This window comes from Pseudomonas sp. TWR1-1-3 (assembly GCF_049896805.1).
Lineage (GTDB): Bacteria > Pseudomonadota > Gammaproteobacteria > Pseudomonadales > Pseudomonadaceae > Aquipseudomonas > Aquipseudomonas bubulae.
Window position 1 is genome coordinate 1 of sequence record NZ_JAFCUZ010000007.1, and the last position, 57,671, is coordinate 57,671.

Genomic DNA, 57,671 nt, shown 5'->3' on the forward strand with positions numbered 1-57,671 from the left:
CATCAACCACTTGCGCTTTCGATCTCTCGTTAGCGGGAGGCGAATTCTACAGCGTTACACGCTGCTGTCAACACCTCATTTCCTGCTTCGATGACTTGAAGCTGACACCGCCGAAAACCGTCCAACTCATTGAAACTAAAGGAGTTTTCCGTTTCGACTGCGCCGGAAGTGGGGCGAATTATAGACAGTTACAATTCCGAGTCAAGCATTAATCGAAACTATTGATCTGTGAGCGCCTATAGCGTGAAAAACGCCAGAAGTTGCGCACTATATTGCACATTCTCAATCAGTTAAGCATCATGCCTGCCTTAAAGCCCCTCAAACCCAGGCACACTCCGTAATGACAAAGCTCCCCCGCAACCTGATGGCGACGCTTTTCCCTGTTGGCTTGCTGCTTATTGCCATGGCTTCGATCCAATCGGGTGCATCGCTGGCTAAAAGCATGTTCCCCATCATTGGCGCCCAAGGAACAACCAGTCTGCGCCTGGCATTCGCCAGCATTATCATGTTTCTGATACTGCGCCCCTGGAGAGCCAGGCTCAGCGCAAAATCCTTAAAAACCGTGATTGTTTACGGGATAGCGCTGGGGGGGATGAATTTCCTCTTCTATATGTCATTGCGCAGCGTTCCGCTGGGTATTGCTGTGGCCCTTGAGTTCACGGGACCTTTGGCCGTGGCTATTTACACCTCCCGCCGGCCGATCGACTTCATATGGATAGGTCTGGCAATCACCGGACTGCTGCTACTCATACCTTTTGGTGAAAGCACGCAAGGAATCGACCCTGTCGGCGCGGGTTACGCGTTGAGCGCCGGGGTCTGCTGGGCACTGTACATTCTTTATGGGCAACGGGCCGGAGCGGATAATGGCGTGCAGACCGCTGCTTTAGGCGTAATTATTGCAGCACTTTTTTTCGCACCTATAGGTGTGTACCACGCTGGCGCCGCATTATTGACTCCAGGCCTGATTCCCATAGCCATTGGCGTAGCCCTTATGTCCACCGCTCTGCCCTACACACTTGAGATGATCGCCCTGACACGCATGCCAACTCGAACATTTGGCACACTGATGAGCATAGAACCCGCCTTCGGAGCACTGTCGGGCCTGTTGTTTCTGAATGAGATCTTGTCATTTACGCAATGGATGGCCATTTCCTGCATCATCATGGCTTCGATCGGGGCGACTTTAACCATGTGCAACCATTCCACACCTGTTGCTACTGACAAAAAAGGCGCCAGTTGACACAGTTATTGTAATTGACTCTCATTTAAGGGATGTTTGTCACTCCAGATTCATCAGGCCGATTCAGGATACGGACATCTACAGGGGCCACGGACAGGCAGCCTCACACATGCGTATCCCGTAAACCCGATGCAAACGCTTAAGGACAGGAATGAAACGTATTTTGGTAGCTTTAGCCGTACTTGCTTTAACCGGCTGCGCTGCAACCTCCGAAACCTCCGTCAAGCATGGCAAGCGAGGCCTGCATATCAATTGTTCGGGATTGTCCTCCTCGTGGAACAAATGCTATGCCGAAGCCGACAAGTCTTGCGGAACCAAGGGATACCGGGTGATTGCCAAATCGGGTGATGCGGCCGAAGAGCCAGGGGACTACCCGTTCGGCCTTAACCCCGCGGGTTATACCAGTCGCAGCATGATTGTCATCTGCAGGTAGTAACACCTGTTGCCATGCTGTCGACCCGACCGGCAGCATGGCATCAAGATCAGCGCTTGATCGCGACGGGTGCCGTACGAACCTGCAACCACTCCAGAGCGGCGCCTGCAAGCAGCGGACTCAAACGCTCGAGAACCTGGGCGTGGTAGCCATCAAGCCACTCGACCTCCTCACGCGTCAGCAATGATGGTTCCAGACAGCGAGTGTCAATCGGACATAGCGTCAGGGTTTCAAACTTCAGAAACACTCCAAACTCCGAATCACCCGCTTCCCGGTTCAACACCAGGTTTTCGATGCGCACCCCCCAACGACCCGGACGGTATGTCCCCGGCTCGATCGAGGTAATCATCCCCGGCTGCATTGCCGTGTGCGGCGCCGGTGCAGCCTGATAGGCGATAACCTGTGGCCCTTCGTGCACGTTCAGGAAGTAACCGACGCCATGCCCAGTGCCGTGCCCGTAATCGACGTTTTCAGCCCAGATCGGGGCCCTGGCAATCGAGTCCAGCAAAGGCGAGAGGATGCCCTTTGGAAAGCGAGCACGAGACAAAGCGATCACGCCTTTTAGTACACGGGTGCAGTCACGTTTTTGCTCATCGGTCGGCGTGCCGACGGGAACCATGCGCGTGATATCGGTCGTGCCCCCCAGGTACTGCCCGCCCGAGTCAATCAACAGCAAGCCGTCACCTTCAATGACTGCATGTTCTTGTTCGGTGGCATGGTAATGGGGCATTGCGCCATTGGCATTAAACGCAGCAATGGTGTTGAAACTCAGTGATACAAACCCGGGACGACGGGCACGGGCCGCGGTCAGCTGTTCATCAATCGTCAGTTCGGTAATGCGCTCACGCCCAAAAGCCGTTTCCAGCCAGGCAAAAAACTCACACAGTGCAGCACCATCCTGCTCCATGGCCTGGCGAATATGAACGGCGTCATCAAGACTCTTTTGCGACTTGGACAGGGTCGTAGGGTTCAAACCCTCAACCAGCTTCACTTCAGGCTTCAGGTGGCCGATCAGCCCGCAGGTCACGCGGACAGGGTCTACCAGCAACCGGGTAGTGGCCGGCAAGGACGCCAGCGCCGCATTGATCCCGGTGTAGTCGCACAGCTCTATGCCTTCGCGGGCCAGGGTGCCACGCAGTTCGGCACTGACCTTGTGCAGATCGACAAACAAGGTAGCCCGGGCCTCCTCGATTAATGCAAACGACACGAATACAGGGTTGAAAGAGACATCCGAGCCACGCAAGTTGAACAACCAGGCGATGTCATCCAGGGTTGCAATGAAATGCGCGTCTGCTTTGCGCTGCTTGAGTGTTTCGCGCAACTGCTGGAGCTTGTCGACCCGACTGACCGTCGCTTGTGGTGGCAAGTGCTCATACACCGGCTGCACCGGCAGTGTTGGCCGATCCTGCCAGACAAGGCCAAGCAAATCGATATCCGTGCGCAAGGTTGCACCGCGCTCCTTGAGCCGGCTTTCAAGGGTTCGTGCTGAAGCCAGGGCAAGAACGGCGCCATCAACGCTAACCGTTGCACCTTCTGGCGTTTGTTCAGCCAGCCACTCCAGAGGACCCGGCTGCCCGGGCAACAGTTTGACCAGTTCAATGGTGCTGCCACTGAGCTCTTTACCCGCTTGCTCCCAGTAACGGCTGTCAGCCCACACGCCGGCGAAGGTCGGCGTGACAATCAATGTGCCCACTGAACCGTAAAAGCCTGACAGCCACTGACGGCCCTGCCAGTAGGCAGGCAAGTACTCCGAAAGATGGGGATCGGCCGAAGGCACGAGAAGCGCATGGATCCCGTGCTGGCTCATCACTGCCCGGGTGCGTTTCAATCGCTCCACAACAGACCCCGAATTCAACACCTGAGTACTCATTTATTCTCCTGCCAGTCACTGGTAATTATTATTCGTCGCTGATGATGGATCAGCCATCAAGGTTGGGCAACCGCCCAAAAAGGTGCGGGCGCTGCTGCGCAAGCCTTGATTGCCTTTGCAGCTACATCGATGTCCTGCTCGCGGGTGAAGCGGCCAAGGCTCAGGCGGATGGTACGCCCGGCCTGGCGTGCATCATGCCCCAGCGCCAGCAGCACATGGGAAGGCGCATTGCTGGCCGAGTTGCATGCCGACGTTGCCGAGTACGCCAGCTCGCTACTCAAGGCAGCGCTGTTAAAGTGTCCTTCGCTGAAGGTCAGGCTCAAGGTATGAGGAATACGTTGGGTCGGACAACCATTGCATTGCAGGCCCGGCACATCGGCCAGTTGTGCAAGCAAACGCTGACGCAATTCACGAATATGCTCCAGCTCTTCGGCAAACGACTGGTTGGCCAATGCAAAAGCTGCGCCCATACCGGCAATTTGATGCGTCGCCAGCGTTCCAGAACGCAAACCGGACTCATGCCCACCACCGTGAATCTGCGCCTGCAAGCGATCCTGTGCCCGCGAGCCCACATACAACGCGCCGATACCTTTGGGGCCATAAATCTTGTGCCCCGAAAACGACATCAGATCGACGGCCCACTCATTCAGGTCGATGGCTACTTTGCCTGCACCTTGCGCAGCATCTACGTGAAACAACGCACCATGCTCGCGCACGCGACGGCCAATCTCCGGGATGTCATTCACCGTCCCCAGTTCATTGTTGACCAGCATCAGCGACACCAGCAGCGTATCTGCCCGCAGGGCGGCGCTGACCTGATCGGCGCTGACAAGCCCGTTGGCATCAGGTGCCAGGTAGGTCACGTCAAAGCCTGCATCCTGTAAAAAACGCGCGGTATCCAGCACCGCTTTGTGCTCGATCTGGCTGGTGATGATATGCCCGCGCAACTGGCCACCGGCCTGTGCCACACCTTTCAGGGCCAGGTTGTTGGACTCGGTAGCGCCCGAGGTCCAGATGATCTGCTCCGGCCTGGCATTGATCAGTTGCGCGACCTGCTTTCGGGCCAGTTCTACCGAATGCCGGGCTTGCTGACCAAAGACGTGGGAGCCGGAAGCTGGATTGCCAAAGTTGCCTTCAAAGCCCAGGCATTCGACCATCACCTGGATGACACGAGCGTCCACGGGAGTGGTGGCCGCGTAATCGAAATAAAGAGGTCGCTTGTTCATTGTTCAAATCCACTGAGCGCTTTCCTGAATCAGGGCGTCCCTGATTCAGGATTAATGAGACCACTTGAAAATGCGGCCGTTAGAAATAACTGATTGAGCCGGGTGAAAACAGGTAAATCAGAGAAAACCCTCCCAGGCTCAATCCTAAATTAAGGAGGCCTGGAAAGCAGTGTCTTATAAAGCGCTAAAAACACGTCGCGATGCAAGTCCGATATGCAATATCGATATATAAATATGGAATTAGGTTAGTTTACGGAATAACAAAATAACTTTATAAAGCTGCCTCCGGCTTTCCTTTTGTGGGCAGAGCCCCTGTTAAAAGGAGCTGTCAATGCAGCTTTTAACATTACCTGCCACCCCGGCACTGGCCACGTCCATACGCGCCACGGCCCAAGTATTTGAAGACCCAGCGTCCAAAGCGCTGTTGACGCACTTGCAACAAATTGCCCCCAGTGATGCCAGTGTGCTGATCATTGGAGAAACCGGCACCGGCAAGGAACTCGTTGCACGCCATATCCATCAGCTCAGCCACCGGCACCAGCAGCCATTCGTGGCGGTCAACTGCGGGGCGTTTGCCGAGTCACTGGTTGAGGCTGAGTTGTTCGGCCATGAAAAAGGTGCTTTCACGGGCGCCCTGAGTGCAAAATCCGGCTGGTTTGAAGAGGCCGATGGCGGCACGTTGTTTCTGGATGAAATCGGCGACTTGCCGCTGGCCATCCAGGTCAAGCTGTTGCGCGTCCTGCAAGAACAAGAGGTTGTGCGGCTGGGTTCGCGCAAAAGCACCCCGATCAACGTTCGGGTGCTGGCTGCCACCAACGTCAACCTGGAGCAGGCCATCGATGCCGGACATTTCCGCGAGGATCTCTACTACCGCCTGAATGTTGTCAGCCTTGCGTTGCTGCCCTTGCGCGAGCGACCTGGAGATATTCTGCCGCTGGCCCGCCACTTCCTGAAAACCTATCGCCAACGCCTGCCCCACGGGCCAACGGCCCTGAGCGAGTGCGCCGAGCAAGTCCTGGTGCATCACCCCTGGCAGGGCAATATTCGCGAGCTGGAAAACGTCGTGCACCACAGCCTGCTGCTGTGCCGCAACCAGACCATCACGGTGCAGGACCTGCGCCTGTCCCAGTCACGCAGCAGGCGCCAGGACTTGCCGACGCAACAACCGGTTCAACACACTACCCGGGATCTGTTGCAGCGCGCATTTCGCAAGCTTTTCGAAGAAGAACCGGGAGCCCTGCATGAAACCGTCGAAGACGCCCTGCTGCGCAGCGCTTATGAATTTTGCCATCACAACCAGGTGCACACGGCCAAATTGCTGGGCTTGAGTCGCAACGTCACCCGCACCCGGCTGATCAAGCTCGGTGCACTATCAGTCAACGTCCGGCGGATGGATGCCGACGCTCTCGTCTATTAATAGAACACCCGCTGACGCAATTGCCTGACCATAGCGCCAAACGATCCCCATGATCGTTCATGGCGCCGTCGGGCAATCACAAAAGCCCTATCGCCGCTGTTCTCGCTTATCGGTAAGATGACGTCCTTCCCGCGCGCCTGCGCTGTACGTCCCGCCGAATTAAGTCGATCCCATGCCTTTTGAACTCAGCGTAGATTTGACCACCCTCGCCATTCTGGCCGCCGTTGCTTTTGTTGCCGGTTTTATCGATGCCATCGCAGGTGGTGGCGGCTTGCTCACCACCCCTGCCCTGCTCACCGCAGGCTTGCCGCCACATCTTGTGCTGGGGACCAACAAACTCAGTTCGACCTTCGGCGCAGCCACGGCGAGCCTTACCTTCTACCGTCGCAAACTGTTCCATCCCCGCGAGTGGAAACTGGCCATTTTCGGCACCCTGGTCGGCAGCCTGATTGGCGCAACTGCCGCCCATTATATGCCCGCAGAGTGGCTCAACAAGATGCTGCCGGTGATTGTCTTCGGTTGCGGGATTTACCTGTTGTTTGGCGACACCCCAAAAACACCCGTCGACAACGACGCGCCGATCAAAAAGAAATGGCAATTGCCGCAGGGTCTGGGCCTGGGGTTCTATGATGGCGTGGCCGGCCCGGGCACCGGTGCGTTCTGGACTGTCAGCAGCATGCTGATGTACCCCATCGATCTGGTGAAGGCCAGCGGTGTGGCCCGCAGCATGAACTTCGTCAGCAACATTGCAGCGCTGTCGGTGTTTATCTTTTCCGGGCATGTGGACTGGATAATCGGCCTGACCATGGGCTTTGCAGTGATGGTCGGCGCTTACTTTGGCGCCCGCAGCGCGATCAGCGGCGGCGCCAAGTTTATTCGTCCGGTATTTATTACCGTAGTCCTGGGCCTGACCGTGCGCCTAGCCTGGCAGCACTGGTTCGGCATGGCCTAAGCGCCGCGCCACATACAGGTCGATAAGATAACGCGCAATCGAGCGCGACGCCGGCAACGGCGGTAATTGATGCACATTGAACCACTGCGCATCTTCTATCTCATCGGCCTGGGGCACAATCTCGCCCCCGGCATATTCCTCGTGAAACCCCAGCATCATCGAGTGCGGGAACGGCCAGCACTGGCTGCCCACATACTGGATGTTCCTGACCTCCAGCTGCACTTCTTCGCGCACTTCACGAATCAGGCAATCCTCGGCCGACTCGCCTGGCTCGGCGAAGCCCGCCAGGGTGCTGTAAACCCCCGGCACAAAGCGCGGCGAACGGGCCAGCAGCACTTCATCACCACGGGTAATCAACACGATCATACTCGGCGATATGCGCGGGTAACTGCGCAAGTCACAGGTAGCGCAGTACATCGCCCGCTCCCTTGACACCTGCGTCATGGCCTGCCCGCAACTGCCGCAAAAACGATGTTCACGAGCCCAGGTGCCGATTTGCGCGGCATAACCCAGCACTTTATAAAGCGTGTGGTCGTCGCCCAGCATAAAGGCGCGCAAGCCCTGCCAATGGCAGCCCTCTACCTGAGCGGCGCCCTTGAGCTCCAGCAAATATACCGGCTCGCCGTCGAGGTGGCCGATGCCATGCTCGGCCAGTACCGGCAAGTTCTGGCGTTTGAGCCATTCGCGAGGGAACAGCGGGCCATTGTCATCATTCAGAAAACCGTCGGGGCCGCGCGCCACGGCCCAGCCGCCAGTCAGGTCTGTATCCAGTACTGCCGTGATCCAACGCGGTGTCATCAAGTGATCCTTGTTCAGGTTACAAAGCCTTCAATCGAGAAATTCGGGTTTCTGCTTGGTCATATGCGCGGTCATTGCCAGGCGCAGATCGCTGGATTGCAGCATCGCAGCATTCCACGTCGCAACATATTCCAGGCCATCCTCCACTCGGTGATCGCGCATATAGCCGATCATCTGCTTGGTGCCAGCAATGGCAATCGGCGATTTACTGGCGATTTCCTGGGCAATCGCCATAACGCCCTCAAGCAACGCCTGTTGATCACTGTAGACCCGGTTTACCAGGCCGATGGCGCGAGCTTCATCTGCCGCGACCATTCGCCCGGTATAGGCCAGCTCGCGGAGCATGCCATCACCGATGATACGCGGCAGGCGTTGCAGTGTCCCGACATCGGCGGCCATGCCCATATCGATTTCCTTGATCGAGAACTGTGCATCTTCAGCGGCGTAGCGCATGTCGCAGGCGGCAATCAGGTCTATCGCCCCGCCAATGCAGTAACCCTGAACCGCCGCCAGAACTGGCTTGCGGCACTGGTCGACGGCAGTGAACGAGGCCTGCATTTGCAGGATTTTTCGTCGCAGCATGCGGGCGTTGCGCCCCACATCCTTGCCCATTTCATTGGCCACCGACGCCAGCAGCATCAGGTCGATGCCGGCCGAGAAATGCTTGCCCGCCCCACTGAGCACCACCACACGCACCGCGTCAGTTTCATCAATCCACTGGAAGATATCGATGATTTCGGACCAGAACGCAGCATTCATCGCATTGACCTTTTCAGGTCGATTGATCTGTACATGGGCGATATTGCCGTTCAACTCAACCTGAAAAGCCTGGTAATCGGACATAACCTGAATCCTTTGCGGGGCGCCGTCGCCGGCCGATAAGCGGCGGACTATAACAAGGCTTGCAGGCTGCAGGCAGGCCGCGATCACGCCAAAATACGGACAAAACGACCTGTCACAGCCCCCTTCAGCGCGTCAGGATAAACCGCTCGATCGCCTGGGCAACGCCATCTTCAGTATTGCTGCCGGTGACATGCATCGCCTGCTCGCGAATAGGCGCATCGGCCTGGCCCATGGCAATCGACAGCCCGGCACGCTGGAACATGGCCGGATCATTGCCGCCATCTCCTATCGCCACCGTGCGCTCAAGAGGCACACCCAGGTGTTCGGCCAGCGTGGCAAGGGCATCGCCTTTATTGGCCCTGAGCGCGGTGATATCAAGATAACGGGCCTGGGAGCGGCTGGCAGAGGCCTCCCCATGCAGTAACTGCTGCAAACGCTGCTCCAGCTCGACCAACAAGGGTGCATTGCCGGTAGTGGCCACGATCTTGTCCACCCGGTGCAGGTAGGGTTCAAAACTCTCGACTACCAGCGGGGCATAACCCAGGCCCTGCTGCTCGTGGGCAACCATCGGCCCCGTCGGGTCGCGCAACAGCCACTCATCGTCGGCAAACACCCAGACCTCAACGTCATGCCCGGCCAAAAACTCGAGTGTCTTGAGTACGGCCTGGTACGGCACATGGTGGGACTGCAGCACGCTGCCATCGGCGTTGACCAGCACCCCGCCATTGAACCCGGCAGTCGGCAGCTCAACCCCCAACTGCCGGATATAATCGCGCATGGCCCGTGGCGGGCGGCCGGTAGCCAGGGTGAAATGAATGCCGGCGGCCTGCAGCGCCTTGACTGCCGCCAGGTTGCGCGGGCTGATACTGTGATCAGGTAAAAGCAGGGTGCCATCCATGTCACACAACACCAGCTCAATCGGGTTTTGCTTCACGTCACTCATCCTATGTTGAGCCAGACACGCCCATCGCGACCCAGCAATTCTTTAGCGGCCTCAGGACCGTCTTCACCGGCCTTGTACGGTTGCACGTCCGTTTGTTCCTGCCACGCGTCCAGAAAAGGTTGCACACCCCGCCAGCCGTTTTCAATGTTGTCCGCACGTTGAAACAAGGTCTGGTCGCCAGTAAGGCAGTCGTAGATCAAGGTCTCGTAGCCTGTTGAAGGCTGCATTTGGAAAAAGTCCTTGTACGCAAAACCCAACTCGATATTGGCCATTTTCAGCCCCGGCCCGGGTTGCTTGGCCTGCAGGTCAAACCACATGCCTTCATTGGGCTGGATCTGGATCCGCAAATAGTTGGGCTGCAACCGTTCAACGTCGGTATCACGGAATTGCGCGTAAGGGGCAGGCTTGAAGCAGATGGCGATTTCGGTGTCCCGCGCACTCATGCGCTTGCCGGTGCGCAGATAAAACGGCACGCCCACCCAGCGCCAGTTGTCGATCATCACCTTGAGCGCGACAAAGGTTTCGGTGCTGCTGTCGGCCGCCACGTTGTTTTCCTGGCGATAACCCACCACCGGCTTGCCGCCGGACTCACCCTGAGTGTACTGCCCGCGCACCGAGTTCTTCAGCGCATCCTCTTTGGACCAGGGGCGGATTGCGCCAATCACCTTGGCCTTCTCACCGCGCACCGCATCGGCACCAAAGGCCGCAGGGGGCTCCATCGCGACCATCGCCAGCAGTTGAAACAGATGGTTGGGCAACATGTCGCGCAAGGCGCCGGTGTGTTCGTAAAAACTGCCACGTGTCTCAACCCCGACGATTTCTGCCGCCGTGATCTGCACATGGTCAATGTAATGATTGTTCCAGAAAGCTTCGAAAAGCCCGTTGGAGAAACGGCTGACCAAAATGTTCTGGACGGTTTCCTTGCCCAGGTAATGGTCAATCCGGTAGATCTGCTTCTCGCTCATGACGCTCAGCAGGCATTCGTTCAATGCCTGGGCTGTTTGCACGTCAGAGCCAAAAGGTTTTTCAATGACTACCCGGCGAAAAGCCTCCGGGGTTTCCTTGAGCAACCCGCTGGCGCCCAGCCGCTGCACGACTTCGCTGAAAAAGCGCGGTGCAGTGGCCAGATAGAACACCGCATTGGCGGTGCCACTGGCGAAAATCTTCTGTTCCAGCGCCGCGTAGGTACTGTCATCGAGAAAATCGCCCTGCACATAGCTGATGTTCTTCGCCAGCGAGGCCCATAGAGCGGCATTCAAGCCCTCGCCGTCAGGATGATCCACTTTGCTGGACGCTTCATTGCGAATGAAGTCTTCCAGCTTTTTGGCAAATCCCTCATCACTGATCGCATTGTGGTCGACGCCCACAATGCGCAGGCCACCGTCCAGTAAACCATCACGACTCAAGTTGTACAGCGCCGGCATCAGCAAGCGCTTGACCAGATCACCGTGGGCACCAAACAAAAACAGAGTGGTGGGCGGCGCAGGCTTGGCATCAGGTTTACTGGACAGATCGGTCATTTTTTAGGCGTCTCCACGTGGCCGCCGAAACCAAAGCGCATGGCTGACAACAATTTGTCGCCATAGAGGCTTTGCTGGCGTGAACTGTAGCGGGCAAACAGGGCTTGCGACAACACTGGCACCGGGGTCGACTGCTCCATTGCGGCCTCGATGGTCCAGCGGCCTTCGCCACTGTCTGCGACGGCGCCCGAGTAGCCATCCAGCGGCTCATCAGTGGCCAGAGCATCGGCGGTCAAATCCAGCAACCAGGAAGACACCACGCTGCCACGACGCCAGACTTCAGCGATATCACCCAGGTTCAGGTCAAAACGCTGCTCTTCAGGCAGGTTTTCACCGCCTTTCATCTTCATCAGGTTGAAACCTTCGGCGTACGCCTGCATCAAGCCGTACTCGATACCGTTGTGCACCATTTTGACGAAATGGCCAGCGCCAGCCGGGCCAGCATGGATGTAACCACGCTCGGCACGGTCATCGTCAGAGGTGCGATCCTTGGTCCGCGCAATATCGCCCATGCCTGGCGCCAGCGCTGCAAACAGCGGGTCCAGATGTTTCACGACAGCGCTGTCTCCGCCGATCATCATGCAATAACCGCGCTCCAGGCCCCACACGCCGCCCGATGTACCCACGTCAACGTACTGGATGCCTTTCTCGGCCAGCGACTGCGAACGACGAATGTCATCCTTGTAGAAGGTGTTGCCGCCATCAATGATGATGTCATCGGCGTCCAGCAACTCGCTCAAAGTCTCGATGGTGTCTTCGGTCGGCGCACCGGAAGGCAGCATGACCCAGACAGCACGGGGTTTGGCCAGGCCTGCGACCAGCGCTGGCAAATCGGCAACGGCGGTGGCGCCTTCCTGTTCCAGAGCGCTGACAAAGTCGGTATTGCGGTCAAAAACCACGGTTGTATGCCCATTGAGCATCAGACGCCGCGCGATATTCCCGCCCATACGGCCCAATCCAATAATTCCCAACTGCATGTACTGTTGCTCCCAACGACAAATAAATAGGTGTACAGCACCTCGGTGCAGCATTGCCCAAGGTGCCCGATCAGGATCAGCCCTGACACATGCTGCATAGTTTCGCACAAGCTGGAGGGCAGATTCCCGATTCAATACACTCAACAGACGGACGAAGCAGTAAAGACTGCAAAAAACGTAAAATTTTCAAGGTGCGACAAGACCGATCCATGTCTACCAGCCCGATCATGGGTGACAAAGTTTTCACATCCCCTTGGCGATACTTAAACACTTTGTGACTGCCCACTCTTGAGGCAGTACTCATGTGCTGTGCCTGGCTACATGGCACTGACCATTCAAGTAGTTATCAGCTGGAGCGCTGTATGGGGATGTTTAAACGCAGTAATACATCTGCGAAGGGATTCGATTGGGCAGGCCTTGGCTGGCTGTTCCTGTTCTTTTGGTATTTTTCCGGCATTACCCAACTGCTTATCCAGCTGACTGGCACTTCCGGGTTCTCAGGCTTTCGCCAAGCCTTTGTGATGAGTGCCATCTGGCTGGCCCCGATGCTGATGTTTCCCAGGCACACCCGGGCAATGGCGGCGGTCATTGGTGTCGTGCTGTGGGCCTGTTCGATGGCCAGCCTGGGCTACTTCTTTATCTATCAACAGGAATTCTCGCAAAGCGTCATCTTCATCATGTTCGAGTCGAACATCTCTGAAGCTGGCGAATACATGACCCAGTACTTTGCCTGGTGGATGGTGCTGGCATTCCTGGCACATACCGCCTTTGCGGTGTTTCTGTGGACCCGCCTGCGCCCGGTGTATTTGCCGCGCATGCAGGCCTGGGCTGCAGCGGTGGCCATATTGGTGGCGGTTATCGGCTACCCGCTGGTCAAACAGACGATCAAGCACGACAACCTGGCCACGGCCATGGAAAGCTTCGAAAGCCGTGTTGAACCTGCAGTACCGTGGCAGATGTTAGTAGCTTATCGCCGCTACCTGGAGCAACTGGACAACATGCAGGGCATGCTCGCCAGCGTCAGCAAGATCCCGCCGCTGACCAACCTCAAGGACAACGAGGCCGGCAAGCCGACTACCCTGGTACTGGTCATTGGCGAGTCCACCAACCGCCAGCGCATGAGCCTGTATGGTTATCAGCGCGAAACCACGCCAAACCTCGACAAGTTGCGCGATCAACTGGCCATTTTCGACAACGTGGTGACACCGCGGCCCTACACCATTGAAGCGCTGCAACAAGTGCTGACCTTTGCCGACGAAGAAAACCCCGACCTGTACCTGAGCACCCCGTCACTGGTCAGCGTGATGAAGCAAGCCGGTTACAAGACCTTCTGGGTCACCAACCAGCAGACCATGACCAAGCGCAACACCATGCTCACGACCTTCTCCGAGCAGGCTGACCAGCAGGTTTACCTCAACAACAACCGCAACCAGAACGCCCGCCAGTATGATGGCGACGTGATTGAGCCCTTCAACAAGATCCTGGCCGACAGCGCCCCGCGCAAGCTGATCGTGATTCACCTGCTCGGTACGCATATGAGCTACCAGTACCGTTATCCACCGACCTTCGACAAATTTGTCGACCGTAGTGGCGTACCCGCCGGTTTGAGCGATGCACAAGTACCCACCTACAACAGCTACGACAATGCCGTTCTGTACAACGATTTTGTTGTATCGAGCCTGATCAAGGACTTTGCCAAGACCGACCCCAATGGTTTCCTGCTGTACCTGTCGGACCACGGTGAAGACGTGTTCGACTCGGTCGGCCACGCGACGCTGGGCCGCAACGAGGCCAAGCCGACAGCCCCGATGTACACCATTCCGTTTATGGCCTGGGCCTCGCCCAAGTGGCGTGAAAACCATGCCTGGAATTTCGCTGCCGACCTCGGGCGACCTTACAGCAGCTCGCAGTTTATCCACACCTGGGCAGACCTGGCGGGCCTCAGTGCCGACGAACTGGACGACAAGAAAAGCCTGGTCAGCGACACGTTTGTCGCCCGCCCGCAGCTGATTGGCGACCCCTACTCGCGCCCACAAAAGGCCTTGATCGACTTCAGCCTGATCAAGCCCAAACAGCCCGCCCCTGCCAACGTGGTCCAGCAATAATCAACGTGCGGGGCGCACGGCGCGCCCCGCAGGTTTCCGACACTTCTTTACAAATAATTCTCTTTTCGCCTAACTCCGCGCCTTGTCATTCGTTTGAAGCACTGAACAACTTCATAACAACGACAAGGAGTCGGCAGCGATGTTCGCGCCAATCACCCGTTCCATGACCCTCACCCTCGGCCTCATCAGCAGCGCCGCATGCCCGCAATTACTGGCGGATACCGAGCAGGAAGAGGTCAAGAAAACGACCCGCTCACTGGAGCTGGGCACCACCAGCGTCACAGCCCAGGGCCTGGGTGCCACCACAGAAAATACCGGTTCCTACACCACGGGCTCGACCAGTACCGCGACCAAACTCAACTTGAGCATTCGCGAAACTCCGCAGTCGATCTCGGTCGTCACCCGTCAGGAAATGGACGACTTCGACCTCAACACCCTGACCGAAGCCATGCGCCATACCACAGGCATTGTGGTACAGCACAACGACTCGGACCGGGTCAGCTACTCGTCCCGCGGCTACACCATCAATAACTTCCAGATTGACGGCATGCTCAACACCTTCAGTTTTATGAAGACCGATGCCGACACCATTATCTACGACCGTATAGAAGTAGTGCGCGGCGCCACCGGCCTGACCACCGGCGCGGGCGACCCGTCGGGCACCATCAACATGATCCGCAAACGCCCTACCCACCAGTTGCAGGCCAAGGCCGGTGCTTCAGGCGGCAGCTACGACAACTATTACAGCTATGTCGATGTGGGCGGCCCGCTGGCCTTCGACGGCCGCCTGCGCGGGCGCACGGTGCTGGCCTATCGCGACAGCAAATCGTTTCGCGATATCTACGCCCTCAAGCGCGAAGTGGCTTACGGCATTCTGGAAGCCGACCTGAGCGACAGCACTGTTCTGGCCGTGGGTTACGACTACCAGGACAAGCAGGTAAAGGGTTCTTCTTGGGGCACCACACCTTACTGGACCGGCTCGGGCGACAAAGCCAATTTCGGGCGCTCGACCAACCTGGCGACTTCCTGGAGTTCATGGCCGATGAAGGACAAAACCGCCTTCGCCACCCTCGACCAGCAACTGGTCAATGACTGGCGCCTCAAAGCAGCCTACACCCATCGCACCAGCGACGCTGAAGGTAAGGTTTATTACGCCGGCGGCGGCTTCCCCAACCCCGATGGTACGGGCATGTCGGCCTATGCCAGCCACTTTATCGGCGAAGAGAAGATGAGCGCCGTTGACGTCAATATCTCGGGCACCTACCCCTTGTTCGGGCGTGATCACGAGTTGATGGTGGGTTATGGCCAGGCCAAGAACGACAACACCTCGCCCCTGATGGTTGACCTCAACCCGGACGACTACTACAACATCCCCAATTGGCAAGACATGAGCGCGATTCCCAAATATCAGGATTTCAATACCGGTATTGAAGGGACTCACGACGTCATCAAGCAGAAATCCGGCTACCTGGCCACGCGTTTTAACCTGACCGATCAATGGCATGCCGTACTGGGCACCCGGTATGGCAGCTGGCAAAGCTCCAGCACCAACTTCCCTGCCCCGAAAGTCAGCCAGACCCAAAACGATGTGATTACGCCTTACGCCGGCGTGCTGTATGACTTCACCGACGAGTTGACGGCCTACGCGAGTTATACCGACATCTTCAAGCCAACCACCAGCAAGGACGCCAGCAACTCCTACCTTGAGCCGGTGGTGGGCAGCAACTATGAGCTGGGGCTGAAGGGTAGCTTCTTGCAGGAGCGCCTCAACCTGTCGACGGCGGTGTTCTGGAGCAAGCAGGACAATGTGCCGGAAATCGATGACTCAGTACCACGCGGCCCCAAGGGCGAGGAATATTACAAATCGGGCGGCAAGGGCAACAAGATCAACGGTTTCGAAGTCGAGCTGGCCGGTGAAGTGATGCGCGACTGGAATATGCTTGCAGGCTACACCTACACCCATTCGCGCAACGCCGCAGGCCAGCGCATGAATACTGCAGCGCCCTTGAACATGCTGAAGATTTCGAGCACCTACCGCCTGCCTGGGGACTGGAATGCAATGACCGTGGGGGCGGCCGTCAACTGGCAAAGCGATATCTATCGTGCCGCCAATCGCCCGACCGGCGAGAAAAATGACAAAGGCAACCCGATTACCTTCAAGGAAGACATCACTCAGAAGTCCTACACCCTGGTCGACCTGATGGCCCGCTACAAGTTTGACGAACACGTCTCGGCATCCCTGAACGTCAAAAACCTGTTCGATGAAAAGTACTACGAAAACGTAGGTTTCTATAACGGCGTGTTCTGGGGTGATCCGCGGACGGTGAGCGTTGGCCTGGAGTGGACACTGTAGGCAGAGGAGGCAAACCTTGTAGCTCGTCAACTGCTACAAGGTTTTTCTACAGTTACAAATATTTGTTCCAGAACAGCATGCGCCCGTGCGCCGGGTCGAGCTGGCCTTCACTGAAACCGAACTTGCGATAGGAGCCTTGTGCCACCGGGTTGCCCTCGAGTACTTCGAGGGTGATCTTGCAGCAGCCGCGTTCGCGGGCGATGTCTTCCACCTTGAGCAACATCTTCTGGCTCAGACCCAGACCGCGAAACGTATCGACCACTGACACATCATGCACATTGACCAGGGGTTTGCCGGCAAAGGTGGAAAAGCCTTCAAAGCAGTTAACCAGACCCGCCGCCTCACCATTGACGAACGCCAGTACGCTGAAGGCATGAGGGCGCCTGGCAAGCTCTGCCGGCAAGTGCGCCAATACCGTTTGCGACAACGCTTCACCTCCGCCCATCGGGTCCCGGGCGTAGTGATTCAACACGTCCCTTAACGCCTGGGCATGAACCGGGTTGGTATAGTCTGCTTGCACTACGACGACATCCGACATTACGGGTTTTCCTTGACGAGTCCGGGCATTGGTTTGTTGTAACAACGCCAGACCTTATCGCGGCCCCGGCAATGCAGACAAGTGCCTGTTTCAGGGGTTGGCAGAAACATCCAGCATCGGCATCACACTGGCAAGCTGATTCACAAAACTGTCGGCATCCGTGTAAATCAGTACATGCCGAAACTGCGAGTTGTCCTTGCGATATTCGACCTCATCCGCAATGACCTCATCTGCCATTTTCTGACTGATCAACAACATATCATATTCATTGGTGGGTGCTGCCTTCAGGCTTACCAGCGCCTCGCCATGGTACAAAGGCGCGATCCGGTAATAGCCCAGAATATTAAGAGCCCTTTCTATTTTCAGAGCCTCGTTCGGGTCTGCATCGGCAATCAGTATTCGTAAAGATTTTGTTGGCATTGCAGCCTCGTCATCCATGTGATTGATTAGCTTGAGCATAATGTTCAAGTTCGTCAGCCAGCTGCTCCATACTGCTGTGAAGTGCATCGACCGCGACGGTGAGTTCTTCTGATTTTCCGGACTGGCAAACCGCTTCCAGTTGTTCGCAACACTCAATCAGCTTCCTGGCCTGAATAAGTCTGCCCCCTCCTTTGATGCCATGGGCCAGGGCCGCCAGGCCTGCGTAATCATCTTTCAAAAAGAGTTCGATCAGGGCAGTGAGATCGAGACGATTTCTTGTCGAAAGCTCTGCAAGAAGTGTATGAATCATCTGCTCATCACCCTGACTCAACTGTTTAAGATACGTCAGATCAATCTTATCGCCTCGATCAGATTCATCGGCATCGGTATATATCAGGTTCTGCGCCTGGCCAGTTGCCAGGCAGGCGCTCAAGTCTTTCAGGCTGATGGGCTTAAACAGGCATTGATCCATTCCCGCATCGAGGCAACGCTCAACTTCGCCGGGCTGTGCGTTCGCAGTAAAACCAAAAATCAGGCAAGGGGCCTTTCCCAGCTGCGCCTCTTCGGCTCGTATTGCCTGGGCCAACTGATAGCCATTGATGACCGGCATCGAGCAATCCGTAATTACCAGGTCGAAAGCCCCCTGCCGCCACGCCTTGAGGCCCAGCTCGCCATTCTCGGCGTCTGACACACGGTGCCCCAGATAGCTGAGTTGCTGGGCCAGCAGCATCCGGTTAGCCGGATAATCATCCACGACCAGAATGTTCAGCGACCGGGTAATGGCCGGGGCTTGCTCGAGGGCGTCTGCAGCTTGCTCTTCATGTTCAAGCAGAGGCACTACCATCATGATCTCAACTTGGGTGCCCAGCCCCTCAACACTGCTGAGGTGCAACTGACCTCCCATCATTTCGCAGAGCTCACGGCAAATCACCAGGCCCAGGCCTGAGCCCTGACGCGCAGATTGCGTGTTGTTACTGGACTGAACAAAAGGGTTGAACAGCAGGCTCTGGTCTTCCTCAGAAATACCCAAGCCGGTGTCCTTCACGCGCAAACAGATCGCTGTATGCTGCGCATCTGCAGCCAGCCCCAATGTCAATATCAGCCGGACCTCCCCCGTGTCCGTGAACTTGATGGCATTACTCAGCAAATTGGAAACGATTTGCTTGAAGCGTATCGGATCAATCAGCACATCCACATCCGCTGCCGGGCTCGATTCACAGACCAGGCTCAATTGCTTCTGCCGCGCCAGCCCATCAAACATTCGTGCCACGGCTTCTACCAGCGACTTGATATTTGAGCGTTTGGGGTGCAATGAAAGATGACCGGACTCAATGCGCGCGATATCCAGAATATCGCCAATCAAATCGAGCAACTCGTGGGCCGAGACTGAGGCCACTTCGATTGCGAAACGATCAATAACGCCTTGGTCGGCCTTTTTCATGGCCAATTCGAGCATGCCAATGACCGCATTCATGGGGGTGCGGATCTCATGACTCATGGTTGCGAGAAAGGTGGTCTTTGCCCGGTTTGCCGCATCGGCACTTTGCTTGGCAGCATTCAACTCATTCACCAGCTGCTGGCGCCTGCCTATGACTCTCTGCAAATAGGTAATCCATACAATGGCAACCAATAGCAACGCCGCGGCAATGGCAAACCCTCTTACAATCGCAGGACGGTTGCGCAGCCAGTAGCTCTCAACCTCTGGTGTGTCAGTGAACCAACGACCGGTCAGCTCACTCAAGTCTCCTGGAGTGATATTGAGCAAGGCCTTGTCCAGAATGGCGCTTAACTGCTGATCATTGCCGGCAGTGGCAAAACCGATCTGCTCGGGTTGAGTACCTACGGTGCTGGTGATTTTCAGCTGATTGTCAAAGCGTCGCGAAACCAGATAACGCGCATTGACCAACACGCTGATCGCGGCATCAGCGCTTCCCTCTGCCACCATGGCCAGGGCCGCAGGCGGGTTGTCTGCTTCCTGAATCTGAACCTGCGGATAGTTCTGCGCAATAAAGTCGCGCAGTACATTGCCGCGAACCATCACGACACGCCCGCCAGCCATTTCATCCAGGGTTTGAGGTCCCTCTGAGCCGATACGGGAAATAAGCACAAAAGGGGTTGTGAGGTAGGGCCGGGTAAAGCTCAGTTGATTTTCTCGGGCGGTACTGCTCGTGATAGCCCCCAACACATCGGCCTTGCCCGACTTGACCAGTTCAATCCCCTGCGCCAGCGTATACACTCGCACTGCCTCGAAATTAAGCCCTGTGCGTGTACTGATGCTGGATAAAAGATCGGCAATCAAGCCTTTGAACCTGCCTTGCTCATCAAAAAAGGACAGTGGCTGGAACGCATCATAAATTGCCACTTTTAACCGCGGATGCTCAGCTATCCAGCGCTGCTCGCTGGCTGCAGGGGTAAACTGCCATGGGGCATACGTTTTTGGCCCGTCGAAGCTCCAGCGGCGCAGAATTGTCATGCGGTCACTGGCTGGGATCGCCGCCAGCGCTGTATTGACGATACGCAGTAACCCCGGATTTTTACGATTCACCGCAAAGGCGAAGGGGTTGTCTTCCAGTCGCGAGAAATCGGCCAATTGCACATTGTTCAGGTAGTTCTTGTGAATCAGGTAACTGGCACTAATAAAATCCCCAAGATATACATCCGCTTGGCCAAACGCCACGGCGCCAATGGCCGTCAGGGTTGACGGATACAACTGCAAGGTAGCTTTGGGGTAGAAGTCCTGGACCTTCTGCGGCGGCAGGTAGTGATCCAGCATGGCCACACGCAGCCCCGCCAGATCGACTGGCGGACGCTCCTGGTTACTGCTGCGGGTCACCAGAGAAGGTGAATCGTCTGCGTACGCACGGCTTAACACCAGCTCAGGATATTGCGCTTCGAAACCATTGGAACTGCTCAACAAATCCAGCTCACCACCCTTGAGCGCTTCTATCGCCTGCGGCCTTGAAGGGTAACGCTTGACCACAATGTCAGTGCGTAGCAACTGCGACAGCAGTTGCGCGTAGTCGGCCGTCAACCCTTCAAAGTCCTGACCGTTTACCGTCATTTCAAAAGGACCGTAGTCAGGTGCGGAGATACCCAGACGCAAAGGTCCGTGTTGCTTGAGCCACTGCCTGTCTGATGGTTCAAGTGCCACGCTGTACGCCTCGACATTGGAGCGCCCCATCAATTGCAAGGTCTGTACTTTTGGGTCAGCGGCTGCAACGGGCTGTCCAAGAACCAGGAGCAGCCCGGCAAGCCCCAGACATTGAAGGATGTTCAATTAAATCAAATCATTGCGCTTGGCAAATTCAGCCAAGTAGACGACCGATTTTATATTCAACTTTTCGATCAGGCGCGCCTTGTAAGTACTGATGGTTTTGCTGCTAAGAATCATATCTTCAGCAATCTTCTTATTACTCAGGCCCCGGGCAAGCTGTTGCAGTATGTACAATTCTCGCGCCGACAAATTCTGTATCAATTCTATGTCGCTCATACTTGTATCACTGTTTCGCACTGAGCTGGCCGCCAAAAATGGAAAAAAGGTATAGCCGTCCATGATTACTTTTACCGCTCTCATCAACTCAGTGAGATCCTGGCCTTTGGTAATAAAACCTGCCGCCCCTGCTTTCATGCTCCGCTGCGAATAAAACAGGGGGGATTGGGACGTGACCACCAAAATGCGACTTTTAACCTCCGAAGCCCTGATTCTGTTGATCACCTCCAGACCATCCAGGCCTGGCATGGTGATATCAAGGATGATCAAGTCAACATTATGCTTGCGAGCCAATTGAACAGCATCGGCGCCATTGTCTGCTTCAGCCACGACTTCATGACCATCACTCTCCAGCAACAACTTCATCGCCGATCGAATAAGTGGATGATCATCAGCAATCAACACTCTCATACATTTAACCCTCTGGTAGTAAGCCGGGCATCAGCGTATGTCAGGCGTGAATGTATCGTTTTGAATAGGTTCAATTGGTTATTCTCAAAAAAACAACCGAATGAGTGATACTGAAATTATAGGATAAATCCTGCAATCAGCGTCCACCATTGCGACAATATTCGCGCATAACACACATAGCCCGTTCGCAATCGCGCCGCGCATAATCACTAATCGAATACGATTTACGAGAAGGGAAATAGCTACACGTCATGTGCGAATTTTCTTAATCTTCCAAATGGTTGTGGGTAAATCACTGCAGTCTGTTGATCGATCACACCGGCCCTTTAAGACCAGGGACCACGCAAAGACAAAAGACTGCAGTTTTTTCGCCCAACTGCCCCGCCAGGCCTTATTGCCAGCCAAACCTGCGAATATAAAAGCTTTTCACGGCCTGGGTCAGCGCCATGTAAGCCAGCAAAATCACGGGCAAGAACACAAAGTACAGTGGCGGCAGCGCCTGCAATTTGAAGTAGCCCGCCAGTGGCCCCATCGGCAGGAAGATGCCCACTGCCATGATCACCCCTGTCATCACCATCAGCGGCATCGCTGCGCGGCTCTGCAGAAACGGGATTTTAGGCGTGCGAATCATGTGCACGATCAGGGTTTGAGTCAGCAACCCGACCACGAACCAGCCCGACTGGAAAAGGGTCTGGTGTTCAGGTGTGTTGGCCTTGAACACGTACCACATCAAGCCAAACGTCAGGATGTCGAAAATCGAACTGATCGGCCCAAAAAACAGCATGAAACGGCCTACATCCGCAGGCTGCCAGCGCTGTGGCTTTTTCAGCATTTCCTCATCGACGTTATCGAACGGGATGGCAATTTGTGACACGTCATACAGCAAGTTCTGAACCAGCAAATGCATTGGCAACATCGGCAAAAAAGGAATGAATGCACTGGCCACCAGCACCGAGAACACATTGCCGAAGTTCGAACTGGCTGTCATTTTGATGTACTTGAGCATATTGGCGAAGGTTCTACGCCCTTCCAGCACGCCCTCCTCCAGCACCATCAGGCTTTTCTCCAGCAGGATGATGTCAGCTGCTTCCTTGGCAATATCCACGGCACTGTCCACCGATATGCCGATATCCGCCGTGCGCAGTGCCGGAGCGTCGTTGATGCCATCACCCATAAAACCCACAACATGGCCATTAGCCTTGAGTAAACGCACGATGCGTTCCTTGTGCGTGGGTGTCAGTTTGGCAAATACGTTGGTGGTCTCCACAGCCACGGCCAGTTGGGCATCCGTCATCCGTTCAATATCATTGCCCATCAGCAAGCCTTGCTGCTCCAGGCCCACCTCACGACAGATCTTGGCCGTAACCAGTTCGTTGTCACCTGTCAGAACCTTTACCGCTACCCCGTGCTCGGCCAAGGCTTTGAGCGCCGGTGCGGTGCTCTCCTTGGGCGGGTCGAGGAACGCTACATAGCCTATCAACGTCAACTCCTGCTCATCACTCAGGCTGTAAGCGTCACGCCCATCAGCCATGGACCGCGCAGCCACGGCCACAACGCGCAAGCCCTCTTCGTTGAATGCCGCAGTCACCTGGCGAATGCGCACCAAGAGTTCATCGCCAAGGGTTTCTTCCTGCTCACCATGACGAACTGTCTTACATACGGAGAGTACTTCCTCGACAGCTCCCTTACAGATCAGCAAGTGCGGCCGGTCCTGCTCGACCACTACCACCGACATGCGCCGACGGGTAAAGTCGAACGGAATTTCATCGACCTTGCTGAAGGCCGTCCCCACGTTCAATTCGCGGTGGACCTCGACGTGCTCCAGTACTGCCACGTCCAGCAGATTTTTCAACCCGGTCTGGTAATAGCTGTTGAGGTAGGCCATTTCCAGTACGTCGTCAGACTCCTGCCCCCAGACATCCACATGCCGGGCCAGAAAAATCTTGTCCTGTGTCAGGGTCCCCGTTTTATCGGTGCACAGTACATCCATCGCACCAAAGTTCTGGATGGCATCCAGGCGTTTGACGATGACTTTTTTACGCGACAGGAAGACGGCTCCCTTGGCCAACGTCGAGGTCACAATCATTGGCAGCATTTCCGGAGTCAGCCCCACCGCAACGGAAAGTGCGAACAGCAAGGCTTCAGTCCAGTCGCCCTTGGTGAAGCCGTTGATAAACAGCACCAGCGGCGCCATCACAAACATGAACCGGATCAGCAACCAGCTGACTTTGTTGACCCCGGCCTGGAATGAGGTCGCACCGCGCTCAGTGGTCCCGACGCGCTGCGCCAGAGCACCGAAATAGGTGTTATTACCGGTCGTCAGCACGACCGCAGTGGCGGCCCCGGACACCACGTTGGTGCCCATGAACAAAATAGTGTCCAGTTCCAGCGGGTTGCTGGTCTGGCTGTCGAGCTGACGCGCAAACTTTTCCACCGGCATGGATTCGCCCGTCATCGCGGCCTGGCTGACGAACAAATCCTTGGCGCTGAGCACCCGGCAATCTGCCGGGATCATGTCGCCAGCAGACAATACGATCAGATCGCCCGGCACCAACTGCTTGATCGGCAGCTCGATACGCTGCGCTCCCCTGATCTGGCGTGACGCACCGGAAAACTTGCCGAACACGGGCGAAGCGTCTGCACTGAAGTCGCGACGCATCACCGTCGCGGTGTTGCTCACCATGTCTTTGAGCGCATCGGCGGCTTTGTTGGACTTGGCCTCTTGCCAAAAGCGCAGTACGGTCGACAGCACCACCATGGTGCCGATCACCACCGCCGCCTGAATGTCATCAGTGGCCAGGGAAACTGCGGCGAGCAAGGTCAGCAGCAAGTTGAACGGGTTTTTGTAGCAATGCCACGCGTGTACCCAGGGGCTTAGCGGTTGCTCGTGTTCGATCTCATTGAGGCCGTGGCGATCGCGCAGCACATCGACCTCGGCGTCGCTCAAACCGTCGGTGTGGGTGCCCAGGTTGTCGATCAGTACCGCGCTGTCACTGTTGGCCGCGACCACCAGCATCTGTGCCAGCGTGGGTGGTACTTCGCGGTTGACCGTGGTGTTGGTCAGGCTGTCGAGCAGGACCAGACGCCGGAAATGCCGGCCAATATGGCGAGTCCGCAAAAAGCCGGCGAAAAATTCTTTCAGGGAGAGTTTCATGGAGTGGAATCTCGGGAGCTGATCTGAAGCTCGAGGGCTGCGGCGTGATGAGGGGGCGCAGAAAAAAGCGTGTCGAGACTGCCGACCACGGGCCAAATCAAGATGCCGCTTCTCGCTGGCGCGCACCAAAGCAGCAGGGGAACCTGTGCACTCACATGCCAAGGCCCGGCTTGCCTGAAACCTCAGTTGGAAGCTGTCATTTGAGCTTGAACACGCTGAAAAGCTGCGCTTGAAAATAAAAACGCCGGCAACCCATGCCCGGCGTTTTAGAGAGTAAACCCCAGGAAAACTTCCATGTGATAAATCAAAAATTTCTTCAGGGAAGGTTCAGTCAGAGGTGTCCAGGCGTTTAAAGGTCTTTGGGTAAAACGATCCTGAAGATATAAAGATCCCCTTCTCGCGAGAACACAGCCAGTACTTTGAACAAGCGCCCGCGCTCGTGGGCCTGACGCATTGTGCTGATTAAAAGACTGTCCGGGAACTCTGTGAGTTGCTCCCTCAGAACAGCGGTGGCCCACGGATCGGAAAAATGCACGCCATGACGAGTATCACTCATGGAGGCGCTTCTCAGCTTCCCACCTGTTGGACGCTTACCCGAGAGTTTGATGGTCACTATGTACGCATCACCATTAGGCCCTTTACATACCAGACTGCAATAGCCTCGCTTGAACAGGCTTTCAGTGCCCGAACCTAAAATTTCATAACCTTTACGGCTAAAAATACTTCGTAACAATTGATTCATGACACCAGACGTTGACAACTGCATTTTTTCCCGCGATTTCAACTCAATCCGCAACATGGTCACCAGCAAAGATTCATCATTGGCCAGAGGCAGAATGCTCATGAAATTACCAATTTCAACCCCATCCCTTACATTGAGATAATTGCCCTCAAACACTTCCAAAGGCGCAAGCCCCTGCAGTTCGTCGTAAACTGGCATGCCTTCAGGAAGCGGTAAACCTGCATTCTGCGCCTCGAATATCTGAATCATTTGCTCATAAGGCAACCCCTCCCGGTAGGTATGTTGCGTTGCCATTCTTTCCAGCTCGGCGACCCCACGGGCCAGACGCAACTCAGGCACTGTCGCTTTGTTGATCTGGCGACCGTAACGCAAAATTCGCTGCCTTATCTCGACTTCGGAGGCCTGGGGCAGAAGTTGGTGCAAAAGGTTTTCGAGCTTGACGGAATGATTGATCAAAGAAACCGGGGCTTCAGGTAACCGCCACTCTCCCATTCGCCGGAAAACTCGCCCCGGAACCACTATCGGTCCCACGCCGTCCCTTGTATTGGGCTTTAACACTGTTGTGCGGTTGAGATGGAAGTCATGGTGAATTTCATAAAAACGCCCGGCAATAGCGACATAGTCCCGCTCAAGGGGGTCCTGGATGTGATAAACACCCGCTTGCGACAAACGCCCGCATTCCACGAACTGCCTGGGGGCCAATGGATCTGTCCGATACAGTGTATAAAAGCCGTCGCCGTCGATGTCTCGCGCAATATAGATAATGTCATTCCCTATCACGACACTGTCGAAGGTGCTTTGACTGCCAGAGGATGCCGGGCGAGGCATAGGTTCCACTTCGTAGCCCTGCAGCTCGATGGCAGGCGGGGCTGCTTCGGAGTGCCGTGCACTTGACTGCGCGATGTTCGTTGCACCTTGCGAGGTTCCGGCTACCGGCCCGGAGCCAGAAGCTCTGAATCTGTTCGCCCATTCAGGGCGGATGCCATTTTTTTTGACGCTCAAGGCAAACAACAAATCCAGCCCCGAGTCCTGCGGAAAATCGTAATCGGCCAGCAATCCTCGCGCCACTTCCTGCGACATTCCGCACGCATTCAGAATTTCTTCAGCCGCCTTGCCACCTCCCGGCAGCCCATAACCCGTTGCGAGCTGCCACTCACCCGATGCTGTCATCCGCACCGGCAGGCCTACGCGACCGCTTACCGGGTCTTGCAAATGCAGGGCCTGGGCATTTCTGGGACGGGTGACCTGGATGCTTTTGCCCTTTTGCACAATAAATTGCACCCCATCCTTGAGGTAGCTGCCGTTATCGTACTTGCCGCTCAGGCGGCAGGCATCCTGCGGCGAAAGACTGACCTCGTAGCCCGTGAAGTCAGGGGACATAAAAGGTCTTGGGGCAGGCTTGATGCCCCGCGCCTCCCAACCGCCACGACCTATGGCCTGGCGGACTTTCAAGGACTGCAGAGCCAACCGGGCCTGAACATGCTCAGCGGGAAGTATCCGCTCCCCCGAGCCGAGCTGAAATCTGTCACCGCCAAATGAAGCGACAGTGATAATTATGTCGACCAGGCACATGCCTATCTGCAGCACATCCTGAAACGCTTCAAAAGTAGAGCTTGCCGTTTGCAATGCTTTGAAAGCCTGAATGATGTAGTAGATATCGGCTGCCAGATTCAGACCCGGTACCAGCCCCATCCATTTGAACATCGTCGCGATGCGTTCCTGATGTTCGCGCTCACTGCGCACGACATCCCGCCTTGCCGTCGACTGGGTTGTCAGGCGCAGCCTGTTGATCAGGCGATCAGGACGTTCCAGAGCCAGGCTCCAGGCCAGATCGACGTCACCGATGAACTGAGCTGCAAGCCAGTCGTGAGGGCCATGACTGTAAGCAGCTTCCAGATGATGCTGTACCTCCACCAGCTCTTCTTCGGCCGCAGTACGCTGTGAGAACCAGGCCAGTGCCGCAGGTACAGCTCCCAAGGCCGCCAATGCGGTATTGGCAGATTGCAGAGACGGGTACGAAACCAGGGTTTTCCCACCGGGCAAATCAGGCATATAAACCAGAGCCAGGTCTGAGCGCACCTCATGAATGACCCGTGCCCCGGCTACCGAGGTCAATCCGTAACGTTCGACGTCACTGCCGTATGTGAGCCTGCCAAGCTTAATGTGCAGCCCTGTACGCTCAAGATCATCCGCTTTACGAGCATTAATTGCATGGCTGAACAGTGTCAGGGCCGCAACGTCCAGACCTTGTTCGCGGGCCTTCCACAACTCAAGCTCCAGAGTCTGGCGATGTGGCCGGACCATCAGTTGATGCAACACTTGATTGCCCGGCATCGATGCGGGGTTGCTTACCCCAGATATATCCTGGCCGCGAAAGACCCGATTGATTTTCCGCTCATAAGCGCCACTGACGTCCAGTACGCCAATGGTCCGCTGCAGGTAGGCAAGGGTCAATCGCGAGCGCCATCGAGGTTGCAGTACCTGCATATGCTTGAAACGAAGGGCAATCTGCGGATCTTCCAGATCAAAATTTTCAAGGGCCAACTGCACCATATTGTAGGTACGCATGCCTTGAGGAATTTGTGCCAGCTCAATCTCCGGCACAAACTCGCCAGGCAAGTTGAGCGGAGACCTTAGGGTCTTCACAATATTAACTGCATCAGGAATAAGGATCATGTCCGCCAAAGGGTCGAGTTCCCCATTGAAACCGTCATGCACGAACTGCTCACGCAATTTGGCCACTGCAAAATCGACAATAGAGGGCAAGTTCGTCGATAAATAGTGCTCTACCGCCAGATAGCTCTCACTGATATCTGAAAACCGATGGGCATAGTCGACTTGCACGGCTTCATCTTTGGCCGATAGCCAAGGCACCTGCTTTTGTTTCAACAAACGAGCCTGGCGCTGCATTTCTATATTCGCGAATGCCTGCTCACGTGCCGCATTTTCAGGCACCTGCAATAACGTAGAGGTGCTCTGGGCCAAAAATGACAGTGCGCTATTGCGGTCTGCCCCTTCGATGACCAGCACGTTCTTGTTGATCGCCAGCAGGCTTCCCTTGTGCGCCTTGATTTGCGACTTGACGCTGTGCTCAATGACTCCAACCTTTATTTCACTGAGTTGCAGCTCAACCGGTGATGCTCCGGGTAACGTATCAACCCAGGCTCGAGCGGGTGCCTGTTCCTGCAGCGCAACCGTCATCCACAGGGCGCAATCGGGATTACGGGACAGCGTATTGCCCGTTTTGGCCTGCAATTGCATGAGGGACTTGAACCGGGCCAGACCGCCGTTATGTCCCGGCACGTACAATAGCGTTGGCTCCTCCCTGAGCGGCGTGAGCAGCGCCTGCCGTGAAGTGATAATAAAGGTGCCAACCAGTGGAAACGCCTGCTGTGCAGTTCCCATTGCAACGGCCATCACTCGCAGGTTGCTGCCCCTGTCGTATCCCGTCAAATTGTGTTTCAAGGCTTGGCTCAGCAGCGCGAAATCTGCTGGTTCCAGTCGGTGTTGCAGCACTTGCAGCTCACCCTCGAGCACAAGCGCCAGGCTTCGGCTCGAGATCAAATGCTGCTGGGGCGATCCCTGACCGGAGTCGGTTGTTAACCACTGGGCATTGTCAATGGATGATGGCGCCAGCAAACCTTTCAAGCAGTTCAGTGCCGCTTCGCGCTGAGCCTGCAATGCCGCCCGATGGCTGACCAAAGCGTTGAATCGAGGTGTAGTCAGTGTCAAATCAGCCTCATTCAACAGCTGCACAATGCCGTGCTCCTCAAGCACTATTTTTTCCTGACGATTACGCAGTGCAAGAGTCGATGCCAAACTGCCGAACGAAATATCATCCTCATGCCAGCGAGCATCACAGCGAATAAGCTCTGCAACTACGTCAATCAACTCTGCCGGCAAGCTCGTGCCTGCTACAGCATGGCGCCACTGCTCGGTTGACTGGGCGTAACTCATGGCCACACCGCTGGCATCCGTCGCCAATATGTCGCCAGCATCTCCCGTTAGCAGTCCGGGGCGGATCATCACGGCGCTGATCAGCTCATTGGAATGCTGGGTGAAGATACTGGCACGGGCACTGAGCTGAAAGCAGTCGCCAGCGATCGCGCGGTAACTGAAGGTGAGCACCGGCCGGGCGCTCTGTCGGTTATCCATCAAACTGCGACTGTGGTAGGGCAAGAGCTGCCATAACAACCAGGCAGATCTGGACTCACTATCAAACCAGCTTTGCATCTGCGCCAACAATTCGGCACGCGAATCGAACTCGAACAGTTCGTTGTCCAACCCCGGGACAAATAACATTTCGAGAGGATTTTGCTCCCCATCGCGGGCATGAATCACCAAGGCCCCTTTCAAGACCATCTCGCGGCCATTGCCATTGACCAAACTTACTTCACTTACCTGCAGGAGCTCTGCTCCACCTCCTGCATTACGGCGTGCCTGCTCATCTGGCGCATCAATAACTTGCTGCCACATCATCAGACCAGCTTCGCTGATCTGACCGCACGCCTGAGCCATCAGCGCCCGGGTTTGAATCAGCCCGCAACGCAGCTCCCCAGCAAAATCAGCGCGGCTTACGCTCTGGCCCCGCGCAATGTTCTGCCAATAATCGCCCACTGCCAGGTTGTAACGCCCCTTCAGATCAAGCCCGTGGAGTTGATCAAGAACTTGTTCCGGGATTTTCATCAGAGTCTGGTCAGGCAGCGCTTCGCCCCCAAGAGTGACATCACGGCTCAGATCGGCATCCCTGAAATCTTCGCGCAGGTTCTCGGCGGCTATTTGCGTAAGAGTCAGGGTTACTGGCTGGTAGGGTACGTACGAACTTGTCCAGAGCACCTGATCGCAATCGCACCCAAACGCCCGCGACACTTCGAAGTAAATAACCTTATAAAGAGTAGGGGCCTCATTAAATAGAAGGCTGGACTGCTCCAGTAAATACTGGTTCAAGATCAACGCCGCCTGCCAGCTGTTAATCAGCTCACTGGGCTTGTTGGCTCTTTCAACCGCGCGCGTTAACTCAATCGAAAACCGCGCATGCAGGTGCAAATCATCAGGCAGTGTATTGACGTACTTTCTGGAGGTCATGGCGCTCACTCGATCAAAAGGAGCACCCAGTAAAACAACGGACAGAAAACTCAAGGTGTTAGTTATTTAGGCATTCCCGGGAATAAACTTCAGGTTTTATCCCACTGCCTGATACGTAGCCGGCAATGCTTCATGGCGTTAACGATATGCTTCTCGACCACACTGCGCGATACCCCGAGGCGTTCGGCGATTTCAGGGTGCGACAGTCCTTCGATCTTGCGCAGCAGAAAACACTCGCGACACGCCGCAGGCAGCTCAGCCAGGGCTTTCTGGATCATGGCCAGGCGCTGGTCGTGGTCCATCAATAGTTGAGGCGAGGGGCTGTAAAAACGTTCTTCGCTATCCAGCACTTCCAGCGGTTCGGCCTGGCGCAGGCTGCTGCGGCGATGGCCGTCGATCACCAGGTTAAGCGCAGTGCGATACAAAAAAGCACGTGGCTGTGCGATCGGCTCGTCGCCTGAACGCTCCAGCACTCGCACATAAGCGTCATGCACCACGTCTTCGGCCGCCTGGGCATTACCCAGCCTGGCACTCAAAAAGCCCACCAGTTCGCGATAGTAGTTTTCCAACAGGACTCCTGGCCGCAACAGCAGCGGCAACACTCCATGAGCGCAGAAACAGATCTAATGGGATAACGGCGTGATGATGGCACTTTTGTAGATGTAATTTATAGTAATTCTCATATAGATTTAAACCCCACCCCCTCAAACAAATGCGAAACATTCAGCAGCATCCCAATCGGCAAACCGCTAATGGGGTGGCAGTCGGGAGGGGTCAGCTGAAGATTCATGATCTGTGGTCAAGAGTGCTTTGCTTGGCCAGCGGTTTTTCCGCCGGTGAAGGGCGAGGATACTCAACCTCATTCTTACGTCCACCAAGGAGATATCCATGACAGTTCCAGCATTTGGCCTCGGTACATTTCGCCTTAAAGGCCAGGTAGTCATAGACTCGGTCAGCAATGCCCTGGACCTGGGCTACCGCGCCATCGACACCGCACAGATTTACGAAAATGAAGCTGAAGTCGGCCAGGCCATTGCCGAAAGCGGCGTGGCGCGTGACGAACTGTTTATCACCAGCAAAATTTGGGTCAGTAATTTCGCCAGGGAGCAACTGATCCCCAGCCTTGAAGAGAGCCTGAAAAAACTGCGCACCGACCATCTGGACCTGACCCTGATTCACTGGCCGAGCCCTGACAATGCAGTCCCGGTAGCCGAGTTTATGGGCGCATTGCTTGAAGCCAAAGAAAAGGGCCTGACCCGGCAGATTGGCGTCTCGAACTTCACCATCGCCCTGATGAAAGAAGCCATTGCCGCGGTGGGCGCGGAAAATATCGCGACCAACCAGATCGAACTGCACCCCTACCTGCAAAACCGCAAAGTGGTGGAATTCGCACAAAGCCAGGGCATCCATATAACCTCGTACATGACCCTGGCTTACGGCGAAGTGCTTAAAGATCCAGTGATCATGGCCATTGCCGACCGCCATAACGCCACTGCGGCACAAGTGACCCTGGCCTGGGCAATGCAATTGGGCTATTCGGTGATTCCGTCTTCGACCAGGCGCAGCAACCTTGAGAGCAACCTCAAGGCCTGCGCACTGAAACTGAGCGATGACGACATGGCCCGGATTGCCGACCTTGACCGCGGCCATCGCCTGACCAACCCGCAGAGCGTTGCGCCAGCGTGGGATTGACCTTGAATCCTTCAAGCTCCTTGTAGTCGCTGACGAGGAACGAAGGCTGCGAGCGGCTGGACACGTTCAGAAGGGGCACCCTCCCATTGCTTTCAAGCCCCCCTCGCAGCCTCGCTCCGCGAGTCAGCGACTACACGGCCCACGCAATCACGGGTTATTGGAGGCCAAACCGCTGCAACTGCATTTCCTGCAGCCGGCTCAAGGTGCGGCGAAAGGCAAACTCCAGGTACCCCTGGGTATACAACTGATCCATCGGCACCTGCGCTTCAATACACACCGGTACCTTGCGGTCATAGCACTCGTCGATCAGGGCAATAAAACGCCGCACACTGTCATCGTATTTTGACAGTTGCGGCAGCTCACGATCCCCCGCCTCGACCTTCACCGCCCCGTCTTCCGTACCACGGGCTATTTTGCCTTCACGCTGCTCGGCACTCAGGCAGGGCACTTCGCTGAGCAACATGACCTTGTAACGATCACAAATCTGCATGAACTCAGTGGCCGCCAGCGGCTGCTCGCACAGCTCATGAAAATTGCACCACAGCACCCCATCACTGGCCTGCACAACGTTCAGCGAGCGATGGCCCACATCAATGGGTTGGTCAGACACCGCCTGGCCCTCGGTCAAGGATCTGAACACCGGCTCTATGGCACTCGGCCGGCCCGGCCCGGTCACCCAGTAACGCTGATGTGCAATGCCGGGATGCAGGCGGTGGTCTTCAATACCGTTTACCGCCACCACCTCCATATGCTTGAGAATCGCCGTAATACCGGGAGCAAAACGATCACGGTTAAAACCGTGACCATAAAGGTCGTTCGGTGGCTGGTTTGAGGTACAAACCAGCACCACGCCTTCATCGAACATCACCTGAAACAGACGCCCAAGAATAATCGCATCGGCAATGTCATTGACGAACAGTTCGTCAAAGCACAGCACCTTCACTTCCGCGCCCAAGCCTTTAGCCAGTGTCTTGAGCGGGTCCGCCGTACCGGTCAGCTGAAACAGGCGCTGATGTACCCATTGCATAAAGTGATGAAAATGCTGACGCCGTGCGGGCACCCGCAGGCTTTGATAGAACTGATCCATCAACCAGGTTTTGCCCCGCCCCACCGGCCCCCACAAATACACGCCATTGACCGGCTGCGCACCCGAGTGCAGGGCCTCATGGCAGCGCTGCAAGGCCTGGACTGCAACCCATTGGGCGGGGTCGTGGACAAAGCCCTGGTGTTCGACAGCTTGTTGATAGGCATTAAGGGGGGACACGACATTCATATCGATAAATGGCTCCTGAACCAGAGAGGCCAGTATGCCAGCCAGGAGACGACCCAGGCACTTGAAAAATAACGCAGGGCCCTCACATTGTTACCCATGTGGTAACAGAGCATTTTGCCATCAGCTATTTTTACTTTTGCAAATCAGCGTAACCTCACTCACATGACTCAACTATCAGTTGCACTTGAAACTCCGGTACTTCGTACGCACCCGGCGACCTTGCCGGGTGTCGTAACTTCTTCCCGCCTTATCGGCAAATGAAGTCAGTCAGCTTTAAATCTTGATTACTTTAGAGGCCAATCACATGAAAAATCTTATTGCACTGTTTCTTGCCGGTTTTGCCACATTGGCTGTTGCAGGTGAAACTTCCACTGTTCAGCCTGCGACTGTAGAACACTACCACTACGGTACCCAACTGGATATTGCGCGGGTGGTCAGCCTGTCCAACATACCCAAGGTGTGTGAAGTGGTACCGGCCACCATGGTCTATGAAGACTCCCAGGGCCAGCGCCACACCCTTGAATACCAGGTGATGGGCGACGGCTGCAGCACCCACTAAAGTTCAATGGTTGCACGCACGGATGCGACCCCAGCCCCCTCTTTGAGGGGGCTTTTTCGTGGTGCAGCGGAAAAAGCGTCGATTGTTACTGATCCGGAAAGACTCCATGACGATCTTTTGACTTTAATCAATACGAAGCGCGCGTATTCTATGTACATCCCTCAACGCAACACTGAAACAGGGCACGGTACTTCGTGTTACGCCACTTACTCCAGGGCGTAACAACTTCGACCGCCACCATGGCAACTGAAGTCAGTGATTCGTGATTGTTTTAAGGTCTTATAAATGAAACATTTGATCGCTCTTGCACTTATTGGCTTTTCTACCCTGGCGGCTGCTGACGAACTTCAAGTTACGCAACTACAACCGGTGGTCGAGCATTACACTTATGCCACCGACCTGGATATTGCCAAAGTTATCAGCGTGTCACCGGCTGCCGACGTCTGTGAAGTAGTACCCGCACAAATGACCTACGAAGACCACCAGGGTCAGCGTCATATTCTTGAGTATCGCGTGATGGGCAATGGTTGCAGTAACGGCTGATATTATCGCCAGGCGCAACTATCCCCATACAGCCCCCGTTTAACGGGGGCTTTTTTATGGATGGCATTGCGCGGTACTCTCGACGCAAACCAATGGCAAGGAGCCACCCACGATGCAGCCCCTACCTACCCTCCAGACCTCGCGACTGGTACTGCAACCCCTGCAACTAAGCGACGCGCCCGCCATCCAGAGGCGCTTTGCCCACTGGCAAGTCGTGCGCTACCTGAATGCAGTCGTGCCATGGCCCTACCCGGACGATGGCGCACTGAGCTATGTGCGTGACGTGGCGCTGCCAGCCATGGCCCGCAGCGAAGAGTGGCACTGGACGATTCGCCTGTTAGCAGAGCCAGATGAGCTGATTGGCAGCATCAGCCTGATGGATGCCGTGGACAACAACCGGGGGTTCTGGCTGGCGCCGCAATGGCAGGGTCAGGGGTTGATGAGCGAAGCCTGCGAGGTGGTCGATGCCTACTGGTTCAAGACCTTGCACCGCGCGTGCATGCACGTGCCCAAAGCGGCGCCCAATACGGCTTCACGACTTATTTCCGAGCGAGGCGGAATGCGCTTGATAGGCAGGGAAGAGAAAGACTTTGTCAGCGGCAGGCTGCCATGCGAGCTGTGGGGAATAACTCGCGAACAATGGTTGGCCCGGCAGAAAACCTGAGGCGTAAAAACACCCGACCCTGTCAAAACAAACGATCAGGGCCGGGTAGAAACGCTCAGTGCACGATTCGTTTCAGGTACCGGGAATCAGTCTTTCTTCTCGGAAATTACCTTACCGGTCGAATCGAAAATAATTTCGTATTCCAGGCCATCGACCTTCTTGATGCCTTCGGCCTTCCAGATACCGGCAGCCGGGTCCTGGGCTTCAATTTTCTTGATCACGGTGTAGCCGTTCTTGTTCTTGAGAACTTCGACCAACTCCTTGGAGAATGCCCAGTTCGGATCAACAGGCTGAGCCATCGCTGCACCGGCACCCAACAAAGCAGCAGTAGTGATCACAGCAGCAAAGGTTTTCTTCAACATTGTCTTAACTCCATTAATTGATGTTGCGTCTGGTACTCAATGTGACTGGAACAACCGTAGCAGAGAAAAACCCGGCCATAGGGCTAAATGACATGCTTTTGACATGGCTCATGTTCTCGTTAGCTCTGGCACGGGGTTAGAATGCGCAAAACCGGGAAATATCAATGAGTGAAACACGCCACACAGACGCTGAAAACGAGGCCATCACCGAAGCTGCGGCTCAGTGGTGCCTGCGTTTGCACGAGCCCGACTGCACCTGCCAGGAACGTGAAGCTTTCGCTGTGTGGCTAAATGCCAACCCCCTCCACGCGCTGGAATATGAAGCGATGCTGGATGTCTGGGACATCAGTGCGCACCTGACACGCCCGGCCCCCGCTCCAGCCCGGGTGGTTGCATTGCCTCCCGCACCGTGTCGCAGCACCTGGCAGCGCTTTGCCGTGGCCGCCGCCATTACCCTGCTCGCCCTTCCCGTGGCGGCCTACAGCGGCTGGCAACTGGGCTGGGTGCCCAATGCCCATGAGCGCTACAGCGCCGATGCCAGTGCCAGGACGGTGACACTGCCCGATGGCAGCCAGGTCGAACTCAACCTGGGCAGCCAACTGACCTTCAGTAACTACAAGGATCAGCGCCAGGTGACCCTGAGCAAGGGCGAGGCCTTTTTCAAGGTCAGTCACGACGCATCCCACCCGTTTCTGGTGCAGGCGGCAGAAGGCCAGGTGCGTGTCACAGGCACCCAGTTCAATGTGTGGATGTACGAAGACCAGGTGCGGATCACCCTGCTCGAAGGTTCGGTGCTGGTCACCAGCAACAAGCGCCTGAGTGGCGATGGCCTGCGGTTGGAGCCGGGCATGCAGGCGCGTTACAAGGCAGGCGACCATGCCGCGCAAATTGGCCCGGTCGCGGCCGTCACCTCCGAGCTGGCCTGGCGCAACGGCCAGCTGGTGCTGGACAACCTGTCACTGGCTGACGCCTTGCCCCTGATCAACCGCTACCTCGACACTCCCCTCGCCCTGGCCGACAGCGCCACCGGCAAACTGCGCATTGGGGGTGTATTCAATACCCGGGAAATCGATCATCTGGTGACCTCCCTGCCCAAAGTGTTGCCGGTATACCTGAGCCGCAACACCGAGGGTCGGCCGGTGCTGACTGCCCGCCAGGCCCTGTAGAGGGCCAGAGCATGCCCTTCACGATTAAAAAAATTTAATAATCGCTCCAAACCCCCGCCTACACTGGTCGCAAACGCGATTGAGACGAATTCACGACAAAATTTCTACATTTGAATGTTCATGATTTCTGTCGCTCATTCGTCTAGTTAAGTAAGAGCATTTTTTTCTTTTCCTGATCAGGCTCTGAAAAGGAGTTTTTTGCATGCATAACCAGCAAATACCAACGGATGGTAGAAACCCGCATCGCGAAGTCGCTTTTCAGCCCGATACCGGGCTGCTGGAAGCGCTCGCGCCCTTGCAAGGCAACGAACGGATCCGCCACCTGCTCAAGTGTTTCGGGCTGCGTACCAGCCTGGTGCGGCTCAAGGTCATTGACGCGCTGTTAACGGCTGCAGGCAATGATCGCAGGCTGGGGGTGCGCGGCATGCACAGCCACTTGCAGGCGCTGGATATCCCGCTGTCATTCTTGAGTGTGCGCGAGGTACTCAAGCGCCTGTGCAGCGAAGGGGTGGTGGTACTCAACAGCGACAAGAGCTACAGCCTGCATCCACAGGCTGAAGCCGTTTTGACCGGCAAGATCGAAGCTTAGATCTTGGTCTTGCGGCGCATGACGCCGTTGATGACAACCACGATCACGGCCACACCGATGGCGATGTACTGGAACATCTTCTCGGTGATCATGCCGGCGTTTTGCAAGTAAGAAAGGCCGAACATGATGCCCAGAACCACCAGTGATATCAAAATCGAGTATTTCAAGCGCTGCGAAGGGGTCATGACCTGTTCCTGACAGTAAGTCCGTATACGAAAGCCGCCAACCGGGTCGGTTTTCATGGAGAAATTGAAAAAATCGGGCCCCATCTTACAGCCAAGCCAGCTTTTTGGCTGCCACCAACGAACATCCCGGGCCTGCCCTGCAGGCCCGGGCTAACGTTTGAAGGCACTCCCCGGCCGGGCACACAGGTCCACCAGCCAATCCACAAAGACACGTACCCGCGGCGACAATTGCCGATGGTGTGGATATAAGGCTGTTAACGCCAGCCGCGGTGGCAAACAGTCTCTGAGCACTTCTTGCAGGCGCCCTTCGCGCACCAGCTGCGCAACATGGTAATGGGGGGTTTGCACCAGCCCGTACCCCGCCACACACGCCGCCAGATACCCCTCGGCACTGTTGACCGCAAGCCGCTTGGGCAAGTCGACGAGGCGCACTTCATCATCGACCTGGAATTCCAGCCCGTAACGCTTGCCCGAGGCGCTGGAGAAATATTCCACCACCTGATGCCCGCTCAGGTCTTCGAGCGATTGCGGTACACCGCGAGCTTGCAAATAGGCAGGGCTGGCGCATGTCACCTGATCCATCTGCACCAGGGGCCGCGCCACCAGGGAGTCGTCCATGGTCAGTCCACCGCGGATCACACAATCCACACCTTCCCGAATCAGGTCCACCGGGCGGTCGTTGAGGCCGATTTCCAGTTCGATCTGCGGGTAACGGTCCGTGAACTCCGGCAAGGCCGGCAACACCACCAGACGCCCCACCGAAGCGGGCATCTCGACCCGCAGCGTGCCTTTGGGCTGGCTGCCGCGAAACAGCCCTTCGGCATCTTCAAGATCATCCAGCAGGTTGACGCAGCGCTGGTAGTACGCCGCGCCGTCCAGGGTCGGACTGACCTGGCGAGTGGTGCGATGCAGCAGCTGCACGCCCAAATGCGCTTCCAGTTGCTTGATCAACACCGTCACCGATGCACGAGGTAATTGCAGACTGTCGGCAGCCTTGGTAAAGCCGCCCAGTTCAACGATGCGAGTGAAGACCCGCATCGCGTTGAAACGGTCCATAACCCCTCCATTGTTTAGAAATTACGAACAGTGATGGTGTATTTACCCTGTTTATCTTGCCACTGTCGAGGTGAAGAATAGCTCTACCCCACTCATTCAGGAGCACCTCGCATGCACACTCGCCAACTGGGTAAAGACGGACCTCAGGTCAGCGCTATTGGCCTGGGCTGCATGGGCATGAGCGACTTCTACACCACCGGCAGCGACACCCGCGAAGCCGTGGCCACCCTGCACCACGCTCTGGAACTGGGCATCAACCTGCTCGATACCGCCGACATTTATGGGCCACACACCAACGAAGAACTGATTGGCCAGGCCATTCGCGGGAAACGCGAGCAAGTGTTTCTGGCCAGTAAATTCGGCATCGTCCGCGACCCGGCCAATCCGGCCTTTCGCGACATAAATGGTCGCCCCGAGTACATCCGCCAGGCCGTCGAAGGCAGCCTCAAGCGCCTTGGGGTTGAGACGCTCGATCTGTACTACCAGCACCGCATGGACCCGAACGTACCGGTTGAAGAAACCGTCGGCGCGCTGTCAGCTCTGGTCAAGGCAGGCAAGGTGCGTTATCTGGGCCTTAGCGAGGCATCGGTGGCGACCCTTGAACGAGCGCACAAAGTGCATCCGATCAGCGCATTGCAAAGTGAGTACTCGCTGTGGAGCCGCGACCAGGAAGGCAACGGTTGCCTTGAAGCCTGTCAGCGCCTGGGCATTGCCTTTGTGCCCTACAGCCCGCTGGGTCGGGGGTTTTTGACCGGTGCGCTAAGAACCGTGGACGATTTTGCCGCAGACGATTTCCGCCGTTTCAATCCCCGTTTTCAAGGTGAGAACTTCGGCAAAAACCTGCTGTTGGTCGAACAAGTGCAAACCCTGGCTGCCGAAAAAGGCGTGACGGCCGGGCAACTGGCGTTGGCCTGGGTACTGGCACAGGGCGATTACCTGATCCCGATTCCGGGCACCAAGCAACGCAAGTATCTGCAAGAGAATGTGGGAGCGCTGGAGGTCAAGCTGAGCGCCAGCGAGCTGGCCGCACTGGAAAGCATATTCCCGGCCAGCGCCGTGGCCGGGTTGCGCTATGCCGAAGCAACGATGAAGCAGCTCACGCTCTGAGACTGCACTACCTTTACCCTATCCTGTGGGAGCGAGCCTGCTCGCGAAACAGGCAAACCGCGTCGCCTGTTTCGCGAGCAGGCTCGCTCCCACACCATCAGGTCATATCACAGCACGTCAGAAATCCCGTTTGTAGAAGATATCCAGCGAGCTGGCAAAACCGCTGGCTACTTCGACATACACACGCTTGCTCAGTTTGTAGCGCAGGGCAATGGTACTGGCAGGTTCAAACACACCCACACCATAGCGTACGCTCAGCCGCTCGTTGATCTTGCCACTGGCCACCACTGCAGTGCTGTTGCCGGTGCCTTCGGTATCAAGCTCAAAATCCTTGATCCCCAGGTGGTTGGCCAGGCTGGTGGTAATCCCCGAACTGCCCATCAGGCCCAGGCCCAGCGCCGCCTGCGCCAGCAGGTTTTCATCTTCCCCGGTACCCGTCAGCGGACGCCCAAGAATCAGGTAGGACAACGCCTGTTCCTGGCTCATGGCCGGTTCCGAAAAGATTTGCGTAGTGGGCTGTTCCGCACTGCCTGTCAGGCGAATCCCGGCAATCACGTCGTCGGTCTGGCGGACCGCTTCGATATCCAGATAAGGCTGGTCAATCGGCCCGGCGAACAGCAAACGCGCACGGCGTATGGTCAGCTTCTGGCCATAGGCACGGTAGCGGCCGTTATTGAGGCGCAGCTCGCCACGGGTGTCCATGTCGTTGCCAATATGCACCTGCCCCGCCAGATCGGCGTTCAGGCCAAAGCCGGAGAATGTCAGCAACTCCTGCCCCACCACCACGGTGATATCCATGTCGACCTGCATCGGCGCGGCTTCACCCGTCGTCTGCTGGCCCACAATCACCGTGTCATCTGACACCTTGACCGTCGAGGGTGGCAATTCCCGTACCACGATTTCACCCTTGGGCACGTTCACCGTACCGGCGATCAACAGGGTGTTGTCGGGGTTGAGGGAGATTTTCAGGTCCGGGGCGACTTCCAGCTTGGCATAAGGCTCGACCGTCACCGGCAGATTGTTGCCCTTGACCAGCACATTGACCGCCACTGCCTGACCCCAGGCCACATTGCCGCTGACGCTGCCCTGGCCCTTGTCGCCGCTGGTCCAGCCGCCATTGATCTGCGCCGTTTCGCCGTTGATGGCCAGCGAAAGCTGCACATTCTCGAAGTTGGTCGGCAGCTCCGGCCCCGAGATTTCACCGCCGGTCAGGGCCACATTGCCGTTGACATGGGGCGACAGCAAAGCACCCGATATCGTGCCAGAGCCGTTGAGCTGGCCGGTGAGTTTTTCCACCATCGGCGCAAACGGACGAATCATCGACACATCCAGCCCGGTGAGACGGAATTCACCGGTAACAGGTTTGCTTTTGGGCAGCGGATTGATCCGCGCTGCCAGCATCAACTGCCCCAGCTTGCCACCATCGAAATCAAGCCGCGATTCAACCCGGTTAGGGGTCAGGTTGCTGGTCAGCTTGAACGCCTGGTACGGGAAGTCCAGCCACTGGCCCTTGTCTTTGAAGCGCAACGTGCCACCACTGGCATCCACCACCACCTGGCCTTTAGGCCCGCTGGCAGGCAAGTCCAGCATCAAGTCGGCATTGAGCTGGCCCTGCCACTGGAAGTCCTTGGGCAACCACTCAGCCAGGCTGTCGAGGGGGAACTGCTTGAGGTGCAGACGCAGTTTCGGGTCCGGCACCAGGCGCTGCTCTTCGCTGCACAAGCTCGCCGGGCCGGAGAGCCAGCACTGCGCGCCCAGATTGAGCCGGCCATCGGCCAGGCGCTCCAGCCGTGCCGGGTTTTGCAGCACCCAGGCCTGGCCGCCGGCCTTGACGTCGCCACTGGCCAGTCGCCCGCGCCAGTTGCCTTTGTCCAGGCCGCCATCCACGGCCAGGCCCAGTTGCACCAACGGTCCTTGCAAATCCAGCTTGAGCTGCTGACGCTTGATATCGCCACTGCCGTTGGCGGTGAGCACGCCCAGTTGGGTGTCACCGGCGCGGATGCCGCTGCCCTTGAGGTCGATGCGGCCACGCTGGTTGCGATCGAGGCTGGCATCCAGGGTCAGGCTTTGCAGATGATTGTCGGCAAACGCAAGTTGCTGCCCATTGAGCGCCACTTTGCCTTGCGGTGCCTTGAGGGTTCCGCCTACATCGACACGGCCCTTGAGCTGACCGCGCAGTTCGGGCCACAGCTGGCCCAGACGCGGCATATTGAGATCAAGCTGGGCCTTGATTTGCTGCTGCAAACTGGCGCTACCATTGATGCGATTATCGCCCAGGCGAATATCCAGCGCACTGACGGTCCAGGCCTCACCGGCGCCCTGGGCCTTGGCTTGCAGCACCGCAGGCAGGCCGCGCAAACGGCCCTTGAGGTCGAGATTGGCATCCAGCTCCAGACGCTCGTTTTTAAATGAACCCTTGCTGCGCAACGGGCCTGCCAGCGTGCCAGGCAACTCGGCCACCCAATACGCAGGGTTGAGCGCACTCAGGTCCAGCGCCGTGTCCCACACCACGCCATCGGCAAACTGCACATTGACGTGGCCCTCGGCTTTGCCCTGCCCGGCCACCAGTTTGAGCTGCGGCAGGAAGACCTTGCCCAGATCGCCACTGAACGGGCTGCTGAGGCTGAACTTGCCCGCCGGGCCATCAAGGTCCGCCTTGAAGTTGCCCAGATAATTACCGTCGCGATAGGACACTTCACCCACAAACGTGCGCAAATCCACATCAGGCTTGTCGATCAGCGGATACAGGTTGTGCCAGGGAAACTCCAGCCAGTCGATTTTGGCCTCGGCGCTCAAGCCTTCATGCCAGTCCACTTGCCCCGACAGTTTCAGGCGCTGCTGCGGGTTGGCGGTCAGGTCCAGCGCAGCGATCTGCGCACCCTTGGCATCCACGCGGCCTTTGAGCTGCAGGTTCACTGGCTGTTTTTCGGCAGGCAACAGGGCGCTGCCATTCAATTCATAGCCGTCCTTGAGGTCGCCCTTGGCCGTCAGCAACAACTGATTGAGCACCAGGGTGTCCGGCAGATCGGGGCTGGCCTTGAACGGTTCGGCGGTGATTTTCAATTGCGCCGGCAAGTTGTCGGCCAAAGGCTGCAGCTCGCCCGTCAGGTGCGCATTGATATAACCGGTGGTGTCGGCCTTGAGGTTCAAGCTAGTACGCAGATTGCCATCAACCTTGAGCGCGATCGCCAGGGGTTTGCCATCCGGAGCTGGCAGGCTGACGTTACCTTGCAAGGTCAACGGCCAGTCGCCATTGGGTTGCAGCAGGCCGGACAGTTCAACGTTGAGGTCTTCGCGCTCGACCTGCACCGAGTCGAGCTGCAAGCCCTTGGCCGTCCACTGCGCCGACATCTGCATGCCCTTGAGCTGCTCGATGCCGTTGAACAGTACATTGCCGACCTTGACCACACCCACTTCAATCGCCAGCGGCAATTTCAGCTCCGGCAGGCTGATCGGCCCGCTGCTGCTGTCTTCACTGGGCGGAAATTGCAGGCTGATGGCGTCAGCCTGCAATTGATCGATACACAGCGTCATGCGGGTCAGACAACCCGGCGACCAGGCAAAGATCGGCCGGCTTACCTCCACCCGGCTGGTGCCTTGCTCCCACAAGAGATGATCGGCACCCCACTGGCCGCCCAGGCGCCCGGCAAAATTCTCCACCTGCAAACCCGGTACCTGCCCCAGCACCCAGCGGCTGCCTGCTTGCGTACCCAGAATCACGCCCACACTGACAACGGCCAGCAGCACCAACGCCACCAGCACCAGCCCGGCTATTTTCAAACCACGAATCACAGTTCTGGCCCCATCGAAAAGTGCAAACGGACACCGCCATCGTCATCCAGCGCATGGGCCAGATCCAGACGTATGGGGCCTACCGGCGAGATCCAGCGAATACCAACGCCGACCCCGGTTTTCAGGCTCGGAAAGTCCAGTGTGTTGAACGCATTGCCCTGGTCGACAAAGGTCGCCCAGCGCCACTTTTCGGCGAACTGATATTGATATTCCAGGCTACCCGCGAGCATGTAGCGCCCGCCGATACGATCACCTTCGGAGTTTTTCGGCGACAGACTCTGGTAATCATAACCACGCACGCTCTGGTCGCCACCGGCGAAGAAGCGCAGGGACGGTGGAATCGATTTGTAGCCGTTGGTGGCACTGCCACCAAACTGGATCCGGCCCAAAAAGCGGTGTTTTTCCCACAGGGTGGTCAACGCCTTGAACTGCACATCGCCATGCAGCAGGTTGGTATCGGACATCAACCCTTGCTTGGCCACCTGCATATCCGTGGTCACACTGTAGCCGTGACTGGGGTCGATGCGGTTGTCGCTGCGCAATACCGAATAGCTGACGCCCGGCATCAGCAAGGTACTCAGGCCCGAGTCATCGCCCAGGCGGTACTCTTCATGCTGCCATTTGAGCGAGATGACGCGCGTCCAGCCGTTATCCAGTTTGCTGTGCCACTCCGGGCCGACCGTGAGCAGCTTGCTCAAGGTGTCGGTGTTGGCGATTTCTTCGTTTTGATAACCCGCAGCAAGACGCAGTTTATCGGTCAGCGGTGGATCCAGCGGGATGTCATACCAGGCACCGACGTTTTGCTTGGGCTGGGATATTTCGGATTCAAAGCCGTAGCTGTCACCGCGCGGGTTGCCCCAGTGGCGCATCCAGCTGGCCTTGCCACGGGCTCCGGTATCGGTCGAGTAACCCAGGCCCAGGGTCATGGTGCGCGGCTTGCGGGTTTCCAGGTCGACGTCGACCGGGATCACCTGCCCCACCGCAGTACTGGGTGCGGCATCGACGCGCACCACTTCAAAGTAGCCACTGCTTTGCAGGTTCTGGTTAAGTTCGGCAACCAGTTCCGAGTCGTACGGGGTATCCGGGGTAAACGGCACCATGCGTTGCAGCAAGGTCTGGTCAAAGGGTGCATCGCCGGCAAAACTGACTTTACCGAGAAAAAAACGCGGGCCGCTTTCGTAGACCAGATTGATATCGGCAAAACCGCCCTTGGGGTCGACCAGCAGTTCATGCTGAGTGAATTTACCATTGAAAAAACCGTAACGCAGGGCACGGTTCTGGATCAGGCGCTTGGCGTCTTCGTAGTTGCCCTGATTGAGCACCGCGCCGGGTTTGAGATCATCGCTGGCCGGTATCTGAAAGGCCTTCAGCGAAGCGGCCGGGCCTTCGACGCGCACGTTGACGTTGCGCAGATGCACCGGCTCGCCGGGGTCGATGCTCAACACCAGACGCGGCGGATCGCCGGGCTTGACCTCGGCGTCGATGGAGGGCTGGTAGTAACCCAAGGCCTGGGAGGCTTTCAGGGCCTGCTCCTGCGCGCCACGTTGAAAACGCAAAAGCGCTTTCTCGTCACGATCGCCGAGGCTGCCAATATAGCCTTCCACGTTGGCCTTGAGGGCGTCGTTTGCCGGTTTGACCTTGACCACCAACTCGCTTTGGGCACACGCCGCAAAACTGCTGAGCAGCAGGACAACACCACTGGTAAATCTTCCTGGGAACGTCATAGGCGCGGATGCTATCACGGGCTGGGGTGCTCATAGAGCGCGTCAACGGGCAAAAAGTTCGTGTTCAAACCGTTGCGGTATGTGACACCTGCGGATTGGCATGGAAGAACACATGTTCTATCACCGGCCCCACCGCAACTTCCCCGATCTCCACATAGCCCTGGCGCTTGTAGAATTCAAGGTAATGCGGGTTTCCGGTGTCGAGCACCACACCTTCGGAGTGCTCGTCCTCGGCGCACCAGTTATGCACTGCTTCAAGCAACTGCTCACCGTAATGCAAACCCTGGAATTCGGGATGAATACCCAGCAACGGCAGCATATGCACGGCATCTCCCGGCACGCAGGCCTGCACTGCCTGGTGGTAGTCCAGATACCGCCGCGTGCAGTTCAGCCCGGCACTGAGCACCATGCGCAACTGCCAGGCCCAGCTTTCGGTAATCCCCAGGCGCCGCTGCGGCGGGGCAATCAGGGCAATGCCCACCAGGCGGTCATTGACCAGCAACCCCAGCGCCGGCAAGTCCTGAAAAAAATGTTGCCTGACCAGCTCCCGCACTGTCGCGCGAACCCGTTGTTCGTAACCGCTGCGCTCGGCGTTGAACAGAAAGCGGAATGTCGGCTCATGGCGATAGGCCTGATACAGCAAGGAGCGCGCTTCTCTTGAATAGCCACTGTCAAGCAACTGGATCTGACTGGTGGCGTTCGGCGTTTGCGTCATGCGATCAACTCCCCGGCGCGGCCTGGATAGCGGCGCTTCTAATGCGTACGAACCCCCGAGGGCCACAACAGTTCCATCATGGCCAAGTGCATCCTACGTTAGCAGTGCATTTGCCCCACTGCACGCTGGCAGCCAGAGCGTCAGTCCGCTAGCATCGCAGTTTTGTTCAGGACTGCCCGCCCATGAAAATCGTTTCATTCAACATCAACGGCCTGCGCGCTCGGCCACATCAGCTGGCAGCGCTGATCGAGAAACACCAGCCTGACGTGATAGGCCTGCAGGAAACCAAGGTCCATGACGATCAGTTCCCCATCGCCGACATCGAAGCGCTGGGGTATCACGTGCACTTCCATGGTCAAAAAGGCCATTACGGGGTCGCCCTGCTCTCGCGCCAGGCACCTCTGGAGCTGCACAAGGGTTTTGCCGGTGATGAAGATGACGCCCAGCGGCGTTTTATCTGGGGCACTTTCGCTGACGAAAACGGCCAGCCGGTGACCATCATGAATGGTTACTTCCCACAGGGCGAAAACCGCGATCACCCCACCAAATTCCCGGCCAAGCAGCGTTTCTACAGCGACCTGCAGCAGCTGCTTGAAAGCCAGTTCAGCAATGAACAACCACTGGTGGTAATGGGCGATATCAATATCTCGCCGCAGGACTGCGATATCGGTATCGGCGCGGACAACGCCAAGCGCTGGCTGAAAACCGGCAAGTGCAGCTTTTTGCCAGAAGAACGCGAGTGGCTGGAACGTCTCAAGGGCTGGGGCCTGGTGGACAGCTTTCGCTACCTGCACCCGGACGTGGCCGACCGTTTCAGCTGGTTCGATTACCGCAGCCGTGGTTTTGAGGATGAGCCCAAGCGTGGCCTGCGCATTGACGTGATCCTTGCCTCCCAGGGGCTGGTGCCACGAATCAAGGCAGCGGGTGTGGACTACGACCTGCGTGGCATGGAAAAACCATCGGATCATGCGCCGATCTGGCTGGAATTGAGCTAAGAACAATCCCGTAGCAGCTGCCGAAGGAACGAGGCTGCTGCTACAGAGGGGCCTGTCATCGGCTTGAAACCTTTCTGACTTAAATTGCAGGCCTTTCTATGGCTCCAGGAAGGTGCCTGCCGATGCTGCGTCTTATGTCCTTGACCCTGTTATGCGCGCTGACCGGCCTGGTCTGCGCTGCCGACCTGCGCATCCAGGGCTCCAACACCATCGGCGCCAACCTTGGCCCTGCACTGGTCAGCGCCATGCTCGCCGAGCAAGGCCTGCATGACATCCACAGTGTCCCGGTCATCCCGCCCAACGAGCACACTATTGTCGGCACCACGGCGCAGGGCCGGCAGATCCGGGTGGATGTCGCCGCCCATGGCTCGGGTACCGGCTTTACTGCCCTGGCCGCCGGGCATGCGGATCTGGTGGCGTCCTCGCGCCCCATCAAGGACCGCGAACTGGTAGACCTTGAGCGCCTGGGAGACCTGAAAAGCCCGAGCGCCGAACAAGTAATTGCCATCGATGGCCTGGCGATCATTCTCCACCCGCGCAACCCGCTCAATCAGCTTGATACCGAGCAACTGGCACAGGTTTTCAGTGGCCAGATCAGCCGCTGGGAACAGCTGGGCGGGGTCGGTGGTGCCATTCATTTATATGCCCGCGATGGCCAGTCCGGCACCTGGGAGACCTTTAAAGAGCTGGTCTTGAACCGCAACGGGCAGTCCTTGAGCAGTACGGCACAGCGTTTCGAATCCAGCGAAGAGCTATCCGATGCCGTCAGCCGTGACCCACAAGCCATCGGCTTTATCGGCCTGCCGTATATCCGTGAGGCCAAGACCCTGGCTATCGTTGATGGCGCATCGCAGCCCATGCTGCCGCTCACCAGCCTGATTGCCAGCGAAGACTACCCCTTGTCGCGGCGTCTGTTCTTTTACCTGCCTCCCTCGACGATAAATCCCTGGGCAAAAGCACTGGTTGCCTTCACCCAAAGCCCGCAAGGTCAGGCCATTGTCGGGCAAAACGGCTTTGTCGCCCAAAGCGTACAAGCTGGCAGCGTGCTACCGGGCGCGCACATGCCCCAGGCGTATCAGGCGCTGACCCGGGAGGCACAGCGCCTGTCAGTCAACTTCCGTTTTGAAGAAGGCAGCGCCTCACTGGATAACAAGGCGCGTCAGGACTTGCTGCGTGTGGCCGACTACCTTAGCGCCCATGGCAAACTCGACAAACAGATCACACTGGTGGGTTTTGGCGATGCCAAGGATGACCCGCAGCGTGCACAATTGCTGTCAACGTTGCGGGCGATGGCCGTACGCCGCGAGCTGGTGAAAAGCGGCGTGGTGCCCAGGGAAATTCGGGGCTATGGCGCACAAATGCCGGTGGCAGCCAATATCGAAGATGAAGGGCGCCAGAAGAATCGTCGGGTTGAGGTGTGGGTTTATTGAGTGTGCAAGGTCAAATGCCCCCTCTCCCTAGAGTGCATATTTATCCAGCTCAAACTTGCCCACTGCCGCCCGGTGTACTTCGTCCGGACCATCCGCCAGGCGCAGCGTGCGCTGCATGGCGTACATATAAGCCAGCGGAAAATCCGCCGAAACCCCTGCCCCGCCATGCATCTGAATGGCCCGGTCAATCACCTTCAAGGCAACGTTGGGCGCGACAACCTTGATCTGGGCGATTTCACTTCTGGCCACCTTGTTGCCTACCGTGTCCATCATATACGCAGCCTTGAGGGTCAACAGGCGCGCCATGTCGATCTCCATGCGCGAGTCGGCGATCTTGTCGATATTGCCCCCCAGACGTGCCAGCGGCTTGCCGAACGCGGTACGTGCCAGCGAACGCTTGCACATTAAAGCCAGTGCCCGCTCGGCCATGCCAATCGAGCGCATGCAGTGGTGAATCCGGCCCGGCCCAAGACGCCCCTGGGCAATTTCAAAGCCCCGGCCTTCACCCAACAAAACGTTTTCATACGGCACTCGTACGTTGTCGAACAGCACTTCGGCATGACCATGAGGAGCATCGTCGTAGCCGAATACCGGCAGTGGCCGTACGATTTTCACCCCTGGGGTGTCTACCGGCACCAGGATCATTGAGTGCTGCTGATGCCGCGGATTTTCAGGGTTGCTCAAGCCCATGAAAATCATGATCTTGCAGCGAGGGTCACAAGCTCCCGACGTCCACCATTTGCGGCCATTGATCAGCCACTCGTCACCGTCACGCACGGCGCATGCCGTCATATTAGTAGCATCCGACGAGGCGACGTCCGGTTCGGTCATGGCAAACGCCGAGCGAATGTCACCCCGCAACAGCGGCTCCAACCACTGCTTTTTTTGTGCCTCGCTGGCGTAGCGCACCAGTACTTCCATATTGCCGGTATCCGGTGCCGAGCAGTTGAAGGGCTCGGAACCCAGCATCGAGCGCCCCATGATTTCTGCCAGCGGCGCGTATTCAAGGTTGGTCAGCCCGGCGCCCAGTTCGGACTCTGGCAAAAACAGATTCCATAGCCCTTCAGCCCTGGCCTTGAGTTTCAACTCTTCCATGATCGCTGTGGGCTGCCAGCGATCACCTTCAGCCACCTGCTGATCAAAAATCGCCTCCGCCGGGTAAACATGGGCGTCCATAAACGCTGTCACACGCTCACGCAGTGCCTGAACTTTCGGAGAGTAAGCGAAATCCATAAGTGACTACCTTCTACCGGGCTGCTGAAAAGTGATACCCGATGCTAGATTAGCCACCCTTTATTTGCGCCATCTATTAACGACGTGTATTACCATTCATAAGCAATATATGATCGGGGCGCGTTTTCCTTTCCAACAACAAGAGCCAGCGCGTCATGAACCTGAACAAGGTCGATCTCAATCTGTTTATCGTCTTCGACGCCATCTATACCGAAGCCAACCTGACCCGCGCCGGGCAGATTATCGGCATCACCCAGCCAGCCGTGTCCAATGCCCTGGCGCGATTGCGCGAGAGCTTCAATGACCCGCTGTTCGTGCGCACCGCCCAGGGCATGGTGCCCACCCCCATGGCACAGAACATCATCAGCCCGGTGCGCAGTGCCCTGGCGCTGTTGCGTGTTTCGGTGCAGGAAAGCCGCACCTTCAACCCCCTGCAAGCCAACAAGACCTACCGCATCAGCATGACAGACCTGTCAGAAGCGGTGATTTTGCCGCCGCTATTCCAGCGGCTACGGCGTCAGGCGCCTTCGGTGGTGGTCGAGAGTTTTCTCTCTCATCGGCGTGAGACCACCAGTGATCTGGCTGCCGGGCGTCTGGATTTTGCGATAGATGCCCCCCTCAATACCGACCCGCAGGTACGCCATGTCAAGTTGATGGAAGACCGTTACGTCTGCGCCATGCGCCAGGGCCACCCATCGGCCGGCAAGGCAACCCTGAGCCTGGATGAATACCTGGCGCTGACCCACATTCATATCTCGACCCGACGCAACGGCCTCGGCGAGGTCGACCTGGCCCTGGGCAAGATGGGCCTGCAGCGCAAGATCACCCTGCGCTCGCAGCATTACCTGATGGCCTCCAATGTGCTGCAGCAAACCGACATGGCAATGACCGTGCCCGAGCGTTTTGCCCGCCGCCATGGCCTGCACTTTGTAGCCTTGCCCCTCAATGAACTGCCCAATGTGGAAACCCATTTGTACTGGCACGAAAGTACCGAGCAAGACCCGGCCAATCGCTGGATGCGCGAGCAACTGATAGAGCTGTGCCAGCAACAACAGAAATTCGAAGCCGCAAGCCTGCTTGACGTATACGTCAACCAACCTTTAGTTTAGCAACACGATTTCTCCAGAGCCCGCCCATGAGCAGCCAGACGTACAGTATTTCCGACCTTGCCCGTGAACTTGACATCACCACCCGTGCCATTCGCTTTTATGAAGAGCAAGGCCTGCTCGCCCCTGAACGACGCGGTCAGGAGCGGGTGTATTCGGCGCGGGACAAAGTCAGCCTGAAACTGATTCTGCGCGGCAAGCGCATCGGCTTTTCGCTGGCCGAATGCCGCGAACTGATCGAGCTTTATGACCCCACCAGCGGCAACCAGAAACAGCTCAACAGCATGCTGGCCAAAATCGCCGAACGCCGCGAGCAGCTTGAGCAGCAGTTGCTGGATATCCAGCAGATGCAGCTGGAGCTCGATACCGCTGAAGAGCGGTGTCTCCAGGCGCTGGAACAGACCATAAAAAAACAGACGACTAACAGTCCCTCGCTCTGACTGACCGCCTGCGAACTCCAGCACACCCCCATCTGCCCCCTCTCCCTCCGCGAGAGGGCTGGGGTGAGGGTTGGGCAAGACCCCATTTCAACGGACACGGTGATCCCCATGACACTTCCAACCCATGTGCGGCTGATCGAAGTAGGCCCGCGCGACGGACTGCAAAACGAGGCCCAACCCATCAGTGTCGCGGACAAGGTGCAACTGGTTGACGCCCTGACCGACGCCGGATTGGGCTATATCGAAGCCGGCAGCTTTGTCTCCCCCAAGTGGGTGCCGCAAATGGCCGGTTCGGCTGAAGTCTTCGCACAAATCCGCCGCAAGCCGGGCGTGGTCTACGGTGCGCTGGCACCGAACCTGCGTGGTTTTGAAGATGCCGTGGCCGCCGGGGTAAAGGAAGTCGCGGTATTTGCCGCCGCATCCGAAGCGTTCTCGCAACGCAATATCAATTGCTCGATCAGCGAAAGCCTGGCGCGCTTTGTGCCCATTATTGAAGCGGCCAGGCAGCACGGCATCAGCGTACGCGGCTATGTGTCCTGTGTGCTGGGCTGCCCTTATGAAGGCCAGGTCAGTGCGCAGCAGGTGGCACAGGTAGCGCAGGAGCTGTACGCCATGGGCTGTTACGAGGTGTCACTGGGCGACACCATCGGCACCGGTACACCGACGTCCACACGCACCCTGTTTGAGACGGTAGCGGCTTGCGTCCCGCGGGAAAAACTCGCCGGGCATTTCCACGATACCTACGGTCAGGCGCTGGTAAATATCTACGCCAGCCTGCAGGAAGGCATCGCGGTATTCGACAGCTCCATCGCCGGCCTCGGCGGTTGCCCCTATGCCAAGGGTGCCAGCGGTAACGTGGCCACGGAAGACGTGCTGTACATGCTCAACGGCATGGGCATCGAAACCGGGGTCGACATGGACAAGCTGTTACTGGCCGGCGCGCACATCTGCAAGGTGCTGGGTCGTGTTACCGGATCACGGGTGGCAAAGGCCCGCCAGGGCTAAAAAGTGTTCCGGGGTGTTACCTCGCCGCCACACAAACGAGTAACACGGAAACAAACCGGCCATGCCCAAGGCCGGTTTTTTATTGCCTTAATTTTCAAGTAGTTGATTTATAAGGGTTTTTAAAAGTTGGCACGGCTCCTGCTATCTCTATGGCATAACAAGAATAAAAACCGCAGCAACATAATAAAAACAATACGAAACGACTCTGACATAACAAAAACAACACGGCAGAGACGCAGCTAACAGATTTTTTTGGAGAAGGTTTACTTTTCCGAGGCGCCTAAAAACCACCTCGCAACCGGGCAGAGAAGAATAAAACTACCTTCAGGTAGCACCCGCACAGGTTGGATCACGGGTTTGATAGCCGGTGATAAAAGTGGATCAGCGCTCAAAAAAATACGTTTGCTCTTGACCCCGGATGGGGGTCGCACAAAAACGCAGCAAAAGGGCGAGTTCCAAAAACAACAATAGACCGCCCTTCAATAATAAAAAAAGAGCACGCAACGACATATTAAAGGGGAGCTTCGGCTCCCCTTTGTGCTGTCTGTGGTTTGATAATTTGCTTAACTGCATACCCCCGTGGGAGCGAGCCTGCTCGCGATTCAGGCGGCGCGGTCTGTCTGGCAAATCGCGGTGATGCCATCGCGAGCAAGCCCGTTCCCACGGGTTTGGTCATTTCTGTTGGCACTCCTGAATACTGATCTCGCGCATTTTGAATTTCTGGATCTTGCCGGTCACGGTCATCGGGAATGCATCGACAAACTTGAAAAAACGCGGCGCTTTAAAGTGCGCAATCCGCGACTTGCACCAGGTTTGCAGCTCAAGCTCATTGGCCGTATGACCGGGATGAAACTTGATCCAGGCAACGATCTCTTCGCCATATTTGGCGTCAGGGATACCCACAACCTGCACGTCAGCCACTGCCGGGTGGGTAAAAAAGAACTCCTCCAGCTCCCGCGGGTAAATATTTTCTCCACCGCGAATAATCATGTCCTTGTTGCGCCCCACAATGCGTACATAGCCCTGCTCATCCATCTGCGCCAGGTCACCGGTATGCATCCAGCCGTCACCGTCGATGGCATCAGCGGTGGCCTGCGGGTTGTTCCAGTAACCGAGCATCACGCTGTAGCCACGGGTACACAACTCGCCAATCTCACCCCGGGCAACGGTGTTGCCCGCAGCATCGATCAACTTGCTCTCAAGTTGTGGCTGGGTACGCCCCACCGTGGTAACCCGCAATTCCAGTTCATCCGCAGGCCCCGTCTGTATCGATACCGGGCTGGTTTCGGTCATGCCATAGGCGATTTGTACTTCGCCCATATGCATTTCACTGATGACGCGGCGCATGACCTCGATCGGGCATGTGGCCCCGGCCATAATCCCCGTGCGCAGGCTCGACAGATCAAACGAGGCACGCTGCGGGTGGTCGAGCATGGCGATAAACATGGTCGGCACACCGTACAGCCCGGTGGCGCGCTCTTGCGCAACCGCTTGCAGCGTAAGGCCCGGGTCAAAGGCCTCCGCAGGGTAGATCATGGTAGTGCCATGGGTCACGCAACCCAGATTGCCCATCACCATGCCAAAGCAGTGATAAAGCGGCACGGGGATTACCAGACGGTCGCTGGCCGTCAGCCCCAGGCTTTCGCCTACCATATAGCCATTATTGAGAATGTTCTGATGGCTAAGGGTCGCCCCCTTGGGGAAGCCTGTGGTACCGGAGGTGTACTGGATATTGACCGGCTGGTCGACGTGCAGGCTGGCTTCGCGGCAGCGTAACTGCTCCGGTTCGACCTCGTCAGCCAACATGGCAAGGTGCGACCACGGCAAAAAACCTGCCGGCGGCTCAGCCGCGAGGCTGATGACCCCACGCAAATCGGCAAAGCGCACACAATCCAGCGCCCCGACCGATTGCTCCGCCAGCTCAGGGATCAACTCCTGGAGCATGGCGTGATAGTTGGACGTCTTGAACGCGCCGGCACACACCAACCATTGACACGCCGATTGCTTGAGTACGTATTCGAGTTCCGAGAGCCGGTATGCCGGGTTGATATTGACCAGAATCACGCCAATCTTGGCGCTGGCAAACTGGCTGATAAACCACTCGGCGCCATTAGGCGCCCACACCCCCAGCCGGTCCCCTGCCTGCAAACCCAAAGCCAGCAGTGCCCTGGCATGCAGGTCGACCTCCTCGGCCAATTGTGCCCATGTATAACGTTGCTGCTGATGGCGTACCACCAACGCCTCCCCCTGCGGGTAACGCGCAGCAGTCTGATCAAAAGCCTGGCCTATCGTCATCGCCAGCAGCGGCTTGTCCAGCGCACCCTGGCTGTAACTGGGGACGGATTGCAACTTCATGGCAACTCCTCTTGTGATTGTTTTGGGAGCATGAGCAAGGCGCGTACTGCACCGGCTCATTTGAAGAACAACAAATACTCTGGCCTAAGTTGACGTTAACGTAAAGGTCGTTGACAGTTAAAGGCGCCAAGTTTACGTTAACGTAAAGGTTATCAATGGCGACGCAGTAACCGCCTCCACAAGAACAATGAATATAGGTGCCCCATGAGCTACCCCACCCTGAACTTCGCCCTGGGCGAAACCATCGATATGCTGCGCGATCAGGTCCAGGCATTCGTCGCTGCCGAACTGGCGCCACGGGCGGCGCAAATCGACAAGGACAACCTGTTCCCGGCCGACATGTGGCGCAAGTTCGGTGACATGGGGTTGCTCGGCATCACCGTCTCAGAAGAGTACGGCGGCACCGGCCTGAGCTATCTGGCCCATGTGGTGGCCATGGAAGAAATCAGCCGCGGCTCGGCATCGGTGGCCCTGTCCTACGGCGCCCACTCCAATCTGTGCGTCAACCAGATCAACCGCAACGGCACCCACGAACAGAAACTCAAATACCTGCCCAAGCTGATCAGCGGCGAACACGTCGGTGCCCTGGCCATGAGCGAACCGAACGCCGGTTCCGATGTGGTTTCGATGAAACTGCGCGCCGACAGACGCGGCGACCACTTTGTTCTCAACGGCAGCAAAACCTGGATCACCAATGGCCCGGACGCCAGCACCTATGTGATCTATGCCAAGACCGACCTGGAGAAAGGCCCACACGGAATCAGCGCATTTATCGTTGAGCGTGACTGGAAAGGCTTCAGCCGCAGTAGCCATTTCGACAAGCTTGGCATGCGCGGTTCCAACACCAGCGAGCTGTTTTTCGACGACGTCGAAGTGCCTGAAGAGAACCTGCTGGGCACCCTCAACGCCGGCGTAAAGGTCCTGATGAGCGGCCTGGACTACGAGCGTGTGGTGCTCTCGGGCGGCCCCACCGGGATCATGCAGGCGTGCATGGACCTGATCGTGCCGTACATTCACGACCGCAAGCAATTCGGCCAGAGCATCGGCGAATTTCAGTTGATCCAGGGCAAGGTGGCTGACATGTACACCCAGCTCAATGCCAGCCGTGCCTATCTGTATGCCGTGGCTGCCGCTTGCGAACGTGGCGAAACAACGCGCAAGGATGCCGCCGGCGTGATTTTGTACAGCGCCGAACGCGCCACGCAAATGGCCCTCGATGCCATTCAGATTCTCGGTGGCAACGGCTACATCAATGAATTCCCTGCCGGGCGCCTCCTGCGCGACGCCAAACTGTATGAAATCGGCGCTGGCACCAGCGAAATCCGACGCATGCTGATTGGTCGCGAACTCTTCAACGAAACCCGCTAAGGAGCGCAGGCATGTCCATCTTGCAGACGACAATCAACCCGCGTTCGGCCGAGTTCGGGCTTAACCGCGACGCCATGCTCAAACAGGTCGACGCCTTGCATGCCCTGCTAGCGCAGGTGCAACAAGGCGGTGGCGCCAAGGCGCAGGAGCGGCATACCTCACGAGGCAAGTTGCTGCCTCGCGAACGGATTGACCGCCTTTTGGACAGCGGTTCGCCCTTCCTTGAATTGAGTCAGTTAGCGGCTTACAACGTGTACGGCGAAGACGTTCCGGCAGCCGGGATCATTGCCGGCATTGGTCGGGTCGAGGGCGTGGAGTGCATGATTGTCGCCAACGACGCCACGGTCAAAGGTGGTTCGTACTACCCACTGACGGTCAAAAAACACCTGCGGGCGCAAACCATCGCCGAGCAGAACCGCTTGCCGTGCATTTATCTGGTGGACTCGGGCGGTGCCAACCTGCCGCGCCAGGACGAGGTGTTCCCGGACCGCGAGCACTTTGGACGGATCTTCTTCAACCAGGCCAACATGAGCGCAGCGGGTATCCCGCAAATTGCCGTGGTCATGGGCTCCTGTACCGCAGGCGGTGCCTATGTACCCGCCATGGCCGACGAAGCCATTATGGTGCGTCAACAGGCAACGATTTTTCTCGCTGGCCCGCCGCTGGTAAAGGCCGCCACGGGCGAAGTGGTCAGCGCCGAAGACCTCGGCGGGGCCGATGTGCACTGCAAGATTTCCGGGGTGGCCGACCACTATGCCGACAGCGACGAACACGCCCTGGCGCTGGCCCGGCGCAGCGTTGCCAACCTCAACTGGCGCAAGCTGGGCCAGTTGCAGCAGCGCACACCACAGGTACCGCTGTTCGACCGTGATGAGCTGTACGGCATAGTCCCGGCTGATGCCAAGCAGCCTTTTGATGTACGCGAAGTGATTGCGCGGCTGGTGGATGGCTCGGTATTCGATGAGTTCAAGGCCCTGTTCGGTACCACGCTGGTGTGCGGCTTTGCCCATTTGCAGGGTTACCCGGTGGCGATTCTGGCCAACAACGGGATCCTGTTTGCCGAGGCCGCGCAAAAGGGCGCGCACTTTATCGAGCTGGCCTGTCAGCGCGGCATCCCCCTGGTGTTTTTGCAAAATATCACCGGCTTTATGGTCGGGCAGAAATACGAAGCCGGTGGGATTGCCAAGCACGGTGCCAAATTGGTCACTGCCGTTGCGTGCGCCAGGGTGCCCAAATTCACCGTGATCATTGGCGGCAGCTTTGGCGCCGGCAACTACGGAATGTGCGGCCGCGCCTACGATCCACGCTTCTTGTGGATGTGGCCAAATGCCCGAATCGGCGTGATGGGTGCGGAGCAAGCCGCGGGTGTGCTGGTGCAGGTCAAGCGCGAACAGGCCGAGCGCAATGGCGTCGGGTTTACAGCCCGGGAAGAGGCCGAGATCAAGCAGCCGATCCTCGACCAGTACGAGCATCAAGGCCACCCCTACTACTCCAGCGCGCGCTTGTGGGATGACGGCGTGATCGATCCGGCGCAAACCCGAGAGGTTTTGGCCCTTGGCCTGTCGGCGGCCTTGAACGCCCCTGTCGAAGCCACCCGTTTCGGTGTGTTCCGGATGTAACCCCACAGCCTTTCAGGACTGACAAACATGATGGATTTCAACACCCTCGAACTGCACACCGATCCCCGGGGCTTTGCCACCCTGTGGTTGAGCCGCGAGCAGAAGAACAATGCATTCAATGCCGAGATGATTCGTGAGCTGATTCTGGCGCTGGAGGCCGTACAAGCCGACCCTGC

General features: G+C 57.1%; 44 protein-coding genes (1 of these 44 running past the window's edge). 21 read left to right on the forward strand and 23 right to left on the reverse strand.

The window, feature by feature from the left end:
• Window positions 1-340 precede the first annotated feature (340 nt).
• Window positions 341-1,240 carry a threonine/homoserine exporter RhtA gene (gene rhtA / locus ACP7BE_RS21850; protein ID WP_426107243.1) on the forward strand — a complete coding sequence of 300 codons (900 nt, stop codon included), beginning with the start codon at window positions 341-343 and terminating at the stop codon, window positions 1,238-1,240.
• A 151-nt stretch (window positions 1,241-1,391) separates the two neighbouring features.
• The gene (locus ACP7BE_RS21855; protein WP_095001639.1) at window positions 1,392-1,673 is read left to right on the forward strand and encodes a hypothetical protein; all 282 of its coding nucleotides are present in this window, start codon (window positions 1,392-1,394) and stop codon (window positions 1,671-1,673) included.
• 49 nt (window positions 1,674-1,722) lie between these two features.
• Here the strand turns inward: ACP7BE_RS21855 and ACP7BE_RS21860 are convergent, their stop codons facing one another.
• The gene (locus ACP7BE_RS21860) at window positions 1,723-3,543 is read right to left on the reverse strand and encodes an aminopeptidase P family protein (RefSeq protein ID WP_095001640.1); all 1,821 of its coding nucleotides are present in this window, start codon (window positions 3,541-3,543) and stop codon (window positions 1,723-1,725) included.
• 56 nt (window positions 3,544-3,599) lie between these two features.
• Window positions 3,600-4,769 carry a cysteine desulfurase family protein gene (locus ACP7BE_RS21865; RefSeq protein ID WP_426107246.1) on the reverse strand — a complete coding sequence of 390 codons (1,170 nt, stop codon included), beginning with the start codon at window positions 4,767-4,769 and terminating at the stop codon, window positions 3,600-3,602.
• Between the two features lie 331 nt (window positions 4,770-5,100).
• Between ACP7BE_RS21865 and ACP7BE_RS21870 the strand changes: the two genes are divergently transcribed.
• Window positions 5,101-6,186: a sigma-54 interaction domain-containing protein gene (locus ACP7BE_RS21870; protein ID WP_095019291.1), complete on the forward strand. Its 1,086-nt coding sequence runs from the start codon at window positions 5,101-5,103 to the stop codon at window positions 6,184-6,186.
• Window positions 6,187-6,358: 172 nt separating this feature from the next.
• A complete protein-coding gene (locus tag ACP7BE_RS21875; RefSeq protein ID WP_426107248.1) occupies window positions 6,359-7,138 on the forward strand; it encodes a TSUP family transporter in 780 nt (259 codons plus the stop codon).
• On the opposite strand, the gene nudC is transcribed toward ACP7BE_RS21875, so the two are convergent.
• The 5 genes from nudC to gnd form a co-directional block, all read right to left on the reverse strand.
• On the reverse strand, window positions 7,106-7,936 hold the full coding sequence (nudC, locus tag ACP7BE_RS21880; RefSeq protein WP_426107250.1) for an NAD(+) diphosphatase: 831 nt from the start codon (window positions 7,934-7,936) through the stop codon (window positions 7,106-7,108). The genes ACP7BE_RS21875 and nudC overlap by 33 nt on opposite strands.
• Before the next feature lie 30 nt (window positions 7,937-7,966).
• Window positions 7,967-8,779, reverse strand: a complete 813-nt coding sequence (locus ACP7BE_RS21885; RefSeq protein ID WP_095001645.1) for a crotonase/enoyl-CoA hydratase family protein — start codon at window positions 8,777-8,779, stop codon at window positions 7,967-7,969.
• Window positions 8,780-8,903: 124 nt separating this feature from the next.
• Window positions 8,904-9,722: an HAD family hydrolase gene (locus tag ACP7BE_RS21890; RefSeq protein WP_153400021.1), complete on the reverse strand. Its 819-nt coding sequence runs from the start codon at window positions 9,720-9,722 to the stop codon at window positions 8,904-8,906.
• On the reverse strand, window positions 9,719-11,242 hold the full coding sequence (zwf, locus tag ACP7BE_RS21895) for a glucose-6-phosphate dehydrogenase (protein WP_426107253.1): 1,524 nt from the start codon (window positions 11,240-11,242) through the stop codon (window positions 9,719-9,721). The genes ACP7BE_RS21890 and zwf overlap by 4 nt, the downstream gene beginning before the upstream one ends.
• Window positions 11,239-12,219, reverse strand: a complete 981-nt coding sequence (gene gnd, locus ACP7BE_RS21900) for a phosphogluconate dehydrogenase (NAD(+)-dependent, decarboxylating) (protein ID WP_095001647.1) — start codon at window positions 12,217-12,219, stop codon at window positions 11,239-11,241. The genes zwf and gnd overlap by 4 nt, the downstream gene beginning before the upstream one ends.
• Before the next feature lie 362 nt (window positions 12,220-12,581).
• On the opposite strand from gnd, the gene ACP7BE_RS21905 reads away from it, so the two are divergent.
• Window positions 12,582-14,324: a phosphoethanolamine transferase CptA gene (locus ACP7BE_RS21905; protein WP_095001648.1), complete on the forward strand. Its 1,743-nt coding sequence runs from the start codon at window positions 12,582-12,584 to the stop codon at window positions 14,322-14,324.
• Window positions 14,325-14,463: 139 nt separating this feature from the next.
• Entirely contained in the window at window positions 14,464-16,677 is a 2,214-nt protein-coding gene (locus ACP7BE_RS21910) for a TonB-dependent siderophore receptor (protein ID WP_095019293.1), read from the forward strand.
• 52 nt (window positions 16,678-16,729) lie between these two features.
• On the opposite strand, the gene ACP7BE_RS21915 is transcribed toward ACP7BE_RS21910, so the two are convergent.
• The 7 genes from ACP7BE_RS21915 to ACP7BE_RS21945 form a co-directional block, all read right to left on the reverse strand.
• Window positions 16,730-17,215, reverse strand: coding sequence for a GNAT family N-acetyltransferase (locus ACP7BE_RS21915; protein WP_095001650.1), 486 nt, complete (start codon window positions 17,213-17,215; stop codon window positions 16,730-16,732).
• A gap of 90 nt (window positions 17,216-17,305) precedes the next feature.
• The gene (locus ACP7BE_RS21920) at window positions 17,306-17,674 is read right to left on the reverse strand and encodes a hypothetical protein (RefSeq protein ID WP_426107257.1); all 369 of its coding nucleotides are present in this window, start codon (window positions 17,672-17,674) and stop codon (window positions 17,306-17,308) included.
• Window positions 17,646-20,912, reverse strand: a complete 3,267-nt coding sequence (locus ACP7BE_RS21925; RefSeq protein WP_426107259.1) for a transporter substrate-binding domain-containing protein — start codon at window positions 20,910-20,912, stop codon at window positions 17,646-17,648. Before ACP7BE_RS21925 ends, ACP7BE_RS21920 begins: the two co-directional genes overlap by 29 nt.
• A complete protein-coding gene (locus tag ACP7BE_RS21930) occupies window positions 20,913-21,536 on the reverse strand; it encodes a response regulator transcription factor (RefSeq protein ID WP_095001652.1) in 624 nt (207 codons plus the stop codon).
• A 391-nt stretch (window positions 21,537-21,927) separates the two neighbouring features.
• Complete coding sequence (gene mgtA / locus ACP7BE_RS21935) at window positions 21,928-24,690, reverse strand: magnesium-translocating P-type ATPase (RefSeq protein WP_322212592.1); 2,763 nt, start codon at window positions 24,688-24,690, stop codon at window positions 21,928-21,930.
• A gap of 349 nt (window positions 24,691-25,039) precedes the next feature.
• The gene (locus tag ACP7BE_RS21940) at window positions 25,040-30,517 is read right to left on the reverse strand and encodes a dermonecrotic toxin domain-containing protein (RefSeq protein ID WP_095001654.1); all 5,478 of its coding nucleotides are present in this window, start codon (window positions 30,515-30,517) and stop codon (window positions 25,040-25,042) included.
• 89 nt (window positions 30,518-30,606) lie between these two features.
• A complete protein-coding gene (locus tag ACP7BE_RS21945) occupies window positions 30,607-31,086 on the reverse strand; it encodes a sigma-70 family RNA polymerase sigma factor (protein ID WP_095001655.1) in 480 nt (159 codons plus the stop codon).
• A gap of 319 nt (window positions 31,087-31,405) precedes the next feature.
• On the opposite strand from ACP7BE_RS21945, the gene dkgB reads away from it, so the two are divergent.
• Window positions 31,406-32,209: a 2,5-didehydrogluconate reductase DkgB gene (dkgB, locus tag ACP7BE_RS21950; RefSeq protein ID WP_150629196.1), complete on the forward strand. Its 804-nt coding sequence runs from the start codon at window positions 31,406-31,408 to the stop codon at window positions 32,207-32,209.
• Between the two features lie 154 nt (window positions 32,210-32,363).
• Here dkgB and zapE read toward each other — a convergent pair whose 3' ends face one another.
• Window positions 32,364-33,482 (reverse strand): cell division protein ZapE, encoded by a 1,119-nt coding sequence (zapE, locus tag ACP7BE_RS21955; RefSeq protein ID WP_095001657.1) that lies wholly within the window; start codon window positions 33,480-33,482, stop codon window positions 32,364-32,366.
• A gap of 304 nt (window positions 33,483-33,786) precedes the next feature.
• On the opposite strand from zapE, the gene ACP7BE_RS21960 reads away from it, so the two are divergent.
• The 3 genes from ACP7BE_RS21960 to ACP7BE_RS21970 all read left to right on the forward strand — a co-directional run bounded on the left by ACP7BE_RS21960 (window position 33,787) and on the right by ACP7BE_RS21970 (window position 35,248).
• Window positions 33,787-34,041 (forward strand): DUF2790 domain-containing protein, encoded by a 255-nt coding sequence (locus ACP7BE_RS21960; RefSeq protein WP_095001658.1) that lies wholly within the window; start codon window positions 33,787-33,789, stop codon window positions 34,039-34,041.
• 285 nt (window positions 34,042-34,326) lie between these two features.
• A complete protein-coding gene (locus tag ACP7BE_RS21965) occupies window positions 34,327-34,584 on the forward strand; it encodes a DUF2790 domain-containing protein (protein ID WP_095001659.1) in 258 nt (85 codons plus the stop codon).
• A gap of 112 nt (window positions 34,585-34,696) precedes the next feature.
• Entirely contained in the window at window positions 34,697-35,248 is a 552-nt protein-coding gene (locus ACP7BE_RS21970) for a GNAT family N-acetyltransferase (RefSeq protein WP_095001660.1), read from the forward strand.
• A gap of 86 nt (window positions 35,249-35,334) precedes the next feature.
• Here ACP7BE_RS21970 and ACP7BE_RS21975 read toward each other — a convergent pair whose 3' ends face one another.
• Complete coding sequence (locus ACP7BE_RS21975) at window positions 35,335-35,610, reverse strand: PepSY domain-containing protein (RefSeq protein ID WP_095001661.1); 276 nt, start codon at window positions 35,608-35,610, stop codon at window positions 35,335-35,337.
• A 164-nt stretch (window positions 35,611-35,774) separates the two neighbouring features.
• On the opposite strand from ACP7BE_RS21975, the gene ACP7BE_RS21980 reads away from it, so the two are divergent.
• Window positions 35,775-36,776 (forward strand): FecR family protein, encoded by a 1,002-nt coding sequence (locus ACP7BE_RS21980; protein ID WP_426107264.1) that lies wholly within the window; start codon window positions 35,775-35,777, stop codon window positions 36,774-36,776.
• Window positions 36,777-36,978: 202 nt separating this feature from the next.
• Window positions 36,979-37,365 (forward strand): fe2+ zn2+ uptake regulation protein, encoded by a 387-nt coding sequence (locus ACP7BE_RS21985; RefSeq protein WP_095001663.1) that lies wholly within the window; start codon window positions 36,979-36,981, stop codon window positions 37,363-37,365.
• Here the strand turns inward: ACP7BE_RS21985 and ACP7BE_RS21990 are convergent.
• On the reverse strand, window positions 37,362-37,550 hold the full coding sequence (locus ACP7BE_RS21990; protein ID WP_095001664.1) for a hypothetical protein: 189 nt from the start codon (window positions 37,548-37,550) through the stop codon (window positions 37,362-37,364). The genes ACP7BE_RS21985 and ACP7BE_RS21990 overlap by 4 nt on opposite strands.
• Window positions 37,551-37,700: 150 nt before the next feature.
• Window positions 37,701-38,606, reverse strand: a complete 906-nt coding sequence (locus tag ACP7BE_RS21995; protein ID WP_095001665.1) for a LysR family transcriptional regulator — start codon at window positions 38,604-38,606, stop codon at window positions 37,701-37,703.
• Window positions 38,607-38,717: 111 nt separating this feature from the next.
• On the opposite strand from ACP7BE_RS21995, the gene ACP7BE_RS22000 reads away from it, so the two are divergent.
• A complete protein-coding gene (locus ACP7BE_RS22000; RefSeq protein WP_095001666.1) occupies window positions 38,718-39,713 on the forward strand; it encodes an aldo/keto reductase in 996 nt (331 codons plus the stop codon).
• A gap of 117 nt (window positions 39,714-39,830) precedes the next feature.
• On the opposite strand, the gene ACP7BE_RS22005 is transcribed toward ACP7BE_RS22000, so the two are convergent.
• The 3 genes from ACP7BE_RS22005 to ACP7BE_RS22015 all read right to left on the reverse strand — a co-directional run bounded on the left by ACP7BE_RS22005 (window position 39,831) and on the right by ACP7BE_RS22015 (window position 45,944).
• Window positions 39,831-43,505, reverse strand: a complete 3,675-nt coding sequence (locus tag ACP7BE_RS22005; protein WP_426107268.1) for a translocation/assembly module TamB domain-containing protein — start codon at window positions 43,503-43,505, stop codon at window positions 39,831-39,833.
• Window positions 43,502-45,229, reverse strand: coding sequence for an autotransporter assembly complex protein TamA (locus tag ACP7BE_RS22010; RefSeq protein ID WP_095001668.1), 1,728 nt, complete (start codon window positions 45,227-45,229; stop codon window positions 43,502-43,504). The genes ACP7BE_RS22005 and ACP7BE_RS22010 overlap by 4 nt, the downstream gene beginning before the upstream one ends.
• A gap of 64 nt (window positions 45,230-45,293) precedes the next feature.
• Window positions 45,294-45,944, reverse strand: coding sequence for a GNAT family N-acetyltransferase (locus tag ACP7BE_RS22015; protein ID WP_095001669.1), 651 nt, complete (start codon window positions 45,942-45,944; stop codon window positions 45,294-45,296).
• A 182-nt stretch (window positions 45,945-46,126) separates the two neighbouring features.
• Here ACP7BE_RS22015 and xthA point away from each other — a divergent pair, with 182 nt between their 5' ends.
• Window positions 46,127-46,939 carry an exodeoxyribonuclease III gene (gene xthA, locus ACP7BE_RS22020; RefSeq protein WP_426107271.1) on the forward strand — a complete coding sequence of 271 codons (813 nt, stop codon included), beginning with the start codon at window positions 46,127-46,129 and terminating at the stop codon, window positions 46,937-46,939.
• 122 nt (window positions 46,940-47,061) lie between these two features.
• Window positions 47,062-48,369 (forward strand): substrate-binding domain-containing protein, encoded by a 1,308-nt coding sequence (locus ACP7BE_RS22025; RefSeq protein ID WP_426107273.1) that lies wholly within the window; start codon window positions 47,062-47,064, stop codon window positions 48,367-48,369.
• Window positions 48,370-48,396: 27 nt separating this feature from the next.
• Here the strand turns inward: ACP7BE_RS22025 and ACP7BE_RS22030 are convergent, their stop codons facing one another.
• The gene (locus tag ACP7BE_RS22030) at window positions 48,397-49,602 is read right to left on the reverse strand and encodes an acyl-CoA dehydrogenase (protein ID WP_426107275.1); all 1,206 of its coding nucleotides are present in this window, start codon (window positions 49,600-49,602) and stop codon (window positions 48,397-48,399) included.
• 155 nt (window positions 49,603-49,757) lie between these two features.
• On the opposite strand from ACP7BE_RS22030, the gene ACP7BE_RS22035 reads away from it, so the two are divergent.
• The 3 genes from ACP7BE_RS22035 to ACP7BE_RS22045 all read left to right on the forward strand — a co-directional run bounded on the left by ACP7BE_RS22035 (window position 49,758) and on the right by ACP7BE_RS22045 (window position 52,153).
• Complete coding sequence (locus ACP7BE_RS22035) at window positions 49,758-50,711, forward strand: LysR family transcriptional regulator (RefSeq protein ID WP_095001673.1); 954 nt, start codon at window positions 49,758-49,760, stop codon at window positions 50,709-50,711.
• 26 nt (window positions 50,712-50,737) lie between these two features.
• The gene (locus ACP7BE_RS22040; protein WP_095001674.1) at window positions 50,738-51,148 is read left to right on the forward strand and encodes a MerR family transcriptional regulator; all 411 of its coding nucleotides are present in this window, start codon (window positions 50,738-50,740) and stop codon (window positions 51,146-51,148) included.
• 108 nt (window positions 51,149-51,256) lie between these two features.
• Window positions 51,257-52,153: a hydroxymethylglutaryl-CoA lyase gene (locus ACP7BE_RS22045; protein WP_095001675.1), complete on the forward strand. Its 897-nt coding sequence runs from the start codon at window positions 51,257-51,259 to the stop codon at window positions 52,151-52,153.
• A gap of 672 nt (window positions 52,154-52,825) precedes the next feature.
• Here the strand turns inward: ACP7BE_RS22045 and ACP7BE_RS22050 are convergent.
• Complete coding sequence (locus ACP7BE_RS22050; protein ID WP_095019305.1) at window positions 52,826-54,508, reverse strand: AMP-binding protein; 1,683 nt, start codon at window positions 54,506-54,508, stop codon at window positions 52,826-52,828.
• Between the two features lie 204 nt (window positions 54,509-54,712).
• Here ACP7BE_RS22050 and ACP7BE_RS22055 point away from each other — a divergent pair, with 204 nt between their 5' ends.
• The 3 genes in view from ACP7BE_RS22055 to ACP7BE_RS22065 are tightly spaced (at most 27 nt apart) and all read left to right on the forward strand, a layout consistent with a single transcriptional unit that may run on beyond the window.
• Window positions 54,713-55,876: an isovaleryl-CoA dehydrogenase gene (locus tag ACP7BE_RS22055; protein ID WP_095001677.1), complete on the forward strand. Its 1,164-nt coding sequence runs from the start codon at window positions 54,713-54,715 to the stop codon at window positions 55,874-55,876.
• Between the two features lie 11 nt (window positions 55,877-55,887).
• Window positions 55,888-57,495, forward strand: a complete 1,608-nt coding sequence (locus tag ACP7BE_RS22060) for a carboxyl transferase domain-containing protein (protein ID WP_426107279.1) — start codon at window positions 55,888-55,890, stop codon at window positions 57,493-57,495.
• Between the two features lie 27 nt (window positions 57,496-57,522).
• Window positions 57,523-57,671: the 5' end (the start) of a gamma-carboxygeranoyl-CoA hydratase gene (locus tag ACP7BE_RS22065; protein ID WP_095001679.1), read on the forward strand. It continues 670 nt past the right edge of the window; 149 of the gene's 819 nt are visible here — the first part of the coding sequence; its start codon is at window positions 57,523-57,525; its stop codon lies off the right edge, out of view.

Coding starts and splice junctions, on each gene's coding strand:
- rhtA (WP_426107243.1), top strand. CDS start 341: ATGACAAAGCTCCCCCGCAACCTGATGGCGACGCTTTTCCCTGTTGGC.
- ACP7BE_RS21855 (WP_095001639.1), top strand. CDS start 1,392: ATGAAACGTATTTTGGTAGCTTTAGCCGTACTTGCTTTAACCGGCTGC.
- ACP7BE_RS21860 (WP_095001640.1), bottom strand. CDS start 3,543: ATGAGTACTCAGGTGTTGAATTCGGGGTCTGTTGTGGAGCGATTGAAA.
- ACP7BE_RS21865 (WP_426107246.1), bottom strand. CDS start 4,769: ATGAACAAGCGACCTCTTTATTTCGATTACGCGGCCACCACTCCCGTG.
- ACP7BE_RS21870 (WP_095019291.1), top strand. CDS start 5,101: ATGCAGCTTTTAACATTACCTGCCACCCCGGCACTGGCCACGTCCATA.
- ACP7BE_RS21875 (WP_426107248.1), top strand. CDS start 6,359: ATGCCTTTTGAACTCAGCGTAGATTTGACCACCCTCGCCATTCTGGCC.
- nudC (WP_426107250.1), bottom strand. CDS start 7,936: ATGACACCGCGTTGGATCACGGCAGTACTGGATACAGACCTGACTGGC.
- ACP7BE_RS21885 (WP_095001645.1), bottom strand. CDS start 8,779: ATGTCCGATTACCAGGCTTTTCAGGTTGAGTTGAACGGCAATATCGCC.
- ACP7BE_RS21890 (WP_153400021.1), bottom strand. CDS start 9,722: ATGAGTGACGTGAAGCAAAACCCGATTGAGCTGGTGTTGTGTGACATG.
- zwf (WP_426107253.1), bottom strand. CDS start 11,242: ATGACCGATCTGTCCAGTAAACCTGATGCCAAGCCTGCGCCGCCCACC.
- gnd (WP_095001647.1), bottom strand. CDS start 12,219: ATGCAGTTGGGAATTATTGGATTGGGCCGTATGGGCGGGAATATCGCG.
- ACP7BE_RS21905 (WP_095001648.1), top strand. CDS start 12,582: ATGGGGATGTTTAAACGCAGTAATACATCTGCGAAGGGATTCGATTGG.
- ACP7BE_RS21910 (WP_095019293.1), top strand. CDS start 14,464: ATGTTCGCGCCAATCACCCGTTCCATGACCCTCACCCTCGGCCTCATC.
- ACP7BE_RS21915 (WP_095001650.1), bottom strand. CDS start 17,215: ATGTCGGATGTCGTCGTAGTGCAAGCAGACTATACCAACCCGGTTCAT.
- ACP7BE_RS21920 (WP_426107257.1), bottom strand. CDS start 17,674: ATGCTCAAGCTAATCAATCACATGGATGACGAGGCTGCAATGCCAACA.
- ACP7BE_RS21930 (WP_095001652.1), bottom strand. CDS start 21,536: ATGAGAGTGTTGATTGCTGATGATCATCCACTTATTCGATCGGCGATG.
- mgtA (WP_322212592.1), bottom strand. CDS start 24,690: ATGAAACTCTCCCTGAAAGAATTTTTCGCCGGCTTTTTGCGGACTCGC.
- ACP7BE_RS21940 (WP_095001654.1), bottom strand. CDS start 30,517: ATGACCTCCAGAAAGTACGTCAATACACTGCCTGATGATTTGCACCTG.
- dkgB (WP_150629196.1), top strand. CDS start 31,406: ATGACAGTTCCAGCATTTGGCCTCGGTACATTTCGCCTTAAAGGCCAG.
- zapE (WP_095001657.1), bottom strand. CDS start 33,482: ATGAATGTCGTGTCCCCCCTTAATGCCTATCAACAAGCTGTCGAACAC.
- ACP7BE_RS21960 (WP_095001658.1), top strand. CDS start 33,787: ATGAAAAATCTTATTGCACTGTTTCTTGCCGGTTTTGCCACATTGGCT.
- ACP7BE_RS21965 (WP_095001659.1), top strand. CDS start 34,327: ATGAAACATTTGATCGCTCTTGCACTTATTGGCTTTTCTACCCTGGCG.
- ACP7BE_RS21970 (WP_095001660.1), top strand. CDS start 34,697: ATGCAGCCCCTACCTACCCTCCAGACCTCGCGACTGGTACTGCAACCC.
- ACP7BE_RS21975 (WP_095001661.1), bottom strand. CDS start 35,610: ATGTTGAAGAAAACCTTTGCTGCTGTGATCACTACTGCTGCTTTGTTG.
- ACP7BE_RS21980 (WP_426107264.1), top strand. CDS start 35,775: ATGAGTGAAACACGCCACACAGACGCTGAAAACGAGGCCATCACCGAA.
- ACP7BE_RS21985 (WP_095001663.1), top strand. CDS start 36,979: ATGCATAACCAGCAAATACCAACGGATGGTAGAAACCCGCATCGCGAA.
- ACP7BE_RS21990 (WP_095001664.1), bottom strand. CDS start 37,550: ATGACCCCTTCGCAGCGCTTGAAATACTCGATTTTGATATCACTGGTG.
- ACP7BE_RS21995 (WP_095001665.1), bottom strand. CDS start 38,606: ATGGACCGTTTCAACGCGATGCGGGTCTTCACTCGCATCGTTGAACTG.
- ACP7BE_RS22000 (WP_095001666.1), top strand. CDS start 38,718: ATGCACACTCGCCAACTGGGTAAAGACGGACCTCAGGTCAGCGCTATT.
- ACP7BE_RS22010 (WP_095001668.1), bottom strand. CDS start 45,229: ATGACGTTCCCAGGAAGATTTACCAGTGGTGTTGTCCTGCTGCTCAGC.
- ACP7BE_RS22015 (WP_095001669.1), bottom strand. CDS start 45,944: ATGACGCAAACGCCGAACGCCACCAGTCAGATCCAGTTGCTTGACAGT.
- xthA (WP_426107271.1), top strand. CDS start 46,127: ATGAAAATCGTTTCATTCAACATCAACGGCCTGCGCGCTCGGCCACAT.
- ACP7BE_RS22025 (WP_426107273.1), top strand. CDS start 47,062: ATGCTGCGTCTTATGTCCTTGACCCTGTTATGCGCGCTGACCGGCCTG.
- ACP7BE_RS22030 (WP_426107275.1), bottom strand. CDS start 49,602: ATGGATTTCGCTTACTCTCCGAAAGTTCAGGCACTGCGTGAGCGTGTG.
- ACP7BE_RS22035 (WP_095001673.1), top strand. CDS start 49,758: ATGAACCTGAACAAGGTCGATCTCAATCTGTTTATCGTCTTCGACGCC.
- ACP7BE_RS22040 (WP_095001674.1), top strand. CDS start 50,738: ATGAGCAGCCAGACGTACAGTATTTCCGACCTTGCCCGTGAACTTGAC.
- ACP7BE_RS22045 (WP_095001675.1), top strand. CDS start 51,257: ATGACACTTCCAACCCATGTGCGGCTGATCGAAGTAGGCCCGCGCGAC.
- ACP7BE_RS22050 (WP_095019305.1), bottom strand. CDS start 54,508: ATGAAGTTGCAATCCGTCCCCAGTTACAGCCAGGGTGCGCTGGACAAG.
- ACP7BE_RS22055 (WP_095001677.1), top strand. CDS start 54,713: ATGAGCTACCCCACCCTGAACTTCGCCCTGGGCGAAACCATCGATATG.
- ACP7BE_RS22060 (WP_426107279.1), top strand. CDS start 55,888: ATGTCCATCTTGCAGACGACAATCAACCCGCGTTCGGCCGAGTTCGGG.